The 57,671-nt window shown below is 39.3% G+C and carries 54 protein-coding genes (1 of these 54 running past the window's edge); 29 read left to right on the top strand and 25 right to left on the bottom strand.

Going from position 1 to position 57,671, the window contains the following annotated elements:
- Together FTU16_RS01925 and surE are read right to left on the bottom strand one after the other, a co-directional pair.
- On the bottom strand, positions 1-665 hold the 5' portion of the coding sequence (locus FTU16_RS01925) for a peptidoglycan DD-metalloendopeptidase family protein (protein ID WP_180162584.1). 166 nt of this gene lie to the left of the window's left edge; only the first 665 of its 831 coding nucleotides appear in the window; the start codon lies at positions 663-665; its stop codon lies beyond the left edge, outside the window.
- 114 nt (positions 666-779) lie between these two features.
- Positions 780-1,553, bottom strand: a complete 774-nt coding sequence (surE, locus tag FTU16_RS01920; protein ID WP_180063509.1) for a 5'/3'-nucleotidase SurE — start codon at positions 1,551-1,553, stop codon at positions 780-782.
- A 116-nt stretch (positions 1,554-1,669) separates the two neighbouring features.
- Here surE and FTU16_RS01915 point away from each other — a divergent pair, with 116 nt between their 5' ends.
- From FTU16_RS01915 to purB, 9 genes are all read left to right on the top strand, one after another.
- Positions 1,670-2,044: an MCR_0457 family protein gene (locus FTU16_RS01915; RefSeq protein WP_168377836.1), complete on the top strand. Its 375-nt coding sequence runs from the start codon at positions 1,670-1,672 to the stop codon at positions 2,042-2,044.
- 227 nt (positions 2,045-2,271) lie between these two features.
- Entirely contained in the window at positions 2,272-2,658 is a 387-nt protein-coding gene (locus tag FTU16_RS01910; protein ID WP_180088102.1) for an MCR_0457 family protein, read from the top strand.
- A 118-nt stretch (positions 2,659-2,776) separates the two neighbouring features.
- Positions 2,777-3,925 carry a D-alanyl-D-alanine carboxypeptidase PBP5/6 gene (gene dacC, locus FTU16_RS01905; protein ID WP_078191838.1) on the top strand — a complete coding sequence of 383 codons (1,149 nt, stop codon included), beginning with the start codon at positions 2,777-2,779 and terminating at the stop codon, positions 3,923-3,925.
- 103 nt (positions 3,926-4,028) lie between these two features.
- Positions 4,029-4,571, top strand: a complete 543-nt coding sequence (locus FTU16_RS01900; RefSeq protein WP_180055102.1) for a gamma carbonic anhydrase family protein — start codon at positions 4,029-4,031, stop codon at positions 4,569-4,571.
- Between the two features lie 37 nt (positions 4,572-4,608).
- The gene (locus FTU16_RS01895) at positions 4,609-5,202 is read left to right on the top strand and encodes a hypothetical protein (protein WP_257222267.1); all 594 of its coding nucleotides are present in this window, start codon (positions 4,609-4,611) and stop codon (positions 5,200-5,202) included.
- Between the two features lie 245 nt (positions 5,203-5,447).
- Positions 5,448-5,933 carry an NUDIX hydrolase gene (locus tag FTU16_RS01890; protein ID WP_078190179.1) on the top strand — a complete coding sequence of 162 codons (486 nt, stop codon included), beginning with the start codon at positions 5,448-5,450 and terminating at the stop codon, positions 5,931-5,933.
- Positions 5,934-5,937: 4 nt separating this feature from the next.
- On the top strand, positions 5,938-7,074 hold the full coding sequence (gene mnmA, locus FTU16_RS01885; protein WP_180162583.1) for a tRNA 2-thiouridine(34) synthase MnmA: 1,137 nt from the start codon (positions 5,938-5,940) through the stop codon (positions 7,072-7,074).
- A 12-nt stretch (positions 7,075-7,086) separates the two neighbouring features.
- Positions 7,087-7,818, top strand: coding sequence for a high frequency lysogenization protein HflD (hflD, locus tag FTU16_RS01880; RefSeq protein ID WP_218955610.1), 732 nt, complete (start codon positions 7,087-7,089; stop codon positions 7,816-7,818).
- Between the two features lie 56 nt (positions 7,819-7,874).
- Complete coding sequence (gene purB / locus FTU16_RS01875) at positions 7,875-9,263, top strand: adenylosuccinate lyase (RefSeq protein ID WP_180116773.1); 1,389 nt, start codon at positions 7,875-7,877, stop codon at positions 9,261-9,263.
- Between the two features lie 134 nt (positions 9,264-9,397).
- Here the strand turns inward: purB and FTU16_RS01870 are convergent, their stop codons facing one another.
- Complete coding sequence (locus FTU16_RS01870) at positions 9,398-9,637, bottom strand: hypothetical protein (RefSeq protein ID WP_180060146.1); 240 nt, start codon at positions 9,635-9,637, stop codon at positions 9,398-9,400.
- A 212-nt stretch (positions 9,638-9,849) separates the two neighbouring features.
- On the opposite strand from FTU16_RS01870, the gene FTU16_RS01865 reads away from it, so the two are divergent.
- Positions 9,850-10,515 carry a DUF2238 domain-containing protein gene (locus FTU16_RS01865; RefSeq protein WP_180162581.1) on the top strand — a complete coding sequence of 222 codons (666 nt, stop codon included), beginning with the start codon at positions 9,850-9,852 and terminating at the stop codon, positions 10,513-10,515.
- 364 nt (positions 10,516-10,879) lie between these two features.
- Here the strand turns inward: FTU16_RS01865 and FTU16_RS01860 are convergent, their stop codons facing one another.
- The 6 genes from FTU16_RS01860 to FTU16_RS01835 form a co-directional block, all read right to left on the bottom strand.
- Complete coding sequence (locus FTU16_RS01860; protein WP_252725857.1) at positions 10,880-11,305, bottom strand: hypothetical protein; 426 nt, start codon at positions 11,303-11,305, stop codon at positions 10,880-10,882.
- Positions 11,306-11,410: 105 nt separating this feature from the next.
- The gene (gene sohB / locus FTU16_RS01855; protein WP_180009607.1) at positions 11,411-12,373 is read right to left on the bottom strand and encodes a protease SohB; all 963 of its coding nucleotides are present in this window, start codon (positions 12,371-12,373) and stop codon (positions 11,411-11,413) included.
- Positions 12,374-12,563: 190 nt separating this feature from the next.
- Entirely contained in the window at positions 12,564-13,487 is a 924-nt protein-coding gene (gene pstB / locus FTU16_RS01850; RefSeq protein ID WP_218950289.1) for a phosphate ABC transporter ATP-binding protein PstB, read from the bottom strand.
- Positions 13,488-13,500: 13 nt separating this feature from the next.
- Entirely contained in the window at positions 13,501-14,892 is a 1,392-nt protein-coding gene (pstA, locus tag FTU16_RS01845; RefSeq protein WP_180114572.1) for a phosphate ABC transporter permease PstA, read from the bottom strand.
- Positions 14,889-16,268, bottom strand: coding sequence for a phosphate ABC transporter permease subunit PstC (gene pstC / locus FTU16_RS01840; RefSeq protein WP_180063370.1), 1,380 nt, complete (start codon positions 16,266-16,268; stop codon positions 14,889-14,891). Before pstC ends, pstA begins: the two co-directional genes overlap by 4 nt.
- Before the next feature lie 99 nt (positions 16,269-16,367).
- A complete protein-coding gene (locus FTU16_RS01835; RefSeq protein WP_180162580.1) occupies positions 16,368-17,396 on the bottom strand; it encodes a substrate-binding domain-containing protein in 1,029 nt (342 codons plus the stop codon).
- Positions 17,397-17,804: 408 nt separating this feature from the next.
- On the opposite strand from FTU16_RS01835, the gene FTU16_RS01830 reads away from it, so the two are divergent.
- Complete coding sequence (locus FTU16_RS01830) at positions 17,805-18,857, top strand: Rieske 2Fe-2S domain-containing protein (RefSeq protein WP_180162579.1); 1,053 nt, start codon at positions 17,805-17,807, stop codon at positions 18,855-18,857.
- A gap of 352 nt (positions 18,858-19,209) precedes the next feature.
- Here FTU16_RS01830 and FTU16_RS01825 read toward each other — a convergent pair whose 3' ends face one another.
- Together FTU16_RS01825 and FTU16_RS01820 are read right to left on the bottom strand one after the other, a co-directional pair.
- The gene (locus FTU16_RS01825; RefSeq protein ID WP_180162578.1) at positions 19,210-20,742 is read right to left on the bottom strand and encodes an aspartate aminotransferase family protein; all 1,533 of its coding nucleotides are present in this window, start codon (positions 20,740-20,742) and stop codon (positions 19,210-19,212) included.
- 2 nt (positions 20,743-20,744) lie between these two features.
- On the bottom strand, positions 20,745-22,118 hold the full coding sequence (locus FTU16_RS01820) for a diaminobutyrate--2-oxoglutarate transaminase (protein WP_180162577.1): 1,374 nt from the start codon (positions 22,116-22,118) through the stop codon (positions 20,745-20,747).
- Between the two features lie 485 nt (positions 22,119-22,603).
- On the opposite strand from FTU16_RS01820, the gene FTU16_RS01815 reads away from it, so the two are divergent.
- The 6 genes from FTU16_RS01815 (at position 22,604) to arsH (ending at position 28,347) form a co-directional block, all read left to right on the top strand.
- Complete coding sequence (locus tag FTU16_RS01815) at positions 22,604-23,305, top strand: SIMPL domain-containing protein (protein ID WP_180093489.1); 702 nt, start codon at positions 22,604-22,606, stop codon at positions 23,303-23,305.
- A 187-nt stretch (positions 23,306-23,492) separates the two neighbouring features.
- Entirely contained in the window at positions 23,493-25,688 is a 2,196-nt protein-coding gene (locus FTU16_RS01810; protein ID WP_180162576.1) for a TonB-dependent siderophore receptor, read from the top strand.
- Between the two features lie 113 nt (positions 25,689-25,801).
- Entirely contained in the window at positions 25,802-26,131 is a 330-nt protein-coding gene (locus FTU16_RS01805) for a metalloregulator ArsR/SmtB family transcription factor (protein ID WP_078191857.1), read from the top strand.
- Positions 26,128-26,601, top strand: a complete 474-nt coding sequence (locus FTU16_RS01800) for an arsenate reductase ArsC (RefSeq protein ID WP_180162575.1) — start codon at positions 26,128-26,130, stop codon at positions 26,599-26,601. Before FTU16_RS01805 ends, FTU16_RS01800 begins: the two co-directional genes overlap by 4 nt.
- Positions 26,601-27,641: an ACR3 family arsenite efflux transporter gene (gene arsB, locus FTU16_RS01795; protein ID WP_180162574.1), complete on the top strand. Its 1,041-nt coding sequence runs from the start codon at positions 26,601-26,603 to the stop codon at positions 27,639-27,641. The genes FTU16_RS01800 and arsB overlap by 1 nt, the downstream gene beginning before the upstream one ends.
- Position 27,642: 1 nt before the next feature.
- The gene (arsH, locus tag FTU16_RS01790) at positions 27,643-28,347 is read left to right on the top strand and encodes an arsenical resistance protein ArsH (protein ID WP_180162573.1); all 705 of its coding nucleotides are present in this window, start codon (positions 27,643-27,645) and stop codon (positions 28,345-28,347) included.
- 58 nt (positions 28,348-28,405) lie between these two features.
- Here the strand turns inward: arsH and FTU16_RS01785 are convergent, their stop codons facing one another.
- On the bottom strand, positions 28,406-28,924 hold the full coding sequence (locus FTU16_RS01785; RefSeq protein WP_180162572.1) for a GNAT family N-acetyltransferase: 519 nt from the start codon (positions 28,922-28,924) through the stop codon (positions 28,406-28,408).
- Between the two features lie 284 nt (positions 28,925-29,208).
- Between FTU16_RS01785 and FTU16_RS01780 the strand changes: the two genes are divergently transcribed.
- The 5 genes from FTU16_RS01780 (at position 29,209) to FTU16_RS01760 (ending at position 33,454) form a co-directional block, all read left to right on the top strand.
- Entirely contained in the window at positions 29,209-30,372 is a 1,164-nt protein-coding gene (locus tag FTU16_RS01780) for a site-specific integrase (RefSeq protein ID WP_180162571.1), read from the top strand.
- A 6-nt stretch (positions 30,373-30,378) separates the two neighbouring features.
- Entirely contained in the window at positions 30,379-31,257 is an 879-nt protein-coding gene (locus FTU16_RS01775; protein WP_180162570.1) for a hypothetical protein, read from the top strand.
- 122 nt (positions 31,258-31,379) lie between these two features.
- The gene (locus FTU16_RS01770; protein WP_180162569.1) at positions 31,380-31,658 is read left to right on the top strand and encodes an AlpA family transcriptional regulator; all 279 of its coding nucleotides are present in this window, start codon (positions 31,380-31,382) and stop codon (positions 31,656-31,658) included.
- Positions 31,659-31,887: 229 nt separating this feature from the next.
- Positions 31,888-32,154, top strand: a complete 267-nt coding sequence (locus tag FTU16_RS01765) for a hypothetical protein (RefSeq protein WP_180162568.1) — start codon at positions 31,888-31,890, stop codon at positions 32,152-32,154.
- A 217-nt stretch (positions 32,155-32,371) separates the two neighbouring features.
- Positions 32,372-33,454 (top strand): hypothetical protein, encoded by a 1,083-nt coding sequence (locus FTU16_RS01760; protein ID WP_180162567.1) that lies wholly within the window; start codon positions 32,372-32,374, stop codon positions 33,452-33,454.
- A 222-nt stretch (positions 33,455-33,676) separates the two neighbouring features.
- Here the strand turns inward: FTU16_RS01760 and FTU16_RS01755 are convergent, their stop codons facing one another.
- Together FTU16_RS01755 and FTU16_RS01750 are read right to left on the bottom strand one after the other, a co-directional pair.
- The gene (locus FTU16_RS01755; RefSeq protein WP_180162566.1) at positions 33,677-34,408 is read right to left on the bottom strand and encodes an HNH endonuclease; all 732 of its coding nucleotides are present in this window, start codon (positions 34,406-34,408) and stop codon (positions 33,677-33,679) included.
- Positions 34,409-34,435: 27 nt separating this feature from the next.
- A complete protein-coding gene (locus FTU16_RS01750) occupies positions 34,436-34,807 on the bottom strand; it encodes a hypothetical protein (protein WP_180162565.1) in 372 nt (123 codons plus the stop codon).
- 114 nt (positions 34,808-34,921) lie between these two features.
- Here FTU16_RS01750 and FTU16_RS01745 point away from each other — a divergent pair, with 114 nt between their 5' ends.
- The gene (locus tag FTU16_RS01745) at positions 34,922-37,636 is read left to right on the top strand and encodes a TrlF family AAA-like ATPase (protein WP_180162564.1); all 2,715 of its coding nucleotides are present in this window, start codon (positions 34,922-34,924) and stop codon (positions 37,634-37,636) included.
- Positions 37,637-37,752: 116 nt separating this feature from the next.
- Here the strand turns inward: FTU16_RS01745 and proB are convergent, their stop codons facing one another.
- From proB to FTU16_RS01730, 3 genes are all read right to left on the bottom strand, one after another.
- Positions 37,753-38,886, bottom strand: a complete 1,134-nt coding sequence (gene proB, locus FTU16_RS01740) for a glutamate 5-kinase (protein WP_180162563.1) — start codon at positions 38,884-38,886, stop codon at positions 37,753-37,755.
- Between the two features lie 40 nt (positions 38,887-38,926).
- A complete protein-coding gene (cgtA, locus tag FTU16_RS01735; protein ID WP_078190204.1) occupies positions 38,927-40,141 on the bottom strand; it encodes an Obg family GTPase CgtA in 1,215 nt (404 codons plus the stop codon).
- Between the two features lie 213 nt (positions 40,142-40,354).
- Positions 40,355-40,729, bottom strand: a complete 375-nt coding sequence (locus FTU16_RS01730) for a helix-turn-helix domain-containing protein (RefSeq protein ID WP_078191873.1) — start codon at positions 40,727-40,729, stop codon at positions 40,355-40,357.
- A gap of 115 nt (positions 40,730-40,844) precedes the next feature.
- Here FTU16_RS01730 and FTU16_RS01725 point away from each other — a divergent pair, with 115 nt between their 5' ends.
- Entirely contained in the window at positions 40,845-41,699 is an 855-nt protein-coding gene (locus FTU16_RS01725) for an SDR family oxidoreductase (protein WP_180162562.1), read from the top strand.
- Positions 41,700-41,757: 58 nt separating this feature from the next.
- On the opposite strand, the gene FTU16_RS01720 is transcribed toward FTU16_RS01725, so the two are convergent.
- The 7 genes from FTU16_RS01720 to uvrB form a co-directional block, all read right to left on the bottom strand.
- The gene (locus FTU16_RS01720; RefSeq protein WP_180162561.1) at positions 41,758-42,438 is read right to left on the bottom strand and encodes a hypothetical protein; all 681 of its coding nucleotides are present in this window, start codon (positions 42,436-42,438) and stop codon (positions 41,758-41,760) included.
- 3 nt (positions 42,439-42,441) lie between these two features.
- Positions 42,442-43,143 (bottom strand): MFS transporter, encoded by a 702-nt coding sequence (locus FTU16_RS01715; RefSeq protein ID WP_218953940.1) that lies wholly within the window; start codon positions 43,141-43,143, stop codon positions 42,442-42,444.
- 307 nt (positions 43,144-43,450) lie between these two features.
- Positions 43,451-44,908, bottom strand: coding sequence for a glyceraldehyde-3-phosphate dehydrogenase (locus FTU16_RS01710; RefSeq protein ID WP_168379186.1), 1,458 nt, complete (start codon positions 44,906-44,908; stop codon positions 43,451-43,453).
- Positions 44,909-45,619: 711 nt separating this feature from the next.
- Positions 45,620-47,296, bottom strand: coding sequence for a hypothetical protein (locus FTU16_RS01705; RefSeq protein WP_180162560.1), 1,677 nt, complete (start codon positions 47,294-47,296; stop codon positions 45,620-45,622).
- Between the two features lie 218 nt (positions 47,297-47,514).
- Entirely contained in the window at positions 47,515-48,447 is a 933-nt protein-coding gene (rarD, locus tag FTU16_RS01700) for an EamA family transporter RarD (RefSeq protein WP_180063383.1), read from the bottom strand.
- A gap of 133 nt (positions 48,448-48,580) precedes the next feature.
- Positions 48,581-49,171 carry a lipocalin family protein gene (locus FTU16_RS01695; protein WP_078190218.1) on the bottom strand — a complete coding sequence of 197 codons (591 nt, stop codon included), beginning with the start codon at positions 49,169-49,171 and terminating at the stop codon, positions 48,581-48,583.
- A gap of 155 nt (positions 49,172-49,326) precedes the next feature.
- Positions 49,327-51,348: an excinuclease ABC subunit UvrB gene (gene uvrB / locus FTU16_RS01690; RefSeq protein WP_180040495.1), complete on the bottom strand. Its 2,022-nt coding sequence runs from the start codon at positions 51,346-51,348 to the stop codon at positions 49,327-49,329.
- A 300-nt stretch (positions 51,349-51,648) separates the two neighbouring features.
- On the opposite strand from uvrB, the gene FTU16_RS01685 reads away from it, so the two are divergent.
- Positions 51,649-52,437, top strand: a complete 789-nt coding sequence (locus FTU16_RS01685; RefSeq protein ID WP_180076925.1) for a hypothetical protein — start codon at positions 51,649-51,651, stop codon at positions 52,435-52,437.
- 198 nt (positions 52,438-52,635) lie between these two features.
- A complete protein-coding gene (locus tag FTU16_RS01680; protein WP_180162645.1) occupies positions 52,636-54,093 on the top strand; it encodes a sensor domain-containing diguanylate cyclase in 1,458 nt (485 codons plus the stop codon).
- 60 nt (positions 54,094-54,153) lie between these two features.
- On the opposite strand, the gene FTU16_RS01675 is transcribed toward FTU16_RS01680, so the two are convergent.
- On the bottom strand, positions 54,154-54,333 hold the full coding sequence (locus FTU16_RS01675) for a hypothetical protein (RefSeq protein WP_078190224.1): 180 nt from the start codon (positions 54,331-54,333) through the stop codon (positions 54,154-54,156).
- Positions 54,334-54,777: 444 nt separating this feature from the next.
- On the opposite strand from FTU16_RS01675, the gene FTU16_RS01670 reads away from it, so the two are divergent.
- The 3 genes from FTU16_RS01670 (at position 54,778) to FTU16_RS16475 (ending at position 57,433) form a co-directional block, all read left to right on the top strand.
- Positions 54,778-55,854 carry an OmpW family protein gene (locus tag FTU16_RS01670; protein WP_180007679.1) on the top strand — a complete coding sequence of 359 codons (1,077 nt, stop codon included), beginning with the start codon at positions 54,778-54,780 and terminating at the stop codon, positions 55,852-55,854.
- A 240-nt stretch (positions 55,855-56,094) separates the two neighbouring features.
- On the top strand, positions 56,095-57,306 hold the full coding sequence (locus tag FTU16_RS01665) for an MFS transporter (protein ID WP_180004934.1): 1,212 nt from the start codon (positions 56,095-56,097) through the stop codon (positions 57,304-57,306).
- Entirely contained in the window at positions 57,299-57,433 is a 135-nt protein-coding gene (locus FTU16_RS16475; protein WP_257220694.1) for a hypothetical protein, read from the top strand. Before FTU16_RS01665 ends, FTU16_RS16475 begins: the two co-directional genes overlap by 8 nt.
- Positions 57,434-57,671: the final 238 nt, after the last annotated feature.

The following is a 57,671-nucleotide window of genomic DNA, read 5'->3' as shown; positions in this document are numbered from 1 at the left end:
GCGGTGATATAGCCATTAATATGCTTCACCAAAATTAAATTGCCGTACTCTTTAAGACCATCGGCGGCATAGACCACTTGACCATCAGCTGCTGCAAAAATAGGATCACCTGTATTACCTGCGTAACGTGTTCCTTTCACATTCGATGCTAAGTTATAGCCTTGTAATACCGTAGGACGCGATACTGGACTCACCCAACGTAAACTTGAAGAACTGACCACAGGCGTTGGAACTGTAGTTCGCGTCACTGTCGATGGTGTGGTTGAAGCTTGAGTCACAGGCGCTGTTTGCGTTGGCATTGCAATCGTTTGGCGTTGAATTGGTGCCGCTTGAGTCATGGCTTGTGTAGACGTCGTACGACGAGAGCCACTATTTTTAAGGCGAATGGATTGTCCAACATAGATGCGATAAGGCTGCGCAATATCGTTCATTTCTGCAATGCTGACATAGCTCAAACCATAGCGAGCGGCAATGCCACTTAAAGTATCTCCCGAACGAACTGTATAATAATCCGGAGCAGTCGCATAACGGGTCGCATTATTAATTTGTGGTTTTGACGCACAGCCAGTCATGACCAAAGTCGCAACAACCGCAGCAGATAAAACAAGGGTCTTAAATAATGCTGCAGGAGCGGCAATAACGCGATATTGTGACACCAGGGACATCATCTTCCTCACTAATAATTCAAATATAGTCATTATGAATGGGCTAAGATTAGCAAAAATCCACTCTAAAAAAGTTGCGGCATAACCATTTTCACAAAGTTATAACATTAATACTTAAGATTTAGATAACTCTGAGTGCAAGTTATTCAAAATCTCATAGTTTGTAGCATCCATTTGTATAGGCGTTACACTGACATAACCATTTGCCACGGCAAAGAAATCTGACTCGATATCGGTTAAGCCTTTTTTAGGCTCTGCCACAGCCTCACCTGCCAAGCCAATCCAATAGACTTGACGACCACGCGGGTCTACATGACTGGTAATCGGTTTGGACTGTAAACGTCGCCCTTGATAGGTCACTTTAGTGCCTTGAAGTTCAGCGACATCTGGAATATTGATATTAAAAATATGTCGTGCAGGTAGCGCAGGTAAGCCATTGGCAATAAAGTCATGCACCCATTGTGCAGCTACGGCATAATCTTCAGGGTTGTTATAACTACGCACATTCGGCCCAGCCAAAGACACGGCTAGCGCAGGTTGTTTCATTAGACGACCTTCAAATGCGGCACCGACCGTCCCTGAATACAGCACATCATCACCCAGATTTGCGCCGCTATTGATCCCACTCACCACCAAATCAAATTCAAAATCGAACAAGCCATTCATTGATAAATACACACAGTCCGCAGGTGTGCCATTTACCGCCCACATATTTGGTGCAATTTCGACAGGTCGTAATGGTCGATCTAAAGTCAGTGCACTTGAAAAACCACTGCGTTCACTTTCAGGTGCAACAATCACCACACGACCGAGAGGACGCAATGCATGTGCTAAAGCTTGGATACCGGGAGCAAAAACGCCATCATCATTGGCAATTAATATATTCACAACTAAATTTCCATTACTAAAAAATTAAAAATGACTCGCAAGAACATTTTATTGAAATATATGAATAATTATATATATTTACATTTCAACATCCAGCATAAATGTGTGTGTACAAAATGAATAAAACCGTAGCACTTCGTGGTTTATTGGGCTTTGCTCTAGCAGCTTGCATGACTCAAACTGTGGTCGCAGACAATGACTTCACTCAAGAAGAAGCCAATACCATCGTAAAAGAAGACATTGCATCTGCACAAGTCATGTTAGAAGTATGCCCTGCGATTATTGGTCAAAATGCAAAATTTGATGCCAACATTCAAGCACTCACTAAAACATATCTTGCTGATTATTCTGATAAATCAATGACTTTAGAAAAACTACAGTCTGACAGCGAATATAAATCAGTTCTTGAAGAAGCACGTCAAGCTGCTAAAGAAACTGATAAAGCTGAACAAAAATCAGTTTGTGATGACGTTTTAAATTATGAAGGTTAATTGATCATTCAGATTTGGACGCCCTCTCAATAGGTTAGTCCTAATTGCATCAAACCTGCCAAAAAAGGATGACGCTTTATAGCCTCATCCTTTTTTCTTTCACAATGTATTGATTTCTAAACAGCTTCAATACAATTTTCTACTGATCTCTACCCAAAATATGATTAAGCTTGGCTAATAAATTTTAGCTATTTGATATCTTTTAGGTTATTTAACAGGTTATTTAAATGAAAAACTCTTTTGTAAAATCTCTTTGTGCCCTTAGCCTTTCTGCTTTTGCTTTCACTACCTTGTCTGCACATGCCGCAGATGAAAAAATTGAAGTTACCCCTACACCTCAAGTAACTACTCAAGAACTTGCAGCTATCTATGTACTATCTGAAGTCTGCCCAAAATTGGTGAATGACAAAGATCAACCAAAGTTTGAAGCGGGTTATGCAAAATTAGCTAAAGAATATATGCCGAATGAAAAGAACCCAGTAAATGCTTTACAGCAACTCAGCAAACAAAAAAGTTTTAAAGACGCTTTAAAAGAAGCGCAGTCTGATGCGAAGAAAGCTGGCGATAAGAAAAATGGTGCGATTTGCAAAGAATTGACTGCTTACAGCAAATAATACCAATTGGTTACAATACTTTTAAAATAAGCGCTTGCACCCCATAGCAGTCCGCCTAGCTTTGTCCTAAAATGCTAGGCTCTTTGTGCTTATACCTAAGTTATTGGAACCACCCAGAATGACCCGAAAAACCGCCCTTGCCGCATTACTACTTGCACCTAGTTTTTCATTCGCGGCAACTGTCCTTTCTGCACCACCTGAATTAAATAATAAATCTTATGTGCTGATGGACTATGAGACAGGGCAAATCCTTGCTTCTAAAAATGAAAACGAAAAATTAGCTCCTGCTTCAATGACAAAAATGATGACCAGTTACATCATTGAGCAAAAGTTATTAAGCGGTGAACTAACTGAAAATGAAAAAGTACGTATGAATGAGTCGGCTTGGTGTCGCGGCAGCAGCACTGAGTCATGTATGTACGTTCCGCTCAACGGTACTGCAACTGCATTAGAAATGTTACGTGGCATTATCATTCAGTCGGGTAACGATGCTTCTAAAGCTATGGCAGAACATATTGCTGGCAATGAAGGCACCTTTGCCCACATGATGAACCAAGAAGCGAAACGTATTGGCATGGTGAATACTCAATTCATCAATGCGACAGGTATGCCAGCTGAAGGACATTTCTCGACTGCCAAAGATATGGCGACTCTTGCGCAACATATCATTCATGACAGTTCAAAATACTATCCGATCTACTCTGAAAAAGAATTTACGTTCAATGGCATTAAGCAAGGCAACCGTAATGCCCTGCTTTATACTGACCCAAGTGTAGATGGTTTAAAAACTGGTCATACTGAAGAAGCTGGCTACTGCTTAACGACTTCAGCTAAACGTGGTCCTTTACGTTTAATTTCAGTGATCTTTGGTGCGCCAAGCATGAACGAGCGTGCATCACAAACACGTGAAATTTTAGCTTGGGGTTATGCAAACTTTGAAACTGTTAAAGTTCAACCTGCTAAACAAGTACTTGCAAAAGCAAAAGTTTGGTACGGTAAAGACAATGAAGTTCAAGTTGGCCTAGCTGAAAACTTTAACGTGACAATGCCTAAAGGCGAAGCGAACGCCATTAAAACTCAATTGGTTGTTCAACCTAAATTGACTGCTCCTTTAAAACAAGGTCAAGTGGTTGGTAAATACGTTGCAACGCTTAATGGCAAAGTCATTGCTGAAAAACCACTTGTCGCTCTACAAAATGTCGAAGAAGCTGGTTTCTTTGCAAAAATGATTGATCACATCAAACAATTCTTTAGCAACTTATTCTAAATTTGATGAAAACTTGATATTAAGACTAAAGTGAAGGCATCTAGATTTCGGTCTAGGTGCTTTTTTATTTTATACTGCCTAAAAACCTGTAGATGACTTACCTATGAGCCAAAACATCCGCCCTTATTTAGACACATCCCCACGTATTCATGACACTTGTTATATTGATGAAATGTCCATGGTGATTGGCGATGTTGTATTGGCTGAAAATGTCTCGGTATGGCCATTTGCTGTGATTCGTGGTGATGTAAACCACATTCGTATTGGTAAAAATTCTAATGTGCAAGATCACTCAATGTTGCATGTGAGTCATAAAAAAGCCGATAAGCCTGAAGGTTCTCCACTGATTATTGGTGAAGATGTGACGATTGGTCATCACGTGAAATTACATGGTTGTACCATTGGTAATCGTGTTTTAGTCGGTATAGGTACGATTATTTTAGATGATGTAATTGTTGAAGATGATGTGATGATTGGCGCGGGTTCGCTTGTTCCACCCAATAAAGTTCTTGAAAGTGGTTATTTATATGTCGGTAGTCCTGTTAAGAAAGTTCGACCACTGACCGATAAAGAAAAAGCGTTCTTGCCTTATTCAGCACAGAATTATGTGAAGGTGTCGAATAATTATCTTGATCAAAATAAATAATATACGCATTCGTTTTTAGTTTTAACAGTTCCAGCTTATGTCTCAACGTTTCATTGACAGACAAATTCAAATACAGAGTAACTCTTTAATGTCGATTAAATCTTATACTTTATTCATTACTAGAATATTTTTTGCAGGCGTAATTTCAAGCTCTGCAACTGCTTTTGCGAATTCAACGCAGTGTAAAGATGATTATGAAAAAATCATTGCCAAAGAAATTAAAGATATCGGCACAGCCTTGAATAAGGGTAACTATGCATTAATCGCCGAAAAAACAGAATCATCTATAATCAATTATGCAGGCGGTAAAGATAAATATAATGCAATATTAGAACTTGCTGCAAACTCCTTTAAACAAAATAAAATATATGTCTCTCAAGTTGAAACATATGCTCCTAAACAAAGTTATATCATTGGCAGAAATGAGTTTTGTGCAGTACCCAAACAAGTCACGATTTCTATGAATGGCCGCAAAATGACAGGTGATCTGTCCTTCATGCTTGCAGTACGTCCAATTGAAAGTAAGGAATGGAAATACATTGATGGTGCGGGTCTGCAAAAGAATCCTGATATGATTTACACATTATTCCCAGATTTGCCTCGAGAGAGTAAAATTCCCTTCATTGAATAAAAAATTAAATATTTAACATTACTACTTTATTAAGCAAGTAGTTTTGAAAAGCAGTAATGTTAAATCTCTAACAATTCGGTTAGTACTGAGCTAAAACTATAATTTCACTAACTAATAAAACAATACACTTTTATTTATTTAACAATTTTTCTTACTATAAACAAAAGAAATTAAGAAAAAAATCAATCATAGCCACCGCTCCCTAAATTTTGTAGAATAGCGTTTTTACCCCATGGTGCTTTTCTATGACCGCTTGGACTGCTCACGTCACTGTTGCGACAGTCGTTGAAAAAGACGGAAAATTCCTATTTGTTGAAGAACATACAGAAGGTGTGACCCATACTGTATTTAATCAACCTGCAGGTCATGTCGAAGCTGGCGAAACCATTATTGAAGCAGCCATTCGAGAAACCATGGAAGAAACAGGTCACGATGTAGAAATCACGAACCTCCTAGGCATGTATACTTATACTCCTCCGATGTTCCCTGATCGTACTTATTTCCGTTTCTGTTTCTTAGCTAAAGACATTCAGCACCATGCCGATGCACAATTAGACACAGGTATTGTCGGTGCAGTATGGATGACGCTTGATGAACTCATTGAGTCTGCCCGTGCGCGTAGTCCATTAGTCATCAAAGCTGTGCAAGATGCTCTTTCAGGTCAAAAATTTCCTTTATCGCTCATTTACGAGCACCAAAATTCTCCCTTAATTTCAAATTTGGATGCTTAATCCTATGCAACAACGTGTCATCGTCGGTATGTCTGGTGGTGTAGATTCTTCTGTATCTGCAGCACTTTTACTTCAACAAGGTTATCAAGTTGAAGGTCTTTTCATGAAAAACTGGGAAGAAGATGACGGCACGGAATACTGTACGGCAATGGAAGATCTTGCCGATGCTCAAGCCGTTTGTGACAAAATTGGTATCAAACTTCATACTGCAAACTTCGCGATGGAATATTGGGACCGTGTCTTTGAGCATTTCTTAGAAGAATATGCTGCTGGTCGTACACCAAATCCAGATATTCTCTGCAATAAAGAAATTAAATTCCGTGCATTTCTAGACCATGCTGTGAACTTAGGTGCTGACTTCATTGCGACAGGCCATTATTGCCGCCGTGGTGAAACACTAAAAAATTCACGTGGTGAAGAGTATGCCCCTCTACTGCGTGGCCTAGACAACAATAAAGACCAAACCTATTTCCTACATGCAGTGCATGGTCGTGAAATTAACAAGACCTTGTTCCCTGTGGGTGAAATTGAAAAACCACAAGTACGTAAAATCGCTGAAGAATTAGGTCTAATCACCGCGAAGAAAAAAGATTCAACAGGAATCTGCTTTATTGGCGAACGTCGATTTAATGACTTCTTAAAGCAATATTTACCTGCTCAACCCGGAAAAATCGTCTTAGACACGGGTAAAGAGGTTGGTGAACATCACGGCTTAATGTACTATACGCTCGGCCAACGTGGTGGCATCGGTCTTGGTGGTCTAAAAGGTGCTGAAGAAGGCGCTTGGTTTGTACTGCATAAAGATATCGAAGGTAATCGCCTAGTCGTTGGTCAAGGTCATGAACATCCACTCATGCAAAGCACCATTTTATGGTCTGAAGCGATTGATTGGGTGGCTGGTGAACATGAGATTCCTGAATCAGGTTTCCGCTGCACAGCGAAAACTCGTTATCGTCAGCCTGACCAAGACTGTACATTATTTAAAGACTCTACAGCGCCAAATGGTGTGCGTGTCGAATTCGATGAGCCACAACGTGCTGTTACACCGGGTCAAAGTGTGGTGTTCTACACCGGTGAAGTTTGTTTAGGTGGCGGTGTGATTCATCATACCAATGCGCCTAAACCGGATTTTATTGTATAAGGATTGTTTCGGATGACAGAGTTACCGTTTCAACAGCCTCAGACTCTGAATACTCGCCAAAATCGTGCATTGGCGTTAGCTGCTGTATTTCAAGCAACACAGTTGACCCACATGACTGCATTGACTGGGCAACAGAGTATCGGGGAAAGCGGTAACTTTTATTTTGAACATCTCATTAAAGCCAGTTTAAATATCCGTCCCAAGTCGAATCAGTCTAGTCAGACGCTCGATTTTTTTAGTAGTTTGGCGGATATTTCACTGGGTTTAAAGACCTTAGAAAGTAGCATTACTCAACCCTTCAATACATCTCCCAAATCTAGACTGCCTAAACTTGCCAATACCAAGCTACCCATGACCTATGCAATGACTTTATTGCAATTAGAAAAGAAAGTGTATAGCAATCCGAAGTTCGTTGAAATTATTGAACAATCCCAACAAAAAATCCTAAGACAGCTTTCATTTTTCGATAATAATTATTTACATCCAAGTATCATTGCAAACCTTGCCCAAACCTATATTGAAACTGCGGGTTCGATCAATCCTCGCATTATGGTTCGAGGCAACGCTGAAGCATTTAAAGATACAGCACATACCAATCGCATTCGCGCGACATTATTCACAGGCTTACAAATGGCTCACTTGTGGCGTCAGCTCGGCGGTAGCTCGTGGGGTATGATTTTCAGCAAGCGTAAGCTGCTCCAAGATATTCAAGATCTTGCCCGTTTACAGTATCAGGTGGTTTAACTGATGCAGTACGGGCTTTTTGTTTTACGTTTAATTCCAAAATTTAAGGAATCGCTATGAACGCTTTAACCGCACTTTCTCCATTAGATGGACGTTACGCAAGCAAATGTGATGCTCTACGTCCCTTCCTCTCTGAGTTTGGTTTAATCCATGCTCGTGTGACTGTTGAAGTGCGTTGGTTACAAGCGCTTGCAAACCGTCCTGAAATCACTGAAGTTCCAGCGTTCAGTGCTGAAACCAACGCTGCGCTTGATGCAATTGTTGCGAACTTCTCTGAAGATAATGCTAACCGCATTAAAGAAATTGAACGTACAACTAACCATGACGTAAAAGCAGTTGAGTACTTCTTAAAAGAGCAAATCGCACATATCGATGAGCTTAAAAATGCAGGCGAATTCATTCACTTTGCATGTACCTCTGAAGACATCAACAACTTGTCTCATGCTTTAATGCTTAAAAATGGCCGTGAAGTTTTAGTTGCTGCGATGCAACAAATCATCGATTCAATCGTTGCTTTGGCTGAAAAACATGCTGAACAACCAATGTTGTCTCGTACACACGGTCAAACTGCTAGCCCAACAACTTTGGGTAAAGAAATGGCGAACGTAGCTTACCGTTTAGCGCGTCAAATCAAGCAATTCAAACAAGTTGAACTTCTAGGTAAAATTAACGGTGCTGTAGGTAACTACAACGCGCACTACTCTGCTTACCCTGAAATTAACTGGCCTGCTCATTCTCAAGCTTTTGTAGAGTCTTTAGGTTTAACCTTCAACCCGTACACGACTCAGATTGAACCGCATGACTACATGGCGGAACTTTTTGATGCGCTACGTCGTTTCAACACAATCTTAATCGACTTTAACCGTGACGTTTGGGGATACATCTCACTTGGTTTCTTCAAACAACGTTTGAAAGAAGGCGAAGTTGGTTCTTCAACAATGCCACATAAAGTTAACCCAATTGACTTCGAAAACTCTGAAGGTAACTTGGGTATTGCGAATGCGGTATTGGCTCACCTTGGTGAAAAACTTCCTGTATCTCGTTGGCAGCGTGACTTAACTGACTCAACTGTGCTTCGTAACATGGGTGTTGGTTTTGCACAAAGCTTGATTGCATTTGAAGCTTGCTCTAAAGGTATTGGCAAACTTGAGTTGAATGCTCAACGTATTCTAGAAGACCTTGACCATGCTCAAGAAGTTCTTGCTGAACCAATTCAAACTGTAATGCGTCGTTATGCAGTTGAAAAACCTTACGAAAAACTTAAAGCCCTAACTCGTGGTCAAGCAATGACTCGCGAAATAATGGTTGATTTCGTAAATGGTAACGAGTTAGAAGCTGTTCCAGCTGCTGACCGTGCACGTCTTGCTGAAATGACACCTGCAACATATACAGGTAATGCATCAACTCAAGCAAAACAAATTGCTGAATTAATTTCAAAGATCTGATTTCTAAAATCTAATTTTAAATAGATCAAAAAAACGAGGCTTCATGCCTCGTTTTTTATTTCCACCTATATACTCCTACTCCCTTTGGGATGAAGAGCATGCTCCGCAAGGAGATAGAAAATTTAGACGTAATTTTATTCTGCAGGGCAATATTTCGCCCAATCATCTTTCATCCGTTGTAATTCACAGCCTGTTAAAACATCTGAGTAATAAACATAATATGTGGCATTGGGATACTGAATTTCATGGCGAAACATCATGCCGCGCAAAGATACAGAGAGCTCTTCTGGAAAATCATCTGTTAAATTAAGTTCTTCAAACTCATAGTTAAAATAACAATTTTGAGTCGCAATAAATGCCTCAACAACGGCCATAGTTACTTCCAAATACATAAACTTCGATATACATCTGAGTTTAATACAATCTTTTTGAAAATACTTATCCCTAGTTGTTAGCTGATGACATTTGAAAAAATAATGCACAAATTCTAGCGCCGTCTAACTATCACTTTTCATCGCATTATGGCTATACTTGCCGCGAATTATAAACATTGCACACCGATAAAAAATTTGAGCTTTGCCTTTTCATGATTGATTTCAAATTAAAACTTAAGCACATCTTAGCTTTTGCGTTATTAACTCTTGCCATTGTGATCGCCAGTATCCAACCTTTAGAAATGGAAGCATATATCCTCCATCAAATCGGCACAGCGTTTATGCTGATCGTGCTGCTCGTTTTCCTCTATAAAATAGGACTAACTTTCAGAACAGTTTGTCTGTATCTTGGCTTTTTACTGATTCATGTCATCGGTGCCCATTATTTATATTCTTATGTACCTTATTCTGAATGGACACAAGCTCTCTTCGGTTTCAACCTTGATCAAAGCATGGGATGGAGTCGGAACATGTATGATCGGCTTGTACATCTTGCCTATGGTTTGCTGCTCTACCCGTTCTTTTATCGCATATTTCAAATCTGGCTACCGCAGTTAAAAGCCGGAACACTCTTTTTATTGGTTATACAATTCGTCATGGCGACCAGTTTATTTTATGAATGGATCGAATGGCTGATTGCCATTGGCTTATCACCAGAAGAAGCTGAAAATTATAATGGGCAACAAGGTGATATTTGGGATGCACATAAAGATATGCTACTTGCAACACTTGGTGCGATGATCACTGGTGGTATTTGTTTAATGACATCAAATTTGTTGAATAACGCTAAACAAAAGCCTGAATATTTTTTATCTTAAATACTGATGTTACGCACCTAGAAGTAATTTCTCATTTTAAAAATGATTTTTAAGTCTATTCGACGGAGTCTTACATCTAGGAATTGAATAACGGGATTAGCCTTCGGCTGGAGGTACTTTTACGAAACGATGTTTCTCATTCGGCAAAATGAGAAGCGAAGCTTCGCAAGGAAACCATCTTGCGGAGCAATGCTCCTCACCGCAAAACTCGTTCGCTCGCGTCTACGTATTCAAAGTATCGCAAAAACATTTTTGATTAGAAGCAGCCCTGTCTCAAACACTTGCGGATGACGTTACCGCGTATCGTTGTTTTATTTGAATCAAATTGCACTTCTGGTGTTACTGCGTAACATCAGTTAAATATTTAAGCAGTCCATTGAATTAAGATTGAATCTGACATTTGCGGATTCAATTTTCGGTCATAATACTGAAAGCACGCTTTTGCTCCCGCTGGCATTTTTTGTAGATCATCATCTATACGAAAATGCCGTGTATATTTTGTATGATTCACTAAAATTTCAACCCGCTCAAAAGGCTGTCTTTTATTTATATTTCCGCTACTCATATAACTCTGATAGGCCACAACAGTGCCGCAGGCTTCAGAGCGAACATCTACCTGTAGTGATGAACAATAAATATAGCCTGCCAACAGTGTTGCTGCTGGGCCAAACAGCGCAGCATACTGTTTCAGCACAGATTTTTTCACACTTTGAAAATGCAGCAAATATAGCCAAGGCCAAACCATTAGGCAAATGACACCACCTAAAATAAACAGAAAATTAGACATCATTATCATCAATATCTATGTACGCAACGCAATCTATCACAACAGCATCGTTTAGCATAAAAAAAGCTCACCGAAGTGAGCTTTAAATACTTTATAAGCATAAAGATTTTAAAATTTTAGATCTTTTAATTGAACGATATTTGCATTAGCTTTGCTCAATGATTCCATCACTTTTGACATGACAGCAGGAACCAATGAATCCGCAATTTGTGCTGCTTGTAAGCCTAACTTCTCACCCAGTGTTGGTTTTTTGCGGGTTTCAATCATATATACATCATGTTGTGGCATAAGACTTAATAGATATTCATCTGACGTTTGGAGTTTATCGACCAAATTGAGATCCATTGCATCTTGACCATACCAATGCTCACCTGTGGCAACTTTATCGACATTGAGCTGAGGACGGTATTTTTCAACAAAGTGTTTAAACAAGTTATGGGTTTGCTGTAACTCTTCTTCAAATTTGGCTTTACCTTCAGCAGTATTTTCACCAAACATAGTTACGGTACGTTTGAACTGACCCGCGGTATACAGTTCAAAATCGATATGTTTTTCTTTCAATAAACGGTTAAAGTTCGGCACTTGTGCAACTACACCAATCGAACCCACCACGGCAAATGGTGCTGAAACGATCTCATTTGCAATGCAGGCCATCATATAGCCACCGCTTGCAGCAACTTTATCCACGCAAATGGTTAAGTTAAATCCAGCATCACGTAAACGTACCAATTGTGCAGCGGCCAGACCATAGCCATGCACCATCCCGCCTGGACTTTCTAAACGTAAAACCACGCGGTCACGTCCTGCTTTTGCTGTCGCTAAGATCAGGGTAATTTCTTCACGTAGACTCGTTACCGCAGATGCAGCGGTATCACCATTAAAATCGATTACATAAATTTTTTGGTTATTCTTTTTACGTGCGCGCGCTTCTTTTGATAATTGTTGGCTTAGTTGCAGCAGCTCAAGTTTAGATGCAGTCGTTTGCGCAATTTTTTTTCGTTGTTCATTAATACGTGCATTTAAATGGCTTACACGAATTTCCGCAGGCAACTTGGGATTATGAAATAGCATAAAATTGAAACTCATTTAATTCATATTTATGTTGTATAACATGTGGGTTGCATCACAAAAATTCAATCTATTTTTTGAAAATAATTCTCATTGAGCCAAATTGAGCATTTTATTTTTATCAAGACTTTTTGACCTAATTATTGACTTCATAAAAAAAGAGCCTTTCGGCTCTATTTTTAAACAGTCTAGATTAACCAAAACGACCGGTAATATAGGCTTCTGTAAGCTGATGATCCGGTTGGGTAAAGACTTTTTCAGTGGAATTCACTTCAATTAAATCACCCAAATGGAAATATGCGGTACGGTCAGAAACACGCGCTGCTTGTTGCATCGAGTGTGTCACAATCGCAATGGTATATTGCGCTGAAAGTTCAGTGATGAGCTCTTCTACTTTTGCTGTTGCAATTGGATCGAGTGCTGAACAAGGTTCATCCATTAAAATCACTTCAGGACTGACAGCAATGGTTCGCGCAATACATAGACGTTGCTGCTGACCACCTGAAAGTCCTGTACCCGGTTGGTTCAAACGGTCTTTCACTTCATCCCAAAGGCCTGCTTTACGCAGACTATTTTCAACAATTTCTTCCATGTCGTATTTGTCACGTGCCAAACCATGCAATTTTGGACCATAAGCGACATTGTCAAAAATAGACTTTGGGAATGGGTTCGGCTTTTGGAAAACCATACCCACTTGGGCACGCAGTAACACCACATCGAGATTTGGATCATAGATATCTTGATTATCCATAAGCACTTGCCCTGTCACACGACAAGAATCAATCGTGTCATTCATACGGTTGAGCGTACGTAGGAAAGTTGACTTACCACAACCAGACGGACCAATAAAGGCAATCACTTCATTTTCATAAATGTTCAGATCTATGCCTTTGATCGCTTCAGATTCGCCATAGTACACATGCACATCATTGGTACTGATTTTCACATTGGTCGATTTCGCATCTTTTTTCGCACTAGATTGCGTATCAAACTGTGACACAAACGCAGTATTGGTTTGTTTTTGGCTGTCCTGAGCAGAGGTAAATTGTGTTTGTTCTGGATTCACGGACTTATCCTGATCTAAGGAATTCTTTTCTGTTGTAACGACGCTATTCATATAATGCCCTCAATTACCAGCGTACTTCAAATTTCTTACGTAACCAGATCGCTAAACTGTTTAAGCCGATCATGAGAGCAAGAAGTACAATGATTGCTGCTGCGGTACGCCCTTCAAAGAAGTTACGTAGCTCGTTACCTTGCCAAAGGAAAATTTGTACAGGTAATGCAGTGGATTGATCTAAAGGAGTGGCTGGTACACTTGCCACAAAGGCACTCATACCAATCAATAATAATGGAGCAGTTTCACCTAAGGCTTGCGCAACACCAATAATGGCACCAGTTAAGATACCCGGCAATGCCAGTGGCAAGACATGGTGAAATACAGTTTGTAAACGTGATGCACCTAAACCTAATGCGGCTTGACGAATCGATGGCGGGACAGCTTTTAGTGATGCACGTGTGGTAATAATGACCGTTGGCAAAGTCATCAAACTTAAGACTAAACCACCAACCACAGGAGCCGAAAGCGGCATATGCATCCAACCAATAAAGATCGCTGCACCAAGCAAACCAAAGACAATCGAAGGAACCGCTGCTAAGTTGTTAATGTTGACTTCGACAACATCGGTAATCCAGTTTTTAGGTGCAAATTCTTCTAAGTAAATTGCGGATGCTACACCGATTGGAATTGAAATAATGATCACGATCAGCATCATAAATAACGACCCCATAAACGCCCCTGCTAAACCTGAAGTTGCAGGTGAGCTACGAGAGTCTGGATTCTTAAATATTTCAGTATTAAATGAGTTAGTAATAACACCATCAGCTTTAAGTTTATCTGCAAGTTGGCGTACTTCTGGGCTCAATTGTTGCTGTTCATCAGGCAAGCTGCGGTCAATATTACCAGCCAACCAGACATCGACATTAGCATCTGCAAGGATTTTAAAATCTTGTTTTTGACCAATCAATGACGGATCTGCCATTACCATGTCACGTAAGCGATAAGCTTCTGAACTTGTATATAAACTGTTGAGATCATCACGTTGTGAGGCAATCGCTGGATCTTTTGCTATGATGCCATTTACGATGAGCGCATCCCAATCCACCATGCCCATTTCAGTTTGCCAAGCAATGTAACGCTCTTGGAACTGTGCAGGTGATTCACCTTCTTTTTGAATTGGTTTCGCACCAACTTTGACAATGTTTGGATCAAAAAACACAGGTACCGTCATTGAGCTTTGCCAAAATGCAGGTAAACCTTTGGCTAAAATACTACCAAACAATAGCACGACGAACAATAAGCCAGTCACTACTGCACTAAAGCCCAAGACACGGAAGGTATTTTCTTTACGGTGTCTTTTCGCCAATGAGTTTTCAATGATTTTCTTACGTTTTTCACGAAGCTCAGCGGCTGCATGTGAATCAAATTTTTGATCCATGTTTGATGTATTCGTAGTACTCATTCGTATTGCTCACGGTATTTACGCACAATGTACAGTGCAACAATATTCAGCCCTAAGGTAATCACAAACAGTGTTAAACCGAGTGCAAAAGCAACTAATGCTTGAGGACTCGCAAAGTCTGTATCACCTGTTAATTGGTTTACGATGGTAATAGTGACGGTAGACACCGCTTCGAGTGGGTTGATATGCAGTAAAGGACTGTTCCCTGCTGCAAGCACCACAATCATGGTTTCACCAATTGCACGAGATGCTGCCAATAAGAATGCACCGATGATGCCCGGCAATGCAGCTGGAATCACTACTTGGCGAATGGTTTCTGATTTTGTAGCACCCAAACCGAGTGAACCGTCACGAAGCGCGCGAGGGACTTGGGTAATGATGTCATCAGATAATGATGAAACAAATGGGATAATCATAATCCCCATCACAAAGCCTGCTGTTAAAGCACTGGTTGCATTAATATCGAGTCCGATATATGCGCCAAGTTGTTTTGCAAAGGGTCCAATAATCATTAAGGCAAATACACCGTAAACGATGGTTGGAATACCTGCGAGAACTTCTATGGCAGGTTTTGCCCAAGCACGGAAACTTGGCTTTGCATATTCAGCCAAATAAATCGCAATCATCAGACCAACCGGAACAGCAACCAGTAGTGCAATACCACTAACCATGAGTGTGCCCCAAAGGAGTGGCAGCAAACCATAACTACCTTCGGCATTCCCTGATGTACTAAAACCTGGGTTCCATTCAGTGCCCAAGAAGAAATCGAGTGGACTGACAAAACTAAAGAAACGCATGGCTTCACTGAACATCGACATCACAATGCCAACTGTTGTCAGGATTGCCACACCGGAACATAGTGCCAATGCGATATTAATAACTTTTTCAACTTGGTTACGTGCACGATATTTTTCTGCGATGCGACGTTTAGCCATGACTAAACCAATCAATCCCGCACAAATCACAATGGCCAATTTTGCATATGAGCCAATGTTTTCAATTTTCTTTAATTGTTCTGCTGCTGCAAGTTCATATGCAGCTGGCGTATCACTCACCCCAAAACCAGAAGCAATCGCTTGAACGCGGTCAACCATTACGCTCGTGCTTGCAGGATCTAAACTTAAACGAATATTTTCAGGGACATTATTTAAAATAACATGTTGAAAAATACTCGGTTCAACCAAGTTCCAAACAATCAAGATTAAAAAAGCGGGAATCCCACACCATAAAGCGACCAAAACACCATAGTAGCCCGGTCGTGAATGCAACATTGCTGAGTTATTGCCTTTACCTGCAAGTTTGCGACTTTTGGTCAGTCCAACTTGATAAGCGATTGCAATAATTGCGAGCAACACACCAATAAGTAGCAGATTCATGTAATCTCCACTGTTTTTTCAAAAGCCCTTCTTGAAAAAACTGTTTCTTTGCAAAAAGCCAATGGCAGGTCAATCCTGCCATTGGCTGTTTCAATCCAATTATTTAACTGCTTTACCCGCTTTAAAGTTTGCAAGAACTGCAGCGCGTTCTTTATCAGACATTGAAATTAAGCCTGCTTTTTCTAGCTTAGAACCTTTACCTGATACTTTTTTGCTAAGGAAGAATTCTGTGAACTCTTTTAAGCCTTTAATTGATTTTAAGTGCTCACCTTTTACGTAGAAGAACAATGGACGAGATACTGGGTATGAACCATTTAAAATCGTCTTCTCAGAAGGTGCAACGTTATTGACTGTTGCTACACGTAGCTTGTCACGGTTTTGGTCATAGAAGCCTAGACCGAATACACCGACCGCGTTTGGTGAGGTTTTTAAGCGTGCCAATGTTTCTGTATAATCGCCCGCGATTTCAATCACACGACCATCTTTACGGAAAGTTGAACATGCTTTTTTCTGAGCATCTTTATCTAATTTTGCGAAAGCTTCATAAGTTTCACAGCCAGCATCGACCATTTTTTCTTGGAACACTTCACGTGTACCGTGGTTTGATGCAGGAATAACTAAAGTGATTGCTTCGTTTGGTAATGTTGGGTCGATTTGACTCCAACGTGTGTATGGGTTTGGAACCAATTTACCTTTTGATGGCAGTTCAGCCGCGAGTGCAGCAAATACGTGCTGTGGGCGAAGTTTAAATGCCGCTTTTTTCGCATTTGACGCAAATACGATACCGTCATATCCAACTTTAATTTCTAAGATTTGGTTAACGCCGGCTTTTTTACATGCAGCCAATTCAGTATCTTTAATTTTACGAGATGCGTTTGCAACGTCAATTGTGTTGTCGCCTACACCATTACAGAATTGTTTCAAACCACCTGAAGTACCGCCTGAACCAACGACAGGTGCTTTAAATTGTGGGAATGTATTACCAAACTCTTCTGCAACAATACTTGCATAAGGCAGTACAGTTGAAGAACCAGCAATTTGGATCGTGTCACGAGCTGCATTTGCAGTTGTAGCGACTGTTGCCCCAGTAGTGAGTACCATAGCAAGTGCGATATGATTTAAGCGCATTCTCATCTCTCTTTATTGATGCATTTATTGGAGTACGCCACTTTCTAATAAAGTCTTGTACTTTTTCGATATACGCATTTTGATTTTAGAGTATGACAGTTAGGTTACATCTTTATGACGCTTTTATGATAATTGATGATTGCACATTGATTTAAATATAATTCTTTATTTTTCAATACGTAATGAAATTTATCAAAGTATTGGTCTTATTTATTTCTACTTTGATATTCGTAAGAATTCATGTCACTGTCATATTTTGTCTTATTTTCTTTTTTCAAATTCTCCTCTTTTTCTGAATGATGCACATTTGCATGTTCGATTTTTTATTCACTCATATTCCAATAATTGAAATTTCATTACATTTTTAGTTCGCTCAATATGCAAGTTTACATAAAAACAGAGCCTAAAATGACCAGTAAAGCCATTGCGACATTTAATCCGGACTTGCCTGTGCATATGACTTTTGAAAAACATGACTGGCACTTACTTGCAGAATATTGGTATCCGATTGCTTTATCGAGAGACATTACAGAACAGCCTTATGGCACTGTGCTTTTAGATATGCCGCTCGTTATCTATAAAATGGGAAATGAACTGGTTGTCGCTAAAGACGCCTGCCCGCATAGGGGCGTACCGCTAAGTTTAGGCAAAAATGATGGTCTAGGGGTAGTCTGCCGCTATCATGGCTTACGCTTTGGTGAACATGGGCATTGCAACCGTATACCCGCACATCCCGATCACAAGATCTCCCCTCGCTTTAATTTACAAACTTATGCAGCTGTCGAACGTTATGGCTTAATTTGGTGCTCCCTCACTGCCCCTAAAGAGGCTGAGCCCAATATCCCTATCATGCCAAATTGGGAAAATATTGAATTTCAGAAATTGGTTTGCCCAACAGTAGATTTTCAATGCTTCGCAGGCAGGCAGCTTGAAGGTTTTATTGATGTCGCTCATTTTGCATGGGTACATCCAGAAACTTTTGGTGACCCTGAAAATACAGAAGTACCTGACTATAAAACCATTGAAACTGCAACAGGATTCCATGCAGATTACTGGAGCAGTGTTGGACGCTATCCAATTGGTTTAGAACAACGTGGACAAGAGAGCTTTCAATGGCTACGGCATTTTGAGATTCATCTACCTTTTACCGCAACGCTGACCATTCATTTTCCAAACGACAGCAAGCAAGTGATTATGAACGCGGCCTCGCCTATGACTGCCCGCTCCACACGTCTATTTGCACCGATTTGCCGTAACTATGACAAAGACTTGCCTATTGAGGATGCTTACGACTTTAACCTGAAAATATTTGAGGAAGACCGATTGGTGTCCGAATCGCAAAAGCCTGAATATTTGCCTTTGGATTTAAGCATCGAAGCACATTTCCCGGCGGACCGTAGTTCGAGTATGTACCGTAAACTGCTGCGTAAGAAAGGTTTTAGTCCATTATTTGCGGCATAACATCAATATCGTATTGCATTCACCTCACCCTAAGCCTCTCCTACAAGGAGAGGGAAACTCCTTTACAAGCCTTATATTGGTTATAAATATTGTGGTATCACATTCATCAAATGATAAACATCAATGACTATCGCGACTGGCGACAGGGATGTCACTATAAGGTAATGGTCACATGGATGTACCTTTTCCCTGAGAAGGATTTTAGTTACTTTGATCCCTCAAAGTAACAATCTGCCTACACAGTAAACTATCATCTCTCAATGAAAAATTGTGGCTGTAAAATCATTAATTGTCTTTTTAAAAAAAGAAGGAGCTCAAATGAGCTCCTCTTTCTACAACAGCAAAACGACAATTAGTCAATTGCAGGTGTATATGTACCGTCAGCGATTGGGCCTTTGATACGATCCGCTTCTGCAAGCACCAGAGCAAGCAAGTTCTTCACGTTGTCTAAAGTCGCTACTGGGCTTAAAGTGGTCATTTTCAATGATTGAACTTGACCTACTTTAGTTACACCAATATTCGCTTCACCACGTGCAAATAATTCATCTGCTACGTTTTGGTTCAATGTATCTAACAATTCAGCTGGGTAACCTTCAGGGATCACACGGAACAATACCGATGCAAATTGCGGATCAACCAGCATTTCTAGACCGTCAGTTGCATTGATATAATCTGCAACATCACGTGTAAGACCTACACCATGATCGATCATCGAACCATAAAGCTCTTCACCTAGCGCCTCAACTGTCATCCACAATTTCAACGCATCAAAACGGCGAGTGGTTTGCAGTGACTTAGACACTAAGTTAGGTACACCATGCTCTTCATCATAAGCAGAGTTTAAGTACTCAGCTTCATAATGCATGAAACGATAGTTCGCTTCATCTTTAAGCAAGAATGCGCCACATGAAATCGTTTGGAAGTAATGCTTATGGAAATCAAGCGTTACTGAGTCAGACAGTTCAATACCGTCTAACATTGAACGATAGTCATTTGAAAGAATCAGTGCACCGCCCCATGCTGCGTCGATATGCATCCACGCGCCATATTTATTGGTGATTGCACGCACTTCTTTCAATGGGTCAATCGCGCCCGCATCAGTTGTACCCGCAGTTGCAACTACACATGCCACGATTTTGCCTTCAGCTTGAAGGTGCGCCATGGTTTTCTCAAGTGCATCCATGTCCATGCGTGCATTTGCATCTACAGGAACAGTGACAACAGATTGGAAACCCATACCCATCATGGCCATGTTCTTTTGCACAGAGAAGTGTGCATTTTCAGAACAGATCACTTTGACGTTACGCATTGCTTCTGCAGGTACGCCATCACGCTGAACAGACCACGGATTGCCGTTTTCGTCTTTCCAGTTTTTAGCAATACATGCATCACGAGCAAGTAAAACGCCCATCAAGTTTGACTGTGTACCGCCAGAGGTGAATACACCTGCTTGACCTACACCATAGCCAACTTTTTGGCGAAGCCAGTCAATTAACTGAACTTCCATCAATGAACCGGCAGGACTTTGATCCCATGAGTCCATCGATTGGTTGGTCGCGTTAATGAGCACTTCAGCGATCTGGCTTGTTACCATCGTTGGGCAATGCAAATGCGCTAAAGAATGTGGGTGATGTACTTTCAAGCTTTTGTTTAAGAACAGCTCAACCATACGGTCTAGTGATTTTTGTACACCCATACCTTCTTTTGAAGGATTGAATGCAATTGCACTACGAAGCTCTTTAATGCTACCGCCGGTGTACATTTTGTCATTTTGCAACCATGCAGAAACGGCTTTAACCGCTTCGCCCATTGCTGACTGATAGTCAGCAATGGATTGTGCATCATTGCAGAATAACGCTTTACGATGTTCTGCAAAATCAACCATTATTACGCGCCTCGAGTTGCAACAAGTGCTTCAGCAAGTGCTTTCTTGAAGCGAACGATCACCTCAATACATTCAACTTGGTTAATGATCAATGGGCAAAGTAAACGAATGACTGTACCGTTACGACCACCTTTTTCTAACAACAATTTGTTGTTGAAACATGCTGCTTGAATTGCTGCTGCCAATTGAGAATCACCTGGTAAAGAACCCATGTGATCTGCTTTTTGACGTTCATCAACAATTTCAACACCAATCATCAAACCACGGCCGCGTACGTTGCCGATACATGGGAATTCTACCGCTAATTTTTTAATTTCAGCTTGTAAGAAGTCGCCACGCTCTTGCGCGTTTTGAGCCAAGTTTTGTTCTTTGATGGTTTTGATTGTTGCAAGACCAGTACCCATAGCAAGTTGGTTACCACGGAATGTACCCGTGTGACCCGCTGGTTGCCATGCATCAAACTTACGTTTAATACCCAATACTGCAAGTGGTAAGCTACCACCGACTGCTTTAGACATTACAACGACATCAGGCTCAATACCTGCATGTTCAAAGGCAAACATTTTACCTGAACGTGCAAAGCCCGCTTGTACTTCATCAAGAATCAACACGATGTTGTGCTTTTCAGTCACTTCGCGGATTTTCTTTAACCATTTTACAGGTGCAGTCACTACACCGCCTTCGCCTTGGATTGCTTCCAAGATTACAGCTGCAGGTTTCGTTACACCGCTTTCTACGTCTTCAATGAAGTTTTCGAAATAATAGGTTAATGCGTCTACACCCGCTTCACCACCTATGCCTAATGGGCAACGGTATTCATGCGGATACGGCATAAATTGAACACCCGGCATTAAGCCGTTCACAGCATTTTTAGCAGACAAGTTACCTGTCATTGCTAAAGAACCGTGAGTCATACCATGGTAGCCACCTGAGAAGCTGATTACTGAACTACGACCAGTGTAAGTTTTTGCTAATTTAATTGCTGCTTCTGTACCATCTGCACCAGACGGGCCACAGAACTGTAGACAATACTCTTCTTTACCACCAGGTAATTGCTCAAGTAGTGCTTCAGTAAAAGCATCTTTTAAAGGCGTTGTTAAATCCAAAGTATGCAATGGGAGGCCACTTGCAAGTGTGTCTTGGATACTTTGAATTACCGCAGGATGATTATGGCCTAATGCCAATGTTCCTGCCCCAGCTAAACAATCGAGGTACTCTGTACCTTCAACATCAGTAACCCAACAACCTAAAGCTTTTGCTATCGCAAGTGGAAGTTTACGCGGATAGCTACGAACATTGGATTCCATCTGGCTTTGGCGAGTCAAATAGTATTCGTTAGTAGAATTAGTGGCAGGGTTTACAGAAGAAACGCTCATATCGAATTACCATCTCTGATATGGGTTGAAAGAAATAAGTCGGGTGACTTGCGGTCCTTTGACTCGGTGCTTTATGAGTTTCTAGTTAGCTTTAAAAGCTCTTTGAGTATGGGCTAACTAGGAGGCGGATGATACAGACTTTTTCAAGAAAATAAATCACTTTTATGATCAAATAAAAAGATAATTTAGAGAAAAAACAGATCTATTCCATGGATATCTTGAATTATCATCTTACAGTGTGACAAAACAAAGAAAACCTTTTTATTTTATGCTTTTTTACAACTTATGAATGATTATTGTAATCATCAATTATTTAAACAACTAAGTACTGATTATTTAAATAAATAATTCATCAAGCACTACATTTATTTTTCTTGAAAGATTTACAATCCCACCACAGATTTTCCTTTAATCCATCACAATCCCCTTTTAAGATAACAGCATAAGCTAAATTAATCATTCTGAAAGAAGAATAGGTCATAACAATGCGTAAAATTATCTTATCCACTGTTTTATTAGCATCCGGTCTAGGTTTGGCAGCAGCAACTCAAGCAGCTGACCCACTCAATTACAACATCGTGAATATTCAGGCGGATGCTACTCGCCAAGTGTCGAACGACCAAATGTATGCCGTTTTATATATTGAAAAATCAAATAAACAGCCGGCTGAACTTGCTACCCAAATCAACCAATTGATGACCCAAGCGGTGAACACAGCCCGTAAATACCCTGCGGTAAAAATCGAAACGGGATCTCAAAGCACCTACCCGATTTATGACAATGACAGTCGTAAATTGAAAGAATGGCGTGGTCGTGCCGAAGTACGTTTAGAAAGTACAGACTTTAAAGCAGCTAGCCAATTGGTGAGCGAGTTACAACAAAATTTCCAAACTCAATCCATCAGCTTTAGTGTGTCAGATGCACAGCGTAAAAAAGTTGAAAATGAACTGATGGTTGAAGTATCCAAAAACTTTCAACAACGTGCCCAAGCGCTCGCTCAGGCATGGAATAAATCAGGCTACAACTTGGTTAATATTAATTTAAATACCAGCAATTATGGTGGTCAGCCAGTTCCGCGTATGGCGATGATGAAAGCTGCAAGTGCCGATGCTATTCCTGAACAAGAAATGGCAGGTGGTGAATCTAAAATCACGGTCAGTGCAAATGGCTCTATCCAGTTTAAATAATTAAATTCATTTTAAGAAACCGTGCTTTAGCGCGGTTTTTTTGACTATAAATTCCATCTATTCTTTATTTAAATTAAAAAGTCTATTAGCTTAGTCAAATTCATAGTTTCAAATGATAATCATCCTTATTTAAATTTATCGCACTCAAGATTATGATACGCGCTCTCTCTCCATTGCTCACACTTTTATGTATAGTTCAAGCAAAAAATCTCTAAAGCTTCAAAACTTCCCGTTATTACCGCTAAGTATTGCCGTAGGTATAAGCATGGTTGCCACTATGGCTTCTGCTGCTGAAAATACAGATACCGCGCAAGCTGATGTTTTACCGACCATCACCATTGAAACTCAAGGGAACTGGCTGGAAAACGCCAATGAAAAAAAGGTGCAAAAGCATGCCGGTGCGCGGACCATTATAGACCGTAAACGCTTAAACGAAAGCGCAGCAACATCTCTAAAAGATGCGTTACGCCAAGTTCCTGGTGTTCAGGTTCAAGAAAATAATGGTACTGGCGGTAGCGATGTTTCATTAAATATTGGCGTTCGAGGATTAACCTCTCGCCTCTCTCCACGTTCAACCGTGTTGATCGATGGCATCCCAATGTCATTTGCACCTTATGGACAACCACAGCTTTCTATGGCACCTGTCTCTTTAGGAAATATAGAATCTGTTGATGTAGTCCGTGGAGCAGGTTCTGTCCGTTTTGGACCACAAAATGTCGGTGGTATTATCAATTTTGCCACACGTAGCATTCCTGAATCATTTAAAGGAACCGTAGCTTTAAACTCTGAATATGCAACGGGTACAGATCAGGTAAAATTAAGTCCTAGTCTGTTCGTTGGTGGAACATTTGATAATGGTTTAGGCTTAGCCTTGCTTTATTCAGGTACTAAAGGCAATGGTTATCGTGAAGCGAACAACAAAAATGACATTGATGATGTCATGTTAAAAACCGCTTATGACATAACAGATCAGGATAAAATTGCATTAAACTTCCATCACTACGATGGTACAGGTAAAATGCCTGAAGGTTTAAGCACTGCTGAATTCGAAGCAAATCCATATCAAACGTCGCATTATCGTGATTTTTTCACTGGCCGTCGTTCAGATGTATCCCTACGTTATACACATAAAGATGACACGAACAACTTTGAACTTTTAAGTTATTACATCGATTCATTCCGTACCAGCAACCTTGAATCCACCTTAACCAATGGCAATCATCGCTTAGATACTTCACCACGTGATTATAAAGTCTTTGCCATTGAGCCACGTTATTCTCGTAGCTATAGCTTAGGTAGCACGCTGAATGAAGTGACTGTAGGCTACCGTTATATGGATGAAGAAAGCACCGAGTTCGCAGGCCGTACTGAATACGCTGCAGATGCTGAACCCGGTCAGTTTATTGCACGTACACGTAGTGCGGGTGGCACCAAAGCACACGCAGCTTATATCGATAACCGTATAGAATTGGGTAAATGGAATATTACACCCGGCGTTCGTTTTGAATCGATTGATACGCAAAACAGTTTTAGTGCCTATAAAAATGGCGTATTACAAAATACTGTTCATCCATCGATCCAATCAGATGAATTTTTACCAAGTTTAGCTGTCCTGTATAAAGCAACTGACCATTGGAATTTCTTTGCCAATGCCGGTGTCTCTTTTGGTCCACAGCAATATAACCAATTAGCAGCAGCAAAAGATAATGTGGCTGTTTCTACACTCGATGGCTTACACCCAGAAAAGTCAAAAAACTATGAAATCGGCACTAAATATCTCGGTAATGGCTTAACTGCTGAATTAACCGCTTTCTATTTAGATTTTGAAAAAGAGCTCTACTTAGACCGTGATGCCGGCAGCAATGGCATTTGGACCAGCCTAGGGGCAACCAGCCATAAAGGGATTGAAACCGGTTTTAGCTATGATTTCGGTCATTTAGCTGACAATCTCGAAGGCTTAAAAGCTTATGGCAACTACACCTATACCAAAGCGGTTGCTGAAGCGGGTAACTTTAAAGATAAAGACTTACCGTTTTACTCACAGAATGTTGCAAATTTTGGCTTAGGCTATAAATATGATGCTTGGTCCATCAATGCCGACATGTATGCGCAATCTAAACAACGTGCTCCAGGTAACCAAGATTCTGGCATCTACCAAACTGAAGAAACGGCAAATGGTAAATTGGGCGATATTCCAGGCTATTCAACTTTTGCTGTACGTACAGGCTATGACTTTGGCGGTTCGCTACAAGGGGTTAAAGTTGCTGCTGGTATTAAGAATGTCTTTGATAAACAGTATTTCACCCGTTCATCAGATGCAACAGGTGGTAAATATATCGGTCAGCCACGTACCTTTTTCTTACAAACTTCGTTCGACTTTTAAACTGGCCTAAATATAAAAATCCCACTGCATGTGGGATTTTTATTGAATAAAATATATGGACATCCATATATTCATATGTAAGAATATATGTAAATCCATATATATAGATAAGCATGGAACAGACTGAATTTTTCAAATTACTTGCAGATGAGACTCGTCTGAACATCATCATGCTGTTGGCTTGTAAAGGTGAACTCTGCGTCTGCGAACTCACTGAGTCCCTTGAATTGAGCCAACCTAAAATTTCGCGTCATTTGGCATTACTGCGTTCATCAGGTGTGCTGAGTGATCAACGTAAAGGTCAATGGGTCTATTACTCCATTCACCCTGCACTGCCTACTTGGTGTACACAAATACTCGATGTCATGCGTCACCAAGAACGATTTAAAGACCTCGATTTAAACTCCCCGAAAGGCACTACCACATTGTGTGAAACGCTATGAATTTTTTATTTCTATGTACTGGCAATAGCTGCCGCAGCATTTTATCCGAAGTACTTTTTAACCAGCGTGCCCCTGAAGGTTTCCGTGCTTATAGCGCAGGCAGTAAACCTTCAGGACAAGTCCACCCATTTACCTTAAAAACCCTACATAACCTCAATCTACCGACTGAGGGCTTGTCGAGTAAAACCATCACAGCATGTGAACAATACCAACCCGATGTGGTAATTACTGTCTGTGGTTCTGCAGCTCAAGAAGCTTGCCCAATTTACTTAGGCTCTGCCATCAAAGCCCACTGGGGCTTAGAAGATCCCTCCCATTTAGAGCTTGCAGATGACATAAAACTTGCAGCTTTTCTTGATACCGTGGCGCATATTAACCGCCGTTTAGATGCTTTATTTGCACTCGATTTTACGCAATTAAGTCGTGAAGAACTCAACCTAGAAATCCAAAAAATTTCAGAGATCCACTAATGGCTGCTGCAAAATTGTCATTTCTAGACCGCAATCTAACGCTATGGATTTTTATCGCAATGGGGCTAGGCATTACGATTGGCGTGTATGTTCCTAGTGCTTCAAGAGCTTTAAATCAACTCAATATCGGTGATGTCAATATTGCGATTGCCATTGGTTTAATCCTGATGATGTATCCGCCTTTGGCTAGAGTGGATTACAAAGCACTGCCTGAAGTGTTTAAAGACAAACGCACCTTATATCTTTCACTGCTTCAAAATTGGTTAATCGCACCGTGCCTGATGTTTATTTTGGCGATCGTGTTTTTACAACACTACCCTGAATATATGACCGGCTTGATTCTGATTGGTTTAGCACGTTGCATTGCGATGGTTCTGGTTTGGAATGATCTCGCTTGCGGGGATAACCAATACGTTGCAGCTTTAGTGGCATTTAACAGTATTTTCCAAATTGCATTTTTTAGTACCTACGCATGGTTCTTTTTGAGTTTTTTACCGCCTTATTTTGATATAGAAGCGCAAGTGATCCAAGTCAGCTTTTGGACCATCACACATGCAGTATTGGTGTATTTAGGTATTCCCTTCCTGCTCGGTTTCCTGACGCGTGCCATATTGGTAAAACAAAAAGGTCTAGATTGGTATAAAAATCAATTTATACCTAAGATCAGCCCGATCAGTTTAATCGCATTACTCTTTACCATTGTGGTGATGTTTAGCCTCAAAGGTGCAGATGTTGTGAGCCTTCCAATGGATGTACTGCGTATTGCCATCCCCCTCACGATCTACTTTGTGGTGATGTTTTTCATTAGCTTTTTGATGAGCAAATGGATGGGCAATAACTACGCCAAAACCACTGCCATATCCTTTACAGCAGCGGGTAATAATTTTGAACTTGCCCTCGCTGTTGCCATCGCCACCTTTGGCATTGCATCTCCGATTGCATTTACCACGATTATTGGCCCATTGGTTGAAGTCCCTGTGCTAATTGCATTAGTGAGTGTATCGCTATGGTTAAAACGCAAATGGTATAACGAGAACTAAAATGAAGCTCCCCAATATTCAACTAGATTTACTTGAGACACCGCGTTTTGAGCAAGTTCAAGCTAAAGCACTTGAACATCCGCCACGCATCCTGCTGCTCTATGGCTCTAACCGTGAACGCTCATTTAGCCGCTTAACGGTATTGGAGGCGGGTCGAATCCTTGAACATTTTGGTGCAGAAGTCAAAATCTTTCATCCTAAAGGTCTTCCTCTGCCTGAAGATGCTGAAACCTCCCATCCTAAAGTTCAGGAATTACATGATTTGCTTGCATGGTCTGAAGGCATGGTTTGGTGTTCGCCAGAACGACATGGTGCGATGAGTTCTATCTTGAAAGCACAAATTGATTGGATTCCTTTAGCCGCAGGTGCCATTCGTGCTACTCAAGGTAAAACGCTAGCGTTAATGCAAGTCAGTGGCGGTTCGCAATCTTTCAATGCTGTTAACCAAATGAGAATCCTTGGGCGTTGGATGCGGATGATCACAATTCCAAATCAATCTTCCGTTGCAAAAGCATTTTTAGAATTTGATGAAAATGACCGCATGAAACCTTCCTCCTATTACACTCGGATTGTCGATGTGATGGAGGAATTATATAAATTTACCCTACTCACACGTGGTCAATCTGCCTACCTCACAGATCGCTATTCTGAACGAGTTGAAAGTGCGGAAGAACTCTCTAAACGGGTTAATCAAAAGAACCTTTAATGAAAAAACTCCTGCATCTGTGCAGGAGTTTTAGTCTAAAAATTTCATCAACTTTAACTTAAGCCAATAATTTATAAAATAATGTCGTTGAATCTATTTTACTCGTATGGCTCAATGCAAATTGCGGAATAATCCCAGCTTTTATAAAGTTAAATTTTTCATACAGCTTTTCAGAGACTTCGCCTGTACGGGTATCAAGTACGAGTAATTTCAAGTTCAAGTGTTTTGCTTGATCTTCTGCAAGTGTTAATAGTTGGTGAGCAATGCCTTGCTGACGTACCTTTGGATGCACCATAAGTTTTTCAATCTCAGCACGATGCAGTGCATTGGCTTTGGTGGCACGAACCAATTGCACTGTGCCCACAACTTCACCGCTTTGCAGCGCTACCCACAAAAAGGTTTTATGCTTTTGAATATCCTTTGCCACAGCAGACCAATATTCATCATAGTGCGACTTAGATTCTTCAGCTAAAAAACCTAGAGATGCACCATCTTGCACACATTGTGCCAATAATTCGCACAGTTGAGCCTGTTCATCTTTTAGATCTTGAATGTTTAAATATTGAATTTCGCTCATATTCTTCTCCTCTTATTTCTATTTTTATCGTTATATTCAAATGACATGCCATAAAAAATCCCGCTCGGAAGCAGGATTTTGATCTTTAAATTTAGTAAATCGCCATATGATTGCGATCTACTTTAAATAACACTCAAAAACATTTAGCCAAAAATTAATCATAAGTTATTATTTTAAATATATTTTATTGAATTTTACCATCCTAACAATTACCATCAATAACACTCCAAAACCACCTACCAAGTAGTTAAGTTGGTAGTTAAATTTTCATAGATAAGATATATATGCTCACCGTAAAGCAAATTGAAGCTATTCAGCCCCTTGCCAATAAAACTCTTAAAAACTTTGATAGTGAATTGCTATATCTCTTCACTTCTACGACCGGTCGTAAAGTTTGGAAAGTGATTTACACTTTTAATGGTAAGAAAAATACAACTACACTGGGCGAATACCCGATATTTTCAGCTAAGGAAGCTCGCCTAAAACGTGATGAAATAAAGAAACAAATTGCGGAAGGAATTGATCCCAACCAAAAGAAAAAAGCAGACAAGATTCAAAAGTTATCATGTATCTCTTTCGGAGAATTAATTGCGAAATACATAGATGAAGTTGCGCCGTCGCATAAAGGTGCTGACAAAGAAATTTCTCGTCTGCATAAACTTATGAATGATTACCCAAAACTAATGCAGAAACCGATAACGGACGTTAATCAGCTAGATATGATTGAGCTTCGAAATGATCGGCTTTCCAAAGTGTCACCTTCAACGGTAGGACGTGACTTAGGTGTATTGGGTGGTGTATTCAAATATGCACGTCAAGAATTACGTATTCTTAAAACTAGCCCATTATTGGATGTAGCCAAACCAACTCAAGCCCCTCACCGAGAACGTAGAATTACACAAGAAGAAATTAATACTATCCTTCTCGGTTTTAATTACGATGCGACATATCAACCGCTCACTAAACGCCAACAAGTCGCTTGGGCATTTTTATTCGCCTTAGAAACTGCAATGCGAGCAAGTGAAATCACCAATATGCAATGGTGCAATGTATACGAAGATCACGTACTTCTACCCGATACGAAAAATGGTACAGCAAGAAAAGTTCCGCTTTCTAGACGCGCTATTCAACTACTCGTATTAATGAAAGGATTAGATAACGATAAAGTTTTAACCATTTCCGATAGATCGAATGCCCTATCGCACGATTTTTGGCTTGTTGTAAGTAATAGATTGGGGATTACTGATTTAAACTTTCACGACACAAGGCATGAAGCTACTACACGCCTTGCGAAGAAACTTCCAATTCAAGATTTAGCAAAAGTTACCGGTCATAAAGATTTAAAAATGCTGATGCGTTATTACAATCCGACCGTACAAGAACTAGCGCAAAGACTTAATGAATTGGATGATCCAAACATTATCCCATTTAAGCAAAAAGTCGTTTAACCCTCTATGAACTACACCATTACTCAAGCAATTAAAAAGCTTTCTAATCACAGCACAACAGATGATTATTTCAATTTATGTCGTTTGATACGTGATGGCATAATTCATACTTGCTTTGATGTATATGGTGTAGCGGTTGCAGTAGTTGAAGAAACTAACAAACCTTTACCCAATAAAGAAGTTATTGGAATTCGTTTTCTAAATGAAAGTGACAACTTAATGGTTACCCCCAATAGATGCTATAAAAATGCCATTTGTGATCTCATATTAGATAAGATTGATAAAGTTGATATTCCATTAGTAAGAGACAGTATTTCCAATAAATATGATTATGTTTTATTAAAAGGTGTTAAGACCGACAACATTCATTTAATTACAACCCAACTAAAAGATTGGCACATTATTGTAGAAAATCCTGTTAATCTTTCGGAAGACACCTATACACAAAGACAAACAACAGTCAGAGACCTAGAAAGATTTAATATATTCGCCTCGTTTACTCTTACAAAACTAAGCCTCTTAATCTCAAAACAATCACTAGATACATATTTAGACACATTAAATGTCAATAAAACTAAAAAGAAAACCGTCAGTGATAGCTATGTCGAGGCTAAAAAATTAGTAGAAGACCTTTCAAATAAGTGCTGGCAAGCTGATTCAAATCAAATTCTCACCAAATCCTTAATAGCGGAAAAAATCAAAGATAAACTTAAAGGCTCGAAGTATGAATATGAGTTACCACAGCGATTAACATCATTAGAAAAAAAATGGATTGCGCCTCGACCTGAAACCTTTAAAGAAAGAAAAGGAAAACCCTGTGGAGAAGAAAAAACTCAGGGAATTATTCTTTTAAACCGAATTTTAGAATTAGATGATCAAAATTAATACGGACTCAAAAAGTATAACCCTATTAACTTATTTTTATTAAAAATTAAATAACAATAATAGAACACCATTAGCTCGTAGCTAATCAGAAATGAAACTTAGCAACTCTGATGGTGTTCTCAATGAATCTCAGCAAATACATTCAAGATAAAGTAATCACTTCGGCACCTGCAACTCCGGAGAAGATTCATATCTGTAAAACAGGTAAATCAGCCGGACAGATCCGTAAATTTAAAGCTAAACCTGCCCGTAGTGGATTGCTCCCAATCACAAGTAAAACGCTTTGGTTATGGGTAAAACAGAATAAGTTTCCTCGGCCATTTTCTCTCAATGGTTTAACAGTTTGGGAGTCTAAAACTGTCCTTGATTGGATTGAAACGCACAAACAAAAGGCGTCTTAAGATGCTGAGTAGTTCGCACTTATCCCAAACTGAATCAGCCAAATTCCTATATACACACTTAGGAAAGACACAAAAGTATTGGTATAGAAGACTTACCAAAAACCTATACCGTCCGAGTCTTTTACATGGGTACAGAATCACTGTCCATGTCGTGGATGGCAAACCAATGTACACACTACCTGCTCTACATGAGTTCGTACGTGTTAATCAACATTCAAAGGAAAGAAAAATGCAAAATGTTAATTCTGCTAATCAGCAACTTAATACAGATAAAGCAAAAGCACGATCATTAATGCTTAACACTATTAAAAATATGATTTCAAAAGGAAATCCATACTTTAATACTCATAGAGAGCATCGGATTGAAAATGCTATCACGTACTTCAATGAACATTTAATGTTCAATGGATTAGATTGCACTGAAGAGGAGTTAGAGCAAGCATTTTTAGAACGTGTAAAGCTAATGGAGGAATTCAATGCAATTCACCTTAGTTAGTATCGAAGATGTTACAGCAATTCTCTTATCTAGCAGTAAAGTAATGATGGTGCACCAAACTCAATCCTCCATTACCTACAGCATTGAACGTAATGGTAAGGAATTAATTCTCATCAACACTCCAAATGAAAATTACTTAATTCAGTAATTTACCATCAATCCAAAAGGGCGGTTATTCAACTGCCCTTTTATTTAATTTTTTCACATTGAAATGATTATGAAACATCTAACACACCATCAATTTGAAACCCTAGTTCGAAATGGACAAGATCCATATGATGACGAGTTACGAAAATTTCTGCTCGATTTAGAAATCGAAGAGTTTTCAGAAGATACCGAGAAAAAATCTCCATATGAACAAAGTTATTTAGATTTATGCTCAAGATATGCTGACAATGCAAAACAAGCCGATCAACTCGAAACCATTATTTTCTCTAATATTCACAGTTACGATTTCAAAGCAATGAATATCCAACTCAAAGCTCAGGTAGATTTCATCGATTTATACTTTGAAATTGGTAAAACTAGCACGCGACACGACATCAAAAAATTTCTGACAGAGAAAACAGGTATTACTCATTACATCTCAGAATACCAAGCAGGTTTTATTATTAGATTACACGACATGAATTCGTTCAATGTACTACGGCGCCGTATCAGCTATTTAAAACATTTCGAATGCAATTTCGATAGCTTTAAAATCATGGAAATTGAACTAGCAATTGACTTCTACAATTTCAAGCATAGAGCACTCACTACAGCCCTTTTCAAGTCAATTCGATTACCTAGTACCGTAGAAAATTTACGTGTCTATAAGAGCCAATTAGGCGTATTTACGCCTATTCCAAGCACACCATACTCAATGTTTAGAAAGCTAGAAAATGGCTATAATATTGGTATTAATCATAGAGATGCGGAAGAGTACTGGCACTTATATGTAAAGACTACGGACTGTAATAAACAACCTCTACCGGAGAATGAATGGCGAGTCCGTGCAGAGAAAAATATCAAATGCAATATTCTCAATCAAATGGACAACCGCCTAACAAATATCAAAAGAGTTTTATTAGATGGATTCAAAGGGCTTAGTTTCACACGGTTGACAACCAACTCTTCCAAGCAGTTAACTAATGAATATAAAAATACTGTTAGAGCTTTTGGAACAGAGATCCCAACTTACTATGACAAAAATCGGCATAAGAAAAATTTGTCTGAATCCATGAAAACACACGGCGAACTTAATCAACTCGTTTCGAGCGCCGTGCAAAACTTAGTTCGCAATTTCACTATCAGTAATTAATAGCGTGGTTGATGCCGTAACCCTTATAACTTAAGCTTTACGGCAATTTTTATCTACTTCGTCTGCCTAATAACTTATTAGTTATATATCTACTTATAAGAGTTCACTTAATATTAACTTAACCATAAGTTAACTTAGTTTTGGGTAAAGAGCGAAGTCTTAGAAAAACTTCGAACTAGCTTATGGATACCATTCATAAAAATTGAGATTCTAGCAATTATCTTATAGATCGAAATCCGGCAAGATTCCTAGCTTAACAGTTGCCATCCTGATTAGTTGATTATAGTTTTCACAGATTTCTTTAGCCAAACCATGAATCAAATTAACAATTTTCCAAAACTCCTCATAGTTGTCTTCCTCCCATTCTGGAGGCACTTGATTCCATCCCATATTTATTGTCGGAAATGTGTTGATAGAAATGGCTGCTTGAAATCTACCAATAGACGACAATAGAGTGCTACGCAATCCTTCTAAATCTGCATCTAAAAAATGAAATGCCGGATTGGTACATAGATATTCAAAATTATTTAAGTCATTTAATCTATCTAATTGAAACGAAAAGCCTGCAAAGTTATTTTGAGAGATAAAACTTAGACTCCCATTCCAAGGAAGTACTTGTAGCAATGTGTTATAAATTGTTTTATCTGTCTCTACTGCATGTTGATTAATGATCAAAGAATTGTTTTGAACAGCTAAATACCATGCATCTCTATGTCTTATAAGTTCCTTTTCAGTATATTTTATTCCTTTTGGATGTTTTGAATCATAAGTCCTCATATCTCCATGACAATCAAAGCATAGAGGAATAGCATTTTCAAACGTATCTGGCCCACCTTCTGCTTGTGGCTTTATATGGTGAATTTCCATTTTAATTCCACAAAATTTATGACACAAACAACAATGTCTTCCACAAGCTACTAAAGCATTTTCTTTTACTAGAGCACCAAATCCCATATTTAACTTCCACTTAATTCTATTTATTTAGTTGTCAAAATTAGCCCATACATCATAGATCATATGTTGATTATCAACTTCAAAAAGCAGGCATACCAACAACCGGTACTTATCAATTTTTAGAGCCTCATCAATAGCTTCTTCGACTGTGTCAAAAATCTGAGCTAAGTCTGGAATTTTCACATAAACTCGATTAATAGCTACATCGTTTTCTTCAATCTTTCCAACAAACTCATCTTGATCGTAAAGGTGAATCACATAACCCAAGAATTCCGCATTATCCTGAAGCTCTAGACGGCGTTTAGCTTCTTCAATCGTAATACGTTCGCCATCAACTTTTTGTTGCTGTGCGTGTGCTATACGCTCTTGCAGTGAACCTCTTTGTTTTGCTTGCCCCATAATTAATCCTTAATTTGCAACTTAAATACTTATAATCAGAAAAAAATTTATTAATTTTGAGTATACTTCAACCAATTAAAAAATATTAGCTGAATTATTATAGGGGGAGTTTTTATGTCCAATATTTTAGGCAGTCAATGGTATAAATTTGACTTTCACACACATACACCAGCTTCACTCGATTACCGAGAACCTAGCGCTATTTCACCTCAAGATTGGCTTAAAGCTTTAATGGCTAAAGAAATCGATTGCGTTGCTATTACCGACCACAATAGTGGTCAATATGTTGATGATTTGAAAAACGCTTACTCACAAAGTATGAATGAAGATTGGTTCAGGCCTCTCACAATGTTTCCTGGTTTTGAACTAACCGTATCATTAGGAGCTAGTAGAATTCATATGTTAGCTATTTTTGATCCTAGTATATCTAGTTCAGAACTAACTATGATTCTCGGAAGTTGCCAATTAAATAATATGTTATTAGGCGATCCTGAAAATTGCTTTTCAACTCTTTCAATCACAGATGCAGTAAGACGAATCAAAGATGCTAATGGCATTATAATGCCCGCTCATATTGAAGGGCCTAAAGGCCTTTTACACAATATCACTACACCAACACCAGATTTAAAAGAAAATTTAAAATTATTTGATTCGGCACAATTTATTAATCCGAATTACTTGATAGATACCCCACTCAATTCGGAATTAAAAACTGACTGTCAACATCTTGCGATTGTGAAAGGTTCTGATGCTCATACATTAGCCCAACTAGGTACAAGCTTTAGTTGGATAAAAATGGGGACACCGAACATTGACGGCCTTAAATATTCTTTAAGAGATAAAAACTATTGCATTCGCAATCAAATTCAAAACCCTAATCAAATCCCTCAAGCTTATATTAAGTCTCTAACTATCAAAAATATGAAGTACTGCGGTAGGAGAGCAAATAACATTCCTACATTTCAGCTTCACCCACTATTCAATGCAATTATCGGAGGGAGAGGTACAGGGAAATCAACATTTATTGAATCCTTAAGATTATCATTAGGTAAATCCCAAGATACTCATGAGCTAGACAAAATCCATAGTGAAATTCAAAGTTTCATTAATGAGGTTACCCTTAACGAGACAGAAATAGAAGTATCAGTAAAGAATCATGCAAGTGAATATTGCTCAAAATGGTCTAAATCTTCCCCTCTACAATTTTTCAAATATGAAGGAGGATCGTTAATTCCAGATCAAGGAAATATACAAGAACGGCTCCCTGTTCATCTTTACAGTCAAAAGCAAATTAATGCCTTAGCTTCACATCCCAATATCTTATTACAGATAATTGATCGATCACCAAGTGTTAATACTCACATGTATAAGGAATTAATTGATACCCAAACTAGCCAAATTATGAATCTCCTTGAAGAAGAAAGAAGATTAATTAACGCAATATCAACGGAAGGATCATTTAGATCAGAACTCAGCTCTATTGATGCCAACATTTCAAGTTTTAATACAGGGGGACATAATCAGATTCTTCTAGATCATGAAATATGTATGAATGTCAAAAGAGCTTTAGCTTCAAGTCTTGAAGTTAGTGAATTGAATGAAAGATTAAATCAGGTCTCTAGCACTAAATTACCAACACTATTCTTAGATAATATTAATGGCTTACATGATCCATTAAAAATGGAATTAGCACAAATTAACACTACATTTTCCGGTGAGTTATCAAATATTCTTGAAGAAATTAATAATTTAAAAATAAGATTAGAAACAGCAATTTTACACGCTACCACTGCCTACGCAAATTCCAGCTGGACTTCGTTTAAAAATAGTAATGAACAAGGCTACCAAGCAATGTTAGCCGACTACAATGCTAGAGGTATACCATTCGATAGCGAACAGTATGAATTATGGAATAGTCGTAAGCAAGAAATCATACTAAATCTTCAAGCAATCGAGAATAATAGACAAAGACTTACTGCCAATCTTAGAGAAAGACAAAATTGTATTGATGAAATTACTAGACTTAGAGGTGAGATTCAGCAACGTAGACAGACTTTTATTGATGCAATCTTAATTAATAACAATTATGTAAAAATGACTGTTTTACCTTATGGAGAAACTGAAAATATTGAGTCTACTTTCAGAGATATCATAGGAACTCCTAATTTCGTTAGTACAATCTACAATCCAGAAGACAAAGAACGATGTCTTCTTAATGAGTTAATTAACTGTAATAGTAGTTCTAAGCTTGCAGCCCAAAGTAACCTTTTCAACAATATACTTAATTTAATTAAAGGGATTCCCCTACCACAATTTACTATTGATAGCAGATTCACAACTCACCTCCAAAATCGATATCAAAATCAGCCTGAATTTTTAGGCCGATTACTCACTTGGTTTCCTGAAGATTTACTTGAAGTAAAATATTCAAGAAAAGGGGATGGTCGAGATTTTGTTAACATCTCTAGAGGTTCTGCAGGACAAAAAGCAGCGGCTATATTAGCTTTCTTACTTAGTCATGGTAATGAGCCTATAATTATCGATCAACCTGAAGATGACCTAGATAATGAGCTCATTTATGATCTTATCGTGAATCAGATACACAACAACAAAAATAAGCGCCAAATTATTATTGTCACACACAATCCAAACATTGTAGTAAATGGTGATGCTGATTTAGTAAACGTTATGCATTTCAATGGACAAATTGAAATTAAAAACTCAGGTAGCTTAGTTCACGAAGCAATACGAAATGATGTTTGCCAAATTATGGAAGGCGGTAAAGATGCCTTCAGGAAACGTTATGAACGAATAGGTTCTTTCAGCTAATCCTCAAAATAGATAAAGCCCACTTCAATAAGTGGGCTTTAAACCAAAGTAGCTAAATAAGTAGTCAAAAAAACAAGATTTTGTATTTAAACAATTAATTTCAATAACTTATAGCACTAATAAATCGCCATATGATTGCGATGGATCATTTCAAGTGATCGGGCTTCCCCTAAAACTTGATGAACTTTATCTGAGGCCAAACCTTTAACGATTTCTGCCGAACGTGAACTGAAATTTACACGACCGACAGCAACACGATGACCTTGTGTATCGACACATTCCACCACATCACCACGTTCAAAATGCCCTTCAACTGCTTTCACACCGACAGGTAATAAACTGCGGTGATTATCACGAATGGCTTTAACTGCACCATCATCAATTACTAAACGACCAGCTGTTTGTAAATGTGCAGCTAACCATTGTTGATGGGCTGTCACACGATCATTGTCCGTAATGAATAAGGTACCGAGTAACTCACCAGCCATCACGCGTGAAAGCACATTGTCGCTATCACCGCTCGCAATGACTGTTGGACAACCGGACTTGGCTGCCAAACGTGCCGCACGAACTTTGGTCAACATACCGCCACGACCGAATTTACCGCCGCCGCCAGCCATATCGAATAATGATTCATCCATTGCGCGTACTGTATGAAACAGTTTTGCGTCTGGATTGGAACGAGGATCTGAGTCAAACATGCCTTCTTGGTCAGTTAGAATCACCAAGAGGTCTGCATGAACCTGTCCAGCCACCATCGCAGCCAAAGTATCGTTATCGCCAAAGCGGATTTCGTCAGTCGACACTGTGTCATTTTCATTGATCACAGGAATCACACGCCAATCGATCAAATGCTGCAAAGCATCACATGAGTTTAAATAGCGACGACGGTCTGCCAAGTCATCATGCGTTAACAGAACTTGTGCTGTACGAATAGAACGCTGTTCTAAAACGCTTGACCAAGTATGTATTAAACCCATTTGTCCAATGGCTGCGCAAGCCTGAAGACTGGGTAGATCTGTGGGTCGGCTGTCCAGATTCATTCGAACCATACCTTCAGCCACAGCACCGGAAGACACAAGAATGATCTCGTGCCCTGCATTGTGTAGTTCTGCAATTTGTCCCGCCCAATGCGAGATTGCATCCAGATCTAACCCTTTTCCGTTTGCTGTGAGTAGTGATGATCCGATTTTAACAACGATACGTTTACAACCCTTGAGCTGACGTTGCCCATCTACCACTTCTATCATCTTGTCCTCAGACTTGTTTGCTTTGACACTTATTCAGCAATTAACGTACGTAGTACGATTCTGCCTCATCATCACCGTCTTCAAATTCATCATCAAAGTCTTCACCTTGACCTGCCAGACGTTGTTGACGACGCATTTCACGATATGCTTCTTTCGCAGCAAGCGTTTGCTCACGTGTTTCAGCTTCAAGCTGATCACGGAACGCTTTAACTTCTGCTGCATATTCAGGATCTTCAGTTTCGCGTTCGCGCTGTTCTTCAATTTGATCCATCAGGTAGTACACAACGTCTTTAGTACCTTCAAACGTTAAACCTGAAGTTTTGAATACAGGGCCTTTCCACTGCAACTCTTCGAGAATGTGATCACACCATTCATCACGCGTTTCAGCCGCCAATTGGTCTACTTTATTGAGTACCAATACAACAGGTAATTTTGAAAGCGTTGGGGAGAATTTTTTCAACTCTTCCAAAATTGCTTTTGCATTGTACGCAGGGTCAGAACCATCAATCGGTTGAACATCTACGATGTGTAATAAAATACGTGTACGTGCCAAGTGTTTCAGGAATCGAATACCTAGACCTGCACCTTCTGCAGCACCTTCGATTAGACCCGGAATATCCGCCATTACAAATGAACGGTGACTATCGGCATCAACCACACCTAGGTTTGGCACCATAGTGGTAAATGGATAATCTGCAACTTTTGGTTTCGCTGCTGAAACTGCACGGATAAAGGTTGATTTACCCGCATTTGGCATACCCAACAAACCAACGTCTGCGAGTACTTTTAATTCAAGACGAATTTCACGATATTCGCCTTTTGAGCCGTGTGTACATTTACGTGGAGAACGGTTGGTTGAAGATTTGAAGTGAGTATTACCCAAACCACCTTCACCACCTGCTGCCACTAACACACGCTGACCGTCAGCCACTAAGTCGCCGATGATATCGCCAGATTCTGTATCTACAATTGTTGTGCCCACTGGAACGAGCAATACGGTATCTTCACCGCCACGGCCTGAGCAGTTCGCTCCACGACCATTTTTAGCACGTTCTGCACGGAATTTACGTGTATAACGATAATCTACTAGGGTACTTGTGTCGTTGTCGGCTTGAACGTATACGTTACCGCCACGACCACCATCACCACCATCTGGACCACCAAATGGTACGAATTTTTCACGGCGAAAACTGGCTACGCCATTGCCACCGTCGCCAGCCTCTACGGTAATGACTGCTTCATCAACAAAGCGCATATTTGCCAATCCTCTAAAAACTTTAAAACCGCTTATTCTGCCATATTTTAAAGAATTTCTCGAACAATATTATTCAGCAATACTATAAATTTCATTCATCTTGGTACTGATGCAAATTTTTAGGAAAATCCGCACCTCACTCGAAAATCTTTAGCTCATCATCAAAATACCTTTGATAAATGGCAAACGAATTTCACTCCCCATTTCTGAAAGCTATTTACGTGCATTTTCCTTGGCTTCAATAATTTCAGGCAAGGTTCGTTCAACCCAACCAATCAGATGCATTAACTTTTCTGCAGCCTGCGAGCCCATTAAAGTCAGTTGATATTCAACTTTGGGTGGCACGACTGGATAGACTGTCCGTAAGATAAAACCATCTTGCTCGAGCATTTTCAGCGTTTGAGCCAGCATCTTTTCGCTCACCCCTTCGATCCGCTGCTTAAGTTCACTAAAACGGTGTACCCCTTCAGTCAAACAACGCAAAACTAATACTGACCATTTATTGGTGAGATGTTCCAATATTTCTCGAGATGGACAATCAGTGGATAAAACTTGACCTAATAATTTACTTGTAGCGTATGTGTTCATTAAATCTTTCCTCAAAGTCACTAACTTACTTTTTGGTACGTACTTACATTTAGTAAGTTAACAGATTAAGATTCAACCATCAAGATCATTTATTCAACAATCAGAGGGTTTAAATATGAAAATCGCAATTACAGGTGCAACAGGTCAACTAGGCCAATTGGTCCTTCAATTTTTATTGAAAGAAACTGCAGCCGACAACATCATCGCTTTAGTTCGCTCACCAGAAAAAGTAGCATCCCTACAAGCTCAAGGTATCGAACTTCGTCATTTTGACTATGATCAACCAGATACACTTGTTCCTGCACTACAAGGTGTCGATAAATTATTACTCATTTCTGCCAATGAAATTGGTCGTCGTACTCCACAACACAAAGCCGTAATTGATGCTGCAGTAGATGCGAAAGTTCCATATCTTGCTTATACCAGCCTGTTACGTGCAGATACGTCACAATTGGGTTTATCTCAAGAACATCGTGAAACAGAAAGTTTGATTCAAGCTAGTGGTTTAACCTATACCTTCTTACGAAATAACTGGTATGTCGAAAACTATCTTGCTGCTGCAGGACATGTGGTTGAAACAGGTACCTTATTTGGTGCAGCAAAGGATGGAAAAATTAATGCAGCGACACGTGCTGACTATGCTGAAGCTGCTGCAAAAGTACTTACAAGCGCTGGTCATGAGAATAAAACCTATGAACTTGCAAGCTCAGACAGTTTCACATTGGCACAGCTTGCCCAAACCCTACAGCAAGTTTCAGGTCAAAATGTTCACTATCAAAATCTAACTGCAGAAGACTACACACAAGGCCTATTACAAGCGGGCTTACCTGCTGGTCTTGTAGATGTGATCGTCGATGCTGATATCAACAGCATTGACGGTGCAATGCAAAGTGATCGTAAGGACTTGGAACAGTTACTCGGTCACCCAACCACTTCTCTACGTAGTGCTGTTGAAGCTGCTTTAAAATAAGATCAAACCAACAAAAAAGCCCGAATTGATTCGGGCTTTTTTTTGAGTTAAATCTAACTTATGGATGTACATTTTTTATCGGCAAATCCATGTTCAACTCTAAATTTGCCTTGGTATTACGCTCTGCGTTGTACATCGTGGCATTAAAGGTTGCAATTTTTCGCATGGTCATCGGGTCATTAAGTTTTAGTTGTGGTGCAAACTGATATACCACATGCAAATCGACTTTTTCATTAAACTCAAAATACACAGGACCATTAAAATTAATTCGAATAGGAATGTTATAGGTTCTTTTCAAATGAAAAGGAACATCTAACTTGACAGGAATGTCCATTTTTAACGGAAATTTCGGCACGAGTTTATTTTTAATCACCAAATCTGTGGTCGCCTCAAGCGGCATCGTCTGGTTAATTTGAATATTGGTGGAATAATTAATATCCACTGAGATCGGAACCTCTACACTAAACTGCAAATCTGCCAGATATTTTCCCTTTAAGGGCAGTTGCAGCTTCCGATCTAAAGCAATCTGCGTATCCAACGTCCCGATGGACTGCGTTTGCAAATAATTGCCAACGGAAATTTTGGTGGGTAGTGAATGCGACAATTGAATATCTGCATTTTTTGCACGTACTTGCATCGACGCATAAATATTTAAATACAACCAAAATAGTACCGCAACCAACAATGCAACTGCGATAAAACTCAAAATGATACGCTTCGCCGATTGAAATATCCACATGGCTTACGCCTGAGCTTTCGCTTCAGTTTTGGCATGCTCTCTATTGAGTCGCATTGTTTTTAGTGGAATTACCAATTCACCCTTTTTAATTTGAACGGGCAACGTATTTTGTACGTCCACTGTCGCTTTCAATGCCGTTTTAATTGGAACATTCAAATTACCTTCAATAGGAATGTTGGTTTTTAAATTTGCATTCAGTGGAATATGTAGGTTTTCTTTCAGTACGGTTTTGACTGGCGCATCAAATTTTAAATGTACTTTTTGTTCCAAAGGCACATTCATATTCACTGGAATATCCAATTGAATTGGGATATCACCTTTGAGTGGTAAAGTCACATCTTGCCCCATGACTTTAACTTTTACTTTGGTATTCACAGGAAGGTTTTGATTCACTTTCAAAGTTTCACGCACTGGAATCGTGGTCTTGATCGGGACTTGATTATCAAAATACACCCGTGGTGTCAGCGTTTGAGTTAAGGGAATATTTAAATTTTCATGTATCGGAATTTCAGCATTCACCCGCCCTGTCACGTCCACATCCAAGGCATCATGAATTTTGACTTCGGCTTGTAATGGCTCTTGCAGGTCGATATTGACGTTCTGATTTTCTAGCGGGATATAAATATTAAAGTGCTTAAACACCCAAATGGCGATGAGTACACCACAGAGTGCAGCAAACACAATAAATGCCAATCCACTGAGCATGTGCTTTGCTTGCAAACTAAATTCCTTTTGCTTTTTTATTTTTACAGCTTTATTTTGAACACATTACCCAAACCAGTTTGCAATTTTTTGTATTTATTTCTTTAATGATTTCATTAACTTAAAACTTGAATATTTTAGTTGGCTTTTTCATTATAAATGACTCACACGCATCTAACAGTGGCAGAAATAACAAGACATTTCGATGCTTTTGATCAATCCATTCATCGTCTATGCCTTAAGCTACTCATCCCTGCTCTTTAGATAAAAAAAAGAGCCTCAAATGAGACTCTTTTTTAGCTTTCACAAATTATGCATTTGTTTCAGCAGGAATTTTTGGATAGCTTACGCCGCCCATTTGTTCCGCAATACGTAATACTTGGCAGCTATAACCCACTTCGTTATCGTACCAAACATATGCAGTTAAACGGTTACCAGAAGTGATTGTCGCTTGAGCGTCAAATACACCTGCAGTACGTGAACCGATAAAGTCAGATGATACAACTTCAGTTGAGTTTGTATAACCGATTTGACCTTGAAGGTTAGAGTTGATTGAAATTTGGCGAATGTATTCATTCACTTCTTCACGATCAACATCTTGACCTAAAGTAAGGTTCAAAATTGCAAGAGATACGTTTGGAGTAGGTACACGTACTGAGTTACCAGTCAATTTACCTTGAAGAGCAGGAAGCGCTTTAGCAACAGCTTTAGCAGCACCTGTTTCAGTAATAACCATGTTCAATGTTGCAGCACGGCCACGACGGTCAGCTTTATGGTAGTTGTCGATTAAGTTCTGGTCATTCGTGAACGAGTGAACTGTCTCAACGTGACCATTGATCACTGTGTACTTGTCGTTTAACACTTTCAGTGTTGGTGTGATCGCGTTTGTTGTACAGCTTGCAGCAGAGATGATTGTATCTTCATCAAGGATGTCAGCTTGGTTCACACCGTATACAACGTTCTTCATGTCACCTTTACCAGGTGCAGTTAGAATTACACGTGCAGCGCCAGCGCATTTAAGGTGCTGTGCAAGACCTTCAGAATCACGCCATTTACCTGTGTTATCGATTACAAGTGCATTGTTAATACCGTAAGCAGTGTAATCAACTTCAGATGGGTTAGACGCATAGATCACTTTGATGAAGTTACCGTTAGCAATGATTGCTTCGTTTTCTTCATCAACAGAAATTGTACCTGCGAATGGACCATGAATAGAATCACGACGTAATAAAGACGCACGTTTTTCTAAGTCACCGTCAGATGATTTACGAACAACGATTGCTTTAAGGTTAAGACCACGACCTAGACCAGATTGGCTGATCATCAAACGTGCAAGGATACGACCAATACGACCGAAACCGTAAAGTACAACATCACGGTTTTCAACGTTAGTTGCATTGCCTTCAAGTGATTTCACAGCGTCAGCAACGAATGCGTCAACATCACCGCCTTTTTCTTTGAACTCAACAGCAAGTTTGCCAAGATCAATTTCAGCAGTACCGATGTTTTCGATTTTTGCCAAAGCTTCAAGAATTGGGAAAGTGTTCACAACTGAAAGTTCAACGTCAAGTACGCGAGTACGACGATGCGCTTTAAGAATTTGGATAACCGAACGGTTAATTAAAGAACGACCGTATACTGTAGCTACGATGTTTTTTTCACGATATAACTGACCCACTAGGGCAATCATACGTTCCGCGATTTCTTCACGGTTTTTCCAGCGACCTTGGTGCTCTGCATGTAGGGCAACGATAGTGTCTTTGCTCACAGATACGTCCTCTAATTAATTGTAAATCTAAGCATAAATTTCAAAACCCCACAATTGTAATGGAAAACTGAAAATTAATGAATCTAAAAGCAGATTTCGACAAGGTTATTTTGTTATATATTCACTATCAATTTTCAAAATAATCATGATTAGTATTATGATTTTATAGCCGAAAGTTGAAAAACGGACTTTTTCGCAGATTTTTTTCACAAAATTTCAAATGTAGTTTTATCAACCAGATCTCTGCATATTTAGCTCAAAGATAAACGAATATTTATATTGTTCAAATTGCGGTGTTTTTTTATTTTGCTCAATTTATAGTATTTTTACTGATGTTAAGCTCGTAATAATAATTTCACATTTTTAAATGATTTTTAAGAATATTCGACGGAGTCTTACATTTGAGGTTTGAATAAAGGGTTTAGCCTTCAGCTAGAGGTACTCTTACGAAACGTTGTTTCTCATTTGGCAAAATGAGAAGCGTGCTTCATAAGGAAACCATCTTGCGGAGCAATGCTCCTCACTGCAAAACTCGTTCACTACCGTCAATTTATTCAAAGTATCGCAAAAACATTTTTTATTAGAAGTAACCTTGTCTTAGACAATTGCGGATAACATTACCGCGTATCGTTCTTTTATTTGGATCAAATTACGCCTCTAATGTTACTGCCTAACATTAGTTTTAAAGTCAGATCAATATTTAAAATTCTGTTAATTTTTCAGATTCTCAGCAAACTTTTCCAAATTAAAATCAAAGAAATTTACACTCAGCTCTAATATTTTCGGTAGTGCATTTAAACCATTCTCTCCAGTACTAATGGCAAAATATCTCCGATCACTAAAAGACTGCACCTTTAAGGCATTTTCACATGGCTCAAAATCGAGATTGACGAGCTGTGACGCATGTTCCTTTAGCAACATTAAAACCTGCATATAAGTTTGTCGCTTTTTTTGCTGCTGCGCTTTTAAAGCATCGGCTTCAAGGCTTTCATAATCCCCTGTTTTCGTCATGCGTTTGGAAAATCCAACATGCGCGCCATGGGCACCCGTATTTTCTACAGTTGCTTCTGTAGCAAAGATTTTCTGTTGATCCTCGACCGGCTGCAAGATCGCCTTCAGCGCCGTATGAATTTGCTGTGACTGCTGATGATGTAATTCCCACTCATCTTCGTTTTGAACATGAAAAATTTGAGCACGCCGTTTCAACAAAAGCACCTGCCAAGCCTGTAGTTGAAGTCGCAGTCGTTTTAACTCCAAACTCGCCTCAAACTTCGGGCAGCTACTTAAGACGTTTAGACTCGTGATGAGCTTCTGAGATATTTGCATGCTATGGAAAAATAAAAAATCATGCTGTATCTGCTCACTCAGTTGATATTGAACAGTCTGATGCAATGGCTTCAAGATCAATGTATTGAACTGCTGCTCAAAAGTAGGTAAAACCGTCACTAATTGAGTGGCATCCTCTACATGCAGCATTAAAAGTAGATGCTTATCTACCCGTATATGTAGTTGCTGCATTAAATTTTGCAGATCTAAATGTATAAAACCTGCAATAGATGCCAGCTTAGAGACTTGAATTTTTAATTCGTCTATTTGTTGATTCTCTAAAGCAGTATTTAAATCTATGGCCACCCCATCAAAAACGTCGTCTGCTAAGGCATCATTGTGCTTTGTCGATAAAAACCGCGTTGCTGAATACTGCGTCGTCCAATCTAAATCAGGTGACAAAATATAAATAAACTCAGATGTTTGTACGATTTGTAAATATCTCGTTTTTTGTTCACGCTTTAAATAGTATTTAAAAATCGGATGTTGCCAAATCTCAGACGATTTCGGGATAGTGGCATCAAAAAATTGCCCCAACATATGTGACTTTAAGAAAATTTCGATCAAGAAAATTTTGACTTGCTGGGCAGTGAGTTCACGTGCATCACTCGGCGCAATCAAATCCATTTCACGGATGATTTGTGCAGCATTTAAAATGAAATGCCGATGTAATACGTTTTTTTCATGCTGTAATTCAAAATCTTCTTCGGCATCTATTTTATTGATATAGGCTAGGTTTTCTTCTAATTTTTGCGCAACTTGAATACTCATTGTCAATGTTCGAAGTTCTTCGAGCTGTGTTGCCAAATACTGTGCATGCTCACGCATGACATCATATTTTAGTACTTTCATCAGCATGCCCAAATTCATCGGCACATCAAGTTGATACGACTGTGATGAAGACTCCCAACGAATACCTTTTTGCGATAACACCTGCTGTATCTGCGCTAAATTGGATTGATCAAGATCAGTGCATACTTCAGACACAATACTCCGCCAATGCTGATCCAACACAGGCTCTAGCTGTAAAAGTTTAGCGCTTAGATGAAATGGGACAACCACTGACTGCTTCCTGTATCTTGGTTCTTTAATCAATCTTTTATCGATTTCAGTTTATTTTTATCTAAAATAAATATTTTTGTACACCATCATTCAATACTGTTCTTCCTAAACAATGAATTGAATCATGGCGTGTTTTAGTTTTCTAAGTTTAAAATTTTCTTAAAAAACAGCAAGTGTTAATTGTGAACTGATCAATTTATCGTACCAATATTTTCAGTCTAAGAATCGATTCGATCATTTAACGCTTTTACATTTTTAGCTAACGCACGTTCATTTTGCTTTTGTTTAAACAGATGCAAGATGCCTTCTATCACCAACAACAACACTGCACCCCAAATTGGAATATAGGTCAGCCATTCTTCGGCTTCTACTCGCTCACCCAATGCGATCGATGCAAAGGCTAACAAAACGGGCTCTAAATAACTCAACAAACCAAAAATCACAAATGGCAGATAACGACTCGCCAACATATAGCTACCTAAGCCAAGTGCGCTCAAAAAACCGAGTCCCAAAACCGCCAAAATCAGATGAGGGAATAACGACATCAGCGCTAAACTATCGCTATGAATAAATCCTAAATAAAATGCTACAGGCAGAATTAAGCAAAGATCCCACCAAAAACCACCCAAATGATCAGTTTTAAAGGTACGACGTAAAAAGAAATAAATCGGATAAGCCACAGCGACATAGACAGTTTCCCACGCGATACTGCCAATACGCCAAATTTCATGGCCGACACCTAAAATTGCCAGTGCCACGGCAGCCATCTGCCATTTAGAAAGTTTTTCTTTATACAGCACACACCCGACCAGAACCATGACTAAGGGAAGTAAAAAATATCCCAAAGAAACTTCTAACCCTCGACCATTAATCGGCCCCCACAAAAACAACCAAAGCTGCGTAGTACATAAAAATGAACTGATGATTAACCAAATGAGAAAGATCGGCTGCTTGACCACTCGCCAAAAAATTTCACTGACTTTGTTTAAATCTTTCATCCACCACATAAATAAGGTTAAAAATGGCAAGGTCGCCAACATGCGCCATGCAAAAGTTTGCTCACTATCCAGAGGTTTTAAAAAGATGGTAAAGAAATACAAAATACCAAAAGTGACCGATGCCAATACAGACAATGCAACGCCTTTATACATCTTCCACTCCAGTCCCAAATACACCATAAATTTGATATTTTGCTTGATCAATCAAGCTTTTCGCATGAACATTCTAGCAAATAAAAAACCATGCACAGGCATGGTTTTTTAGCATTTGTTCAAATATTTAGGTTTATGGTTTCACTGTTTGCTTAGTATGAATAATATCTGATAAGTCATAACCAACAGATTGAGCATAATTTAGATATTCCTGAATCACTTCCTGATCTGGATGAGCCGAACGAGAAAGCACCCACATATATTTACGACGGGGTTCACCCACCAAGACTGTTTGATAGTCTTCATCGGCTTTGAGCACCCAATAATCACCACGCCCCACAGGCAACCAACGAATCGCTTCAGGCAAGAAACTAACTTTTAATTTTGAGTTAAACGGTGCATTTTGTACAAATGCCTCGCCTATTGATTGTTTCTTGGTGCCATCTTTCGATACACAGCGATTATTGACATTAATATTGCCGTTTTCATTTAAGGTATAGACCGCAGTAACATCACGGTCACAGCTTTTTTGAAAGACTAAAGGCTTACGAGCAACTTCATACCACATACCTAAATAACGATCGAGCTCGACTTTTTCCACAGTCTGTAACGGTTTCGTCTGTGCATAGGCCATTGTGGCTGCACCCAAACCAATTAACACTGCTGCACCAAGTGCAATTTTTGCGAGCTTAAAACCAGCTTTCGGAAGATTCGTTGTTGTCATTTTTATGCCTCATTTCGATGCAAAACATTCGATGAAAATTAAGTAATTCTTTCTCTCGTGTTTTTACTCTAGCGGAAAAAATTGCTCTAAAAATCATTTTCTTGTCTGAATTATGTATGTAATTCAGACAATATTCCGCATCTTGTCTAACAAAATTATGAAATCATCTGTGCTTTTAAACGCAAGATTTCATCACGTAAACGAGCGGCTTGTTCAAACTGCAAATCTTTCGATGCTTTCAGCATTTCTTTTTCCAGCTTGTTCATATGTTTTGCTAAAAGTTTTGGATCAGACATCAAATGACGTTCATCTGCAGTTAATGCCTTAGCCTGATCTGAAATTTTTGCATCGATTTCATCATCTGTCAGCACTTCACCTGTATCAATATCATTGACGTTTTGACGCACTGCACTTCGTGGCGTAATGCCATGCTCAAGGTTAAATGCAATTTGTAAATTACGACGACGATCCGTTTCATCAATGGCTTTTTGCATGGAGTCGGTCATACGATCTGCATATAAAATCGCTTTACCATTTAAGTTACGCGCTGCACGACCGATGGTTTGAATCAAAGAACGCTCAGAACGTAAGAAGCCTTCTTTGTCTGCATCTAAAATGGCTACTAAAGACACCTCGGGCATATCTAAACCTTCGCGCAGTAAGTTAATCCCAACAATTGCATCGTATACACCCGAACGCAATTCATGAATAATTTTAGTTCGTTCAACAGTGTCAATATCAGAATGTAAATAAGCGACCTTAATACCATATTCTTTCAAATATGAAGTTAAATCTTCTGCCATACGTTTGGTTAATGTCGTAACCAATACACGCTCATTTAAGTTTTTACGATTATTAATTTCTGACAATACATCATCCACTTGCGTTAACACTGGACGAATTTCAATTTCAGGGTCGACCAAACCTGTGGGTCGAACCACTTGCTCAACGACTTGTTCAGACTTTTCCATTTCATAATGTGCAGGCGTTGCACTGACATAAATGGTCGAAGGAATAATCCGCTCCCATTCTTCAAATTTCATTGGCCGGTTATCAAGCGCACTTGGTAAACGAAAACCGTAATTGACCAAATTTTCTTTACGTGAACGGTCACCTTTATACATAGCCCCAATTTGCGGAACGGTAACGTGCGATTCATCAATGATTAATAAAGCATCATCAGGTACATAATCAAACAAAGTCGGAGGTGCTTCACCAGAAGGACGGCCAGACAAGTGGCGTGAATAGTTTTCAATACCGTTGGTATAGCCAAGCTGCTGCATCATCTCTAAATCATAACGTGTACGTTGTTCGATACGCTGTGCTTCGAGTAATTTATCATTTGCACGAAAGAATCCTAGTCGTTCTGCGAGTTCTTCACGAATCGTTCCAATTGCACGCTGTAAATTATCTTTAGGTGTTACATAATGGCTTTTTGGGTAAATCGTAATCCGTGGCACTTTACGGACCATTCTGCCCGTCAATGGATCAAACCATCGAACTGAATCAACTTCATCATCAAATAACTCTATTCGAATGGCATTTTGATCAGATTCAGCAGGAAAAATATCAATAATTTCACCACGAATACGGTATGTACCCCGTAAAAATTCGAGTTCATTTCGGGTGTATTGCATTTCCACCAAACGACGGATGATATCATCACGGCTAATACGGTCTCCTTCCACGATATGCAGAAGCATACTCATATAAGCATTGGGATCACCCAGACCATAAATAGCTGAAACTGACGCTACGATAATTGCATCACGTCGCTCTAATAATGCCCGTGTTGCCGAAAGACGCATTTGGTCAATGTGATCATTAATCGATGAGTCTTTTTCAATAAAGGTATCTGAAGATGGCACATAGGCTTCGGGCTGATAATAGTCATAATAACTGACGAAATATTCCACAGCATTATGCGGAAAGAAGGCTTTAAACTCACCATAAAGCTGCGCAGCCAAAGTTTTGTTATGCGCCATAATAATCGTTGGACGTTGCGTGCGAGCGATCACATTTGCCATGGTATAGGTTTTACCCGAACCTGTTACCCCTAAGAGCAACTGGTCATGCATTCCTTTCTCAATCCCCTTGACCAATTTCTCAATCGCTTGAGGCTGATCACCTGCGGGCTGATATTGTGTTACCAGTTCAAAAGGCTGTTCCTGCATCACACTCTTCTTCAACAGTTTTTATAGGGCTTTATTATGAGGGCAAAGTTGCACAAAACAACGCTAAATTTATGTAAAAAGCCAAAGTCTCTTACAGACAGAAGAAACTTTACTGAGTATGTGTTTCTATACTTTGTCATCAACTTCAAAAAATATAAAGCGCCTGATTGTGCCAATTTTTTTCGAAGAAACTCTTTAGGCTAAAAAACTCATAGATAAAGCGTTCATTTAACCCAGATAGATACTTGACCTAGCTAAATTTCACCTGCAACATGAACAAAAGGACGCCACAGATCAAACTTTATGACTTACCAATATCATGACGAAAGTATTGTTAAAAACTTAGCTGAAGATACCATTTTTGTTTTTGGCAGCAATATGGCAGGTCAACATACTGGCGGTGCAGCGCGTACTGCCCTAGAGCATTTTGGTGCAATGAATGGTATTGGTCGTGGATGGGCTGGTCAAAGTTTTGCTATTCCAACGATGAATGAGCATTTACAACAAATGCCGTTGTCACAAATTCAACACTATGTCGATGATTTTAAAATCTATACCAAGAATCATCCGAAGACTAAATACTTCATTACCTCGATCGGTTGTGGTGTCGCTGGCTATAAAGTTGAAGAAATTGCTCCCATGTTTAAGGGGATTTCCAGAAATGTTATTTTTCCAATTTCATTCCGTCCTTTCGTTGAAAAAGCATTACCAAAACTCACCTCGAAACTTTTACATACGATTTATCGAGATTCGGTTATTTTCGCACCTTCAACAGATGAGTTGGTTGATGTACTGGCCTTAACGGATAATGAAAAAAGTCTTGCGAAAATTGTCCTGAATACCCAAATGTACCCGACAGACAGTAATGGTCGTGACCGTATTTTTGAAATTGAAGATATTTTGCATGCCCTGAATGGGAAAATATTTGAATTTCAAAGTAATTCTGAAGGCCCGATGATGTTTGGCGGCGTTATTTTAGCCCTACTTGAACTGTACAATATCAATGAAAAAGATTTCATCGATGTTTGGAAAGCTGAACGTGAAATTGCTGCACCAAAGCCTGAAAATAAAGCCCGTAAAGCCAGCCGCTAAAGGCTCTTTTCACCACATTTGAAACACCCAAAAAGCCAATGTCCATATTGGCTTTTTTTCTACGGTTGTTTAATGGTTTTTAGTGACTTAAGTCACATTAAAAATAAAACTTATTTTACATATCACATTATTTTAATATCATTTTTTTCGTCTTATACTACTTGCTGACATTATCATAAAGAATGACGAGCACATAAAATAGACATGCTAGATTCTCCTTTTTTTGAGCTATCCCCCATTGCCATGTGGCTTGAAGATTACAGTGAAGTCAAAAAACAATTTGATCTCTGGCGTCAACAAGGTGTGCAGGATCTCGCCACTTTTCTTCAACAAGATGAATCTCGTATTTTGCAATGTGCGAGAAAAATAAAAATCTTACAGGTCAACACAAAAACACTAGAACTGTATCAAGCACGTGACTTTGAACATTTATGTCAAAACCTGGATTTAGTTTTTCAGGCGGAGATGTGTCAAACACACATTAGAGAATTGGTTGCATTGTGGAATGGTGAAACGCATTTTTCCCATTCTGCTGTGAACTATACGCTCAGTGGACAACGCCTAGACATTCAACTCAAAGGCATTGTGCTACCGAGTCATGAGCAGGATTTATCTGCCGTCTTAATTACGACTGAAGATATCACCTCTTATACTGAAGCTTGCCGTTTACAAGAACAAAGTCGTCATTTGGCAGAAGCGCGTTTTCATTATTCTCCGACCTCACTTTGGGTCGAAGATTTTAGCCGGATTAAAATCAAATTAGATCAGCTACGCGCTTTAGAAATCGAAGACTTTGTCACTTTTTTGGATGTTCATCCCGATTTTGTACAAGAGTGCATTAAAGAAATACTGATCGTTGACGTCAATCAAGCCACGCTTGATTTATTTGGCGCTCCGAACAAAGAAATATTGCTCAAAAATGTACATAAAGTATTTGCCAAAAAGATGCTTCAAACATTTAAAGAACAGTTGATTGAACTTTGGAATGGTAATTTACATCATCAACGTGAAGCTATAAATTATGCACTTGATGGCAGTATTCGCCACGTCTTACTACAATTTACTGTATTTCCCGATTATCTTGATGATTGGAGCACCGTGCAGGTTGCCTTAACCGATATTACTGCACGTAAAAAGGCTGAAAATTATCTTGAGTATTTAGGTAAACACGACGTACTGACCAAACTCTATAATCGTTCATTTTATATAGCAGAACTCAAGCGTCTCGAACGCAATCAATTACGTCCTGTTTCTTGTATTTTTATTGATTTAAATGGACTAAAAGAACTCAATGACAGTATTGGGCACGATGCTGGTGACAGTATCCTCAGACGTCTGGGCAACATTTTAAACCAACTTATTCAGCATACGCCCTATTCTGCTTCGCGCATTGGCGGTGATGAATTTGTCATTCTATTACCGGGTGCAGATGATGCAGCGCTGCAAAACTGCTTACAAAGTTTGAATGAGTTGTTATTGGTCGATAACCAATTTTATTCTAATCAACCGATGAGTATCTCGATTGGCTTTGCCACCAATGAGCTGAATGAGCGGATGGAAGATATGCTCAAACGTGCCGATCTAGACATGTATCGTCAGAAGAAAAAGTATTATCTCAATAAAGACCGAAGAATTCAGTCTGAAATACGCAATTAACATCAATAATTTGCAATAAAAAAGCCATGGTTTGAACCATGGCTTTTTTATTTAAATCTTTTAACGCTTACCCATCGAACGACGTGTACCGCGTGGTGGCATCCAAGTACGGTCAGCATAACGCTGAGGTTTTGGACGCATATCTTCAAAGATTTCATCCGAAGCATTATCTTCAGCTTTTTTAATCGGAAAAGGCAAATTGACTAAAGCCTTTTTCTTGGGAGGGTTTTGCGTACTCATACGAATAACTCAATTGAATCTGGCGCTATTGTACAAAAAAAATGGTTTTGGTGTAAAAGGCTTTGAGAGATTAGCCTCGATTGGCATATAAAGACTCAATGATTAGCTATGAATTTTTATATCTATAGAGGACAACAGCACAAAAAAGTGCTTTGAATATGGTTGTTTTAAACTATTTTACTGACCCAAATCAACCAACACACTGTCAATTATGTCAATAAATATTGAATATTTACAAATAGATAGAACCATTTCTAAATTTCAAAAATGTTCGATTTTTTTACACAAATACCTAATTAAAGCCTTCAAATAATACAAATCATCAAGAATGTTACAGGATTATTACGTTTATTCTTGTTTTCTATAACATTTTTTACGCACTAATTTTGAATAATGGGCACTTAGAAAAATTATTATCAATTTACGGACATGGAGTCCTTTAAAATGAAAAAAAGTGTATTGTGCATTGCTGCTTCTATGGCTGCCCTACCTATGCTCAGTCATGCAGACTCACCATATTTTAGTTTAAAAGATGGCGATGGCTTCAAACGTTTTTCTGTCTCTGTTGGTGCTCTACATGTTATGCCACAAGGTAAAGCACAACCATTCCATGTTGATACATCAGTAAAAAATGGTGAAACAGCCAAAGTTGGTGATATTTCAATTGACGCAGTAAAAGCCAATATGGATCCTGCTATGGATCCAAACATTTCTACTTGGTTTGTCGGTTTGCTCGATAAATTAGGTACGAGTACCTTACCAGCAGGGCTAAGCGGTACTGCTGAAATTAATGGCCTACAAAGTTGGGATAACCAAGGTACTGGCCTTGAAGCCGATGATGTAACCACACTAGGCATCATGACCAACTATTTCTTTACTGATAACATTTCTTTAGAAATGAAAGCCGGTATCCCACCTGAGGTAGACCTAAACGGCAAAGGAAAAATTTATGCGCCATTTGCAGCTATTGCGACACCTGAGTTAGGTATTATCGACCTACCTGAAATCGCAATGAAGAATAGTTTGCTGATTACAGATTTAGAAGCCTACGGCCCAGCGGCATCTGCTCGTGCATGGACCCCCGCTGCAGAAATCCAATATCACTTCGGTAAAACTGGCGTCAATAAATTCCGTCCCTATGTGGGTCTAGGCGTAATGTATGCATACTTTAATGAACTAGAAATTAATCCACGTACAGAAAAAGACCTGATTGCTGCTGGACATATGATTGCCAATATTAAAGAAGGCAATGCTGGTGCCGCACTTGACGGTAAACCAAGTAAAGCTAAGCCAAAAGTTGAGTTAGAAGCTTCTGATGCTTTTGCTCCTGTTGTGACAGCTGGTTTTACTTATGACTTCAATGACAAATGGTTTGCTGTAGGTTCTGTTAGCTATGCACACCTACAAAATGAAACCACCATTACCGTTACAGATGCCACACATGGTGAACTGATCAAATCTAAAGCTGATATTGAAGTAAATCCAATTCTTGCGTATGCAGGTATCGGTATGCGTTTCTAATAAATAACATATATAAAAGACGACTACGGTCGTCTTTTTTATTGGCTTTTATATGGTCTTTTATTCTGAGATACCTTTTCTAACTCTTTTAGACACTTTTGAATTTCCGCTGTGTCAATTTCCTTTATTCATCCATAGTTACCTATAAAAAAAATTTATTGTTTGGTGAATTAAATTTAATCGCAACTCTGCGTTTATTCGAATACCATTGGATTAAATTTAAAGAATGTAGACTGCTGTATGTCTGATACTCGTTTCTCGAAGCCCCTGATTTACATGCTCATTGGCAGTGCAATTATTTTGGCATTGTCTTTAGGGGTGCGTCATGCATTTGGCCTCTATCTCGTGCCGATGAGTGATGAATTTGGTTGGGGACATAACGTATTTAGCCTTGCCATTGCCATGCAAAACTTAATTTGGGGTGCTGTGCAGCCGATTACTGGGGCTTTTGCAGATAAATATGGCAGTAAGATCGTGGTCGCCGTCGGTGGTGCATTATATGCCCTCGGACTATTACTCATGGCCGTCAGCTCTACCGGTTTACTGCTTAATTTAAGCGCAGGTTTAATCCTGGGTTTGGCTCTCTCAGCCACTTCATTTCCAGTATTACTTTCTGCCGTAGGTCGTGCAGCGCATCCAGACAAACGTAGTTTAGCCATGGGTATTGCCAGTGCCGCAGGTTCTTTTGGTCAGTTCATTATGCTGCCCTCTACGTTACTGTTACTGCAAAAATTTGGTTGGTCTTCAGCTTTGGTGGTCAGCGCCATTTTAATTGCACTTATTATTCCTTTAGCTTGGATGCTAAAAGCACCAATGTATGTTGCACCAAATGCAACCAATACGCATGAAGCCTCTCTGACTTTTAAACAAATTTTGCAATTGGCTTGGGAGCATAAACCCTTTTGGTTTCTAGCACTCGGTTTCTTTGTCTGTGGCTTCCAAGTGGTGTTTATTGGCATCCATCTTCCGGGATATTTAATCGATCATGGCTTTAATGCCACTACAGGCACTATTTTCCTAGCGCTCGTTGGACTGTTTAATATTGTCGGCACCTACACAGCAGGTTGGCTCGGTGGCAAATATTCCAAACCAAAGCTGTTAATGGGACTGTATGGTTTACGTGGCATTGCCATTATTGCCTTTCTTTTGCTGCCTTTAAGCACATGGACAATCTATGCATTTGGCGTCATTATGGGTCTACTATGGCTTTCTACCGTACCGCTCACCAACGGTATTGTAGCCAATATGTTTGGCGTTAAATATCTCAGTATGCTAAGTGGTATCGTATTCTTTACTCATCAAGTCGGTTCATTTTTTGGTGGTTGGTTGGGTGGTGTGAACCACGATATAACCGGTAACTATAATGCCATTTGGATTTTTTCGATTGTCCTGAGTATTTTTGGAGTATTGGTACATTTCATGGTTAATGAGGAAAGTGTCATTCATGACTAATTCAACACTGTGGTTCCGGCTCAGTATTGGCATCAGTATTCTGGCCTTGTTGGCATTGTCCATCGGCTTATGGAGCCAAACGCCTGAATTATTCGAATACTTTAACCAAGCGTTTTGTGCACATTAAAGACGTATTGAAGCAATAATTCCAATTCAAACTGCTGTTTTATCAACACTACAACAGCAGTTTTTTAGCTATTTTCTACACGATTCAATAAAAGCTGCATTTTCAGCATATTAGGATCTGTTGACATTTGTTGATTAAAAAAATAGCGAGATAGTAAAATTAAATCGCCAAACCCAATTTTACACTCGCTATGCCTCGAACAATGCTAAATGATCAACACTGGTCCAAGTTACTTGCT

Source organism: Acinetobacter sp. YH12069, assembly GCF_013419675.1.
Classification (GTDB): domain Bacteria; phylum Pseudomonadota; class Gammaproteobacteria; order Pseudomonadales; family Moraxellaceae; genus Acinetobacter; species Acinetobacter amyesii.
Note: the sequence above shows the minus strand (reverse complement) of the source record. Positions and strands in the feature narration are given on the sequence as shown.

Bases quoted from the DNA above. Each gene is read 5' to 3' on its own strand.
- FTU16_RS01915 (WP_168377836.1), top strand. From the start codon at position 1,670: ATGAATAAAACCGTAGCACTTCGTGGTTTATTGGGCTTTGCTCTAGCA.
- FTU16_RS01910 (WP_180088102.1), top strand. From the start codon at position 2,272: ATGAAAAACTCTTTTGTAAAATCTCTTTGTGCCCTTAGCCTTTCTGCT.
- dacC (WP_078191838.1), top strand. From the start codon at position 2,777: ATGACCCGAAAAACCGCCCTTGCCGCATTACTACTTGCACCTAGTTTT.
- FTU16_RS01900 (WP_180055102.1), top strand. From the start codon at position 4,029: ATGAGCCAAAACATCCGCCCTTATTTAGACACATCCCCACGTATTCAT.
- FTU16_RS01895 (WP_257222267.1), top strand. From the start codon at position 4,609: ATGTCTCAACGTTTCATTGACAGACAAATTCAAATACAGAGTAACTCT.
- FTU16_RS01890 (WP_078190179.1), top strand. From the start codon at position 5,448: ATGACCGCTTGGACTGCTCACGTCACTGTTGCGACAGTCGTTGAAAAA.
- mnmA (WP_180162583.1), top strand. From the start codon at position 5,938: ATGCAACAACGTGTCATCGTCGGTATGTCTGGTGGTGTAGATTCTTCT.
- hflD (WP_218955610.1), top strand. From the start codon at position 7,087: ATGACAGAGTTACCGTTTCAACAGCCTCAGACTCTGAATACTCGCCAA.
- purB (WP_180116773.1), top strand. From the start codon at position 7,875: ATGAACGCTTTAACCGCACTTTCTCCATTAGATGGACGTTACGCAAGC.
- FTU16_RS01870 (WP_180060146.1), bottom strand. From the start codon at position 9,637: ATGGCCGTTGTTGAGGCATTTATTGCGACTCAAAATTGTTATTTTAAC.
- FTU16_RS01865 (WP_180162581.1), top strand. From the start codon at position 9,850: ATGATTGATTTCAAATTAAAACTTAAGCACATCTTAGCTTTTGCGTTA.
- FTU16_RS01860 (WP_252725857.1), bottom strand. From the start codon at position 11,305: ATGATGTCTAATTTTCTGTTTATTTTAGGTGGTGTCATTTGCCTAATG.
- sohB (WP_180009607.1), bottom strand. From the start codon at position 12,373: ATGCTATTTCATAATCCCAAGTTGCCTGCGGAAATTCGTGTAAGCCAT.
- pstB (WP_218950289.1), bottom strand. From the start codon at position 13,487: ATGAATAGCGTCGTTACAACAGAAAAGAATTCCTTAGATCAGGATAAG.
- pstA (WP_180114572.1), bottom strand. From the start codon at position 14,892: ATGAGTACTACGAATACATCAAACATGGATCAAAAATTTGATTCACAT.
- pstC (WP_180063370.1), bottom strand. From the start codon at position 16,268: ATGAATCTGCTACTTATTGGTGTGTTGCTCGCAATTATTGCAATCGCT.
- FTU16_RS01835 (WP_180162580.1), bottom strand. From the start codon at position 17,396: ATGCGCTTAAATCATATCGCACTTGCTATGGTACTCACTACTGGGGCA.
- FTU16_RS01830 (WP_180162579.1), top strand. From the start codon at position 17,805: ATGACCAGTAAAGCCATTGCGACATTTAATCCGGACTTGCCTGTGCAT.
- FTU16_RS01825 (WP_180162578.1), bottom strand. From the start codon at position 20,742: ATGGTTGATTTTGCAGAACATCGTAAAGCGTTATTCTGCAATGATGCA.
- FTU16_RS01820 (WP_180162577.1), bottom strand. From the start codon at position 22,118: ATGAGCGTTTCTTCTGTAAACCCTGCCACTAATTCTACTAACGAATAC.
- FTU16_RS01815 (WP_180093489.1), top strand. From the start codon at position 22,604: ATGCGTAAAATTATCTTATCCACTGTTTTATTAGCATCCGGTCTAGGT.
- FTU16_RS01810 (WP_180162576.1), top strand. From the start codon at position 23,493: ATGTATAGTTCAAGCAAAAAATCTCTAAAGCTTCAAAACTTCCCGTTA.
- FTU16_RS01805 (WP_078191857.1), top strand. From the start codon at position 25,802: ATGGAACAGACTGAATTTTTCAAATTACTTGCAGATGAGACTCGTCTG.
- FTU16_RS01800 (WP_180162575.1), top strand. From the start codon at position 26,128: ATGAATTTTTTATTTCTATGTACTGGCAATAGCTGCCGCAGCATTTTA.
- arsB (WP_180162574.1), top strand. From the start codon at position 26,601: ATGGCTGCTGCAAAATTGTCATTTCTAGACCGCAATCTAACGCTATGG.
- arsH (WP_180162573.1), top strand. From the start codon at position 27,643: ATGAAGCTCCCCAATATTCAACTAGATTTACTTGAGACACCGCGTTTT.
- FTU16_RS01785 (WP_180162572.1), bottom strand. From the start codon at position 28,924: ATGAGCGAAATTCAATATTTAAACATTCAAGATCTAAAAGATGAACAG.
- FTU16_RS01780 (WP_180162571.1), top strand. From the start codon at position 29,209: ATGCTCACCGTAAAGCAAATTGAAGCTATTCAGCCCCTTGCCAATAAA.
- FTU16_RS01775 (WP_180162570.1), top strand. From the start codon at position 30,379: ATGAACTACACCATTACTCAAGCAATTAAAAAGCTTTCTAATCACAGC.
- FTU16_RS01770 (WP_180162569.1), top strand. From the start codon at position 31,380: ATGAATCTCAGCAAATACATTCAAGATAAAGTAATCACTTCGGCACCT.
- FTU16_RS01765 (WP_180162568.1), top strand. From the start codon at position 31,888: ATGCAAAATGTTAATTCTGCTAATCAGCAACTTAATACAGATAAAGCA.
- FTU16_RS01760 (WP_180162567.1), top strand. From the start codon at position 32,372: ATGAAACATCTAACACACCATCAATTTGAAACCCTAGTTCGAAATGGA.
- FTU16_RS01755 (WP_180162566.1), bottom strand. From the start codon at position 34,408: ATGGGATTTGGTGCTCTAGTAAAAGAAAATGCTTTAGTAGCTTGTGGA.
- FTU16_RS01750 (WP_180162565.1), bottom strand. From the start codon at position 34,807: ATGGGGCAAGCAAAACAAAGAGGTTCACTGCAAGAGCGTATAGCACAC.
- FTU16_RS01745 (WP_180162564.1), top strand. From the start codon at position 34,922: ATGTCCAATATTTTAGGCAGTCAATGGTATAAATTTGACTTTCACACA.
- proB (WP_180162563.1), bottom strand. From the start codon at position 38,886: ATGATAGAAGTGGTAGATGGGCAACGTCAGCTCAAGGGTTGTAAACGT.
- cgtA (WP_078190204.1), bottom strand. From the start codon at position 40,141: ATGCGCTTTGTTGATGAAGCAGTCATTACCGTAGAGGCTGGCGACGGT.
- FTU16_RS01730 (WP_078191873.1), bottom strand. From the start codon at position 40,729: ATGAACACATACGCTACAAGTAAATTATTAGGTCAAGTTTTATCCACT.
- FTU16_RS01725 (WP_180162562.1), top strand. From the start codon at position 40,845: ATGAAAATCGCAATTACAGGTGCAACAGGTCAACTAGGCCAATTGGTC.
- FTU16_RS01720 (WP_180162561.1), bottom strand. From the start codon at position 42,438: ATGTGGATATTTCAATCGGCGAAGCGTATCATTTTGAGTTTTATCGCA.
- FTU16_RS01715 (WP_218953940.1), bottom strand. From the start codon at position 43,143: ATGCTCAGTGGATTGGCATTTATTGTGTTTGCTGCACTCTGTGGTGTA.
- rarD (WP_180063383.1), bottom strand. From the start codon at position 48,447: ATGTATAAAGGCGTTGCATTGTCTGTATTGGCATCGGTCACTTTTGGT.
- FTU16_RS01695 (WP_078190218.1), bottom strand. From the start codon at position 49,171: ATGACAACAACGAATCTTCCGAAAGCTGGTTTTAAGCTCGCAAAAATT.
- FTU16_RS01685 (WP_180076925.1), top strand. From the start codon at position 51,649: ATGACTTACCAATATCATGACGAAAGTATTGTTAAAAACTTAGCTGAA.
- FTU16_RS01675 (WP_078190224.1), bottom strand. From the start codon at position 54,333: ATGAGTACGCAAAACCCTCCCAAGAAAAAGGCTTTAGTCAATTTGCCT.
- FTU16_RS01670 (WP_180007679.1), top strand. From the start codon at position 54,778: ATGAAAAAAAGTGTATTGTGCATTGCTGCTTCTATGGCTGCCCTACCT.
- FTU16_RS01665 (WP_180004934.1), top strand. From the start codon at position 56,095: ATGTCTGATACTCGTTTCTCGAAGCCCCTGATTTACATGCTCATTGGC.
- FTU16_RS16475 (WP_257220694.1), top strand. From the start codon at position 57,299: ATGACTAATTCAACACTGTGGTTCCGGCTCAGTATTGGCATCAGTATT.